The organism is Lactobacillus sp. B4015 (genome assembly GCF_026536055.1).
GTDB classification, from domain to species: domain Bacteria; phylum Bacillota; class Bacilli; order Lactobacillales; family Lactobacillaceae; genus Lactobacillus; species Lactobacillus panisapium.
This window is the reverse complement of the sequence record NZ_JAFNOY010000007.1, coordinates 57,672-115,342: the sequence shown is the minus strand read 5'-3', so window position 1 is coordinate 115,342 and position 57,671 is coordinate 57,672. Positions and strand designations below refer to the sequence as shown.

At 38.2% G+C, this 57,671-nt stretch carries 45 protein-coding genes (2 of these 45 cut by a window edge); 34 read left to right on the top strand and 11 right to left on the bottom strand.

Going from position 1 to position 57,671, the window contains the following annotated elements; all coding sequences use genetic code 11:
* Positions 1 to 63, top strand: partial view of a M13 family metallopeptidase gene (locus tag J3U71_RS08410; protein ID WP_267393707.1) — the final stretch only. The gene continues 1,887 nt to the left of window position 1, outside the view; the window shows 63 of its 1,950 coding nt (coding positions 1,888-1,950); its start codon lies off the left edge, out of view; its stop codon occupies positions 61 to 63.
* A 204-nt stretch (positions 64 to 267) separates the two neighbouring features.
* On the opposite strand, the gene J3U71_RS08405 is transcribed toward J3U71_RS08410, so the two are convergent.
* From J3U71_RS08405 to J3U71_RS08395, 3 genes are all read right to left on the bottom strand, one after another.
* The gene (locus tag J3U71_RS08405; RefSeq protein ID WP_267393709.1) at positions 268 to 2,304 is read right to left on the bottom strand and encodes a KUP/HAK/KT family potassium transporter; all 2,037 of its coding nucleotides are present in this window, start codon (positions 2,302 to 2,304) and stop codon (positions 268 to 270) included.
* A 113-nt stretch (positions 2,305 to 2,417) separates the two neighbouring features.
* Positions 2,418 to 2,852, bottom strand: a complete 435-nt coding sequence (locus J3U71_RS08400) for a hypothetical protein (RefSeq protein WP_267393711.1) — start codon at positions 2,850 to 2,852, stop codon at positions 2,418 to 2,420.
* 295 nt (positions 2,853 to 3,147) lie between these two features.
* On the bottom strand, positions 3,148 to 4,026 hold the full coding sequence (locus J3U71_RS08395) for a hypothetical protein (protein ID WP_267393713.1): 879 nt from the start codon (positions 4,024 to 4,026) through the stop codon (positions 3,148 to 3,150).
* Positions 4,027 to 4,239: 213 nt separating this feature from the next.
* Between J3U71_RS08395 and J3U71_RS08390 the strand changes: the two genes are divergently transcribed.
* The 8 genes from J3U71_RS08390 to J3U71_RS08350 all read left to right on the top strand — a co-directional run bounded on the left by J3U71_RS08390 (position 4,240) and on the right by J3U71_RS08350 (position 13,343).
* A complete protein-coding gene (locus J3U71_RS08390; RefSeq protein ID WP_267393715.1) occupies positions 4,240 to 4,464 on the top strand; it encodes a DUF1659 domain-containing protein in 225 nt (74 codons plus the stop codon).
* A 51-nt stretch (positions 4,465 to 4,515) separates the two neighbouring features.
* Entirely contained in the window at positions 4,516 to 4,800 is a 285-nt protein-coding gene (locus tag J3U71_RS08385) for a DUF2922 domain-containing protein (RefSeq protein WP_267393717.1), read from the top strand.
* 469 nt (positions 4,801 to 5,269) lie between these two features.
* A complete protein-coding gene (locus J3U71_RS11610; RefSeq protein ID WP_323848348.1) occupies positions 5,270 to 7,159 on the top strand; it encodes an SLAP domain-containing protein in 1,890 nt (629 codons plus the stop codon).
* A 129-nt stretch (positions 7,160 to 7,288) separates the two neighbouring features.
* Entirely contained in the window at positions 7,289 to 8,125 is an 837-nt protein-coding gene (locus tag J3U71_RS08370) for a hypothetical protein (protein WP_267393719.1), read from the top strand.
* 231 nt (positions 8,126 to 8,356) lie between these two features.
* Positions 8,357 to 8,848 (top strand): sigma-70 family RNA polymerase sigma factor, encoded by a 492-nt coding sequence (locus tag J3U71_RS08365; protein WP_267393721.1) that lies wholly within the window; start codon positions 8,357 to 8,359, stop codon positions 8,846 to 8,848.
* 121 nt (positions 8,849 to 8,969) lie between these two features.
* The gene (locus J3U71_RS08360) at positions 8,970 to 10,196 is read left to right on the top strand and encodes an SLAP domain-containing protein (protein WP_220268583.1); all 1,227 of its coding nucleotides are present in this window, start codon (positions 8,970 to 8,972) and stop codon (positions 10,194 to 10,196) included.
* A 40-nt stretch (positions 10,197 to 10,236) separates the two neighbouring features.
* Positions 10,237 to 11,364, top strand: coding sequence for an SLAP domain-containing protein (locus tag J3U71_RS08355; protein ID WP_267393724.1), 1,128 nt, complete (start codon positions 10,237 to 10,239; stop codon positions 11,362 to 11,364).
* 149 nt (positions 11,365 to 11,513) lie between these two features.
* Complete coding sequence (locus J3U71_RS08350; RefSeq protein WP_267393726.1) at positions 11,514 to 13,343, top strand: cation:proton antiporter family protein; 1,830 nt, start codon at positions 11,514 to 11,516, stop codon at positions 13,341 to 13,343.
* 77 nt (positions 13,344 to 13,420) lie between these two features.
* Here J3U71_RS08350 and J3U71_RS08345 read toward each other — a convergent pair whose 3' ends face one another.
* The 4 genes from J3U71_RS08345 to J3U71_RS08330 form a co-directional block, all read right to left on the bottom strand.
* Positions 13,421 to 14,389, bottom strand: coding sequence for a Gfo/Idh/MocA family protein (locus J3U71_RS08345; protein ID WP_267393728.1), 969 nt, complete (start codon positions 14,387 to 14,389; stop codon positions 13,421 to 13,423).
* 28 nt (positions 14,390 to 14,417) lie between these two features.
* Complete coding sequence (locus J3U71_RS08340) at positions 14,418 to 15,209, bottom strand: hypothetical protein (RefSeq protein ID WP_267393730.1); 792 nt, start codon at positions 15,207 to 15,209, stop codon at positions 14,418 to 14,420.
* 62 nt (positions 15,210 to 15,271) lie between these two features.
* Positions 15,272 to 16,054 carry a hypothetical protein gene (locus J3U71_RS08335; protein WP_267393732.1) on the bottom strand — a complete coding sequence of 261 codons (783 nt, stop codon included), beginning with the start codon at positions 16,052 to 16,054 and terminating at the stop codon, positions 15,272 to 15,274.
* Positions 16,055 to 16,181: 127 nt separating this feature from the next.
* Positions 16,182 to 16,985: a hypothetical protein gene (locus tag J3U71_RS08330; protein WP_220268577.1), complete on the bottom strand. Its 804-nt coding sequence runs from the start codon at positions 16,983 to 16,985 to the stop codon at positions 16,182 to 16,184.
* Between the two features lie 157 nt (positions 16,986 to 17,142).
* On the opposite strand from J3U71_RS08330, the gene J3U71_RS08325 reads away from it, so the two are divergent.
* Entirely contained in the window at positions 17,143 to 17,835 is a 693-nt protein-coding gene (locus J3U71_RS08325) for a 2,3-diphosphoglycerate-dependent phosphoglycerate mutase (protein ID WP_103752988.1), read from the top strand.
* 427 nt (positions 17,836 to 18,262) lie between these two features.
* On the top strand, positions 18,263 to 21,652 hold the full coding sequence (locus tag J3U71_RS08320; protein WP_267393735.1) for an SLAP domain-containing protein: 3,390 nt from the start codon (positions 18,263 to 18,265) through the stop codon (positions 21,650 to 21,652).
* A gap of 146 nt (positions 21,653 to 21,798) precedes the next feature.
* Here the strand turns inward: J3U71_RS08320 and J3U71_RS08315 are convergent, their stop codons facing one another.
* Positions 21,799 to 22,845, bottom strand: coding sequence for an AraC family transcriptional regulator (locus tag J3U71_RS08315; protein ID WP_267393737.1), 1,047 nt, complete (start codon positions 22,843 to 22,845; stop codon positions 21,799 to 21,801).
* A gap of 112 nt (positions 22,846 to 22,957) precedes the next feature.
* Between J3U71_RS08315 and J3U71_RS08310 the strand changes: the two genes are divergently transcribed.
* Complete coding sequence (locus tag J3U71_RS08310) at positions 22,958 to 24,790, top strand: beta-glucoside-specific PTS transporter subunit IIABC (protein ID WP_267393739.1); 1,833 nt, start codon at positions 22,958 to 22,960, stop codon at positions 24,788 to 24,790.
* Between the two features lie 9 nt (positions 24,791 to 24,799).
* A complete protein-coding gene (locus tag J3U71_RS08305) occupies positions 24,800 to 27,346 on the top strand; it encodes a hypothetical protein (RefSeq protein ID WP_267393741.1) in 2,547 nt (848 codons plus the stop codon).
* Positions 27,347 to 27,544: 198 nt separating this feature from the next.
* On the opposite strand, the gene lepA is transcribed toward J3U71_RS08305, so the two are convergent.
* Together lepA and J3U71_RS08295 are read right to left on the bottom strand one after the other, a co-directional pair.
* Complete coding sequence (lepA, locus tag J3U71_RS08300; protein ID WP_267393743.1) at positions 27,545 to 29,374, bottom strand: translation elongation factor 4; 1,830 nt, start codon at positions 29,372 to 29,374, stop codon at positions 27,545 to 27,547.
* 5 nt (positions 29,375 to 29,379) lie between these two features.
* Complete coding sequence (locus J3U71_RS08295) at positions 29,380 to 30,054, bottom strand: TetR/AcrR family transcriptional regulator (RefSeq protein WP_267393745.1); 675 nt, start codon at positions 30,052 to 30,054, stop codon at positions 29,380 to 29,382.
* A gap of 334 nt (positions 30,055 to 30,388) precedes the next feature.
* On the opposite strand from J3U71_RS08295, the gene J3U71_RS08290 reads away from it, so the two are divergent.
* The 12 genes from J3U71_RS08290 to J3U71_RS08235 all read left to right on the top strand — a co-directional run bounded on the left by J3U71_RS08290 (position 30,389) and on the right by J3U71_RS08235 (position 44,696).
* Positions 30,389 to 30,826, top strand: a complete 438-nt coding sequence (locus J3U71_RS08290; RefSeq protein WP_258562389.1) for a MerR family transcriptional regulator — start codon at positions 30,389 to 30,391, stop codon at positions 30,824 to 30,826.
* Positions 30,819 to 31,232 (top strand): cupin domain-containing protein, encoded by a 414-nt coding sequence (locus J3U71_RS08285; RefSeq protein WP_103752983.1) that lies wholly within the window; start codon positions 30,819 to 30,821, stop codon positions 31,230 to 31,232. The genes J3U71_RS08290 and J3U71_RS08285 overlap by 8 nt, the downstream gene beginning before the upstream one ends.
* A gap of 3 nt (positions 31,233 to 31,235) precedes the next feature.
* Positions 31,236 to 31,553, top strand: coding sequence for a carboxymuconolactone decarboxylase family protein (locus tag J3U71_RS08280; protein WP_267393748.1), 318 nt, complete (start codon positions 31,236 to 31,238; stop codon positions 31,551 to 31,553).
* 233 nt (positions 31,554 to 31,786) lie between these two features.
* Positions 31,787 to 34,420, top strand: coding sequence for a MucBP domain-containing protein (locus tag J3U71_RS08275; RefSeq protein WP_267393750.1), 2,634 nt, complete (start codon positions 31,787 to 31,789; stop codon positions 34,418 to 34,420).
* A 157-nt stretch (positions 34,421 to 34,577) separates the two neighbouring features.
* On the top strand, positions 34,578 to 36,383 hold the full coding sequence (locus J3U71_RS08270) for an FAD-binding protein (RefSeq protein WP_267393752.1): 1,806 nt from the start codon (positions 34,578 to 34,580) through the stop codon (positions 36,381 to 36,383).
* A 143-nt stretch (positions 36,384 to 36,526) separates the two neighbouring features.
* The gene (locus tag J3U71_RS08265; protein WP_267393754.1) at positions 36,527 to 37,435 is read left to right on the top strand and encodes a LysR family transcriptional regulator; all 909 of its coding nucleotides are present in this window, start codon (positions 36,527 to 36,529) and stop codon (positions 37,433 to 37,435) included.
* Between the two features lie 206 nt (positions 37,436 to 37,641).
* Positions 37,642 to 39,126: an FAD-dependent oxidoreductase gene (locus J3U71_RS08260; RefSeq protein WP_267393756.1), complete on the top strand. Its 1,485-nt coding sequence runs from the start codon at positions 37,642 to 37,644 to the stop codon at positions 39,124 to 39,126.
* A gap of 30 nt (positions 39,127 to 39,156) precedes the next feature.
* The gene (locus tag J3U71_RS08255) at positions 39,157 to 40,383 is read left to right on the top strand and encodes an MFS transporter (RefSeq protein WP_267393758.1); all 1,227 of its coding nucleotides are present in this window, start codon (positions 39,157 to 39,159) and stop codon (positions 40,381 to 40,383) included.
* Positions 40,384 to 40,411: 28 nt separating this feature from the next.
* Entirely contained in the window at positions 40,412 to 42,277 is a 1,866-nt protein-coding gene (locus J3U71_RS08250) for an FAD-dependent oxidoreductase (protein WP_267393760.1), read from the top strand.
* Between the two features lie 65 nt (positions 42,278 to 42,342).
* Entirely contained in the window at positions 42,343 to 43,788 is a 1,446-nt protein-coding gene (locus tag J3U71_RS08245) for an FAD-dependent oxidoreductase (RefSeq protein WP_267393762.1), read from the top strand.
* Positions 43,789 to 44,071: 283 nt separating this feature from the next.
* Complete coding sequence (locus J3U71_RS08240) at positions 44,072 to 44,428, top strand: type II toxin-antitoxin system RelE/ParE family toxin (RefSeq protein ID WP_267393764.1); 357 nt, start codon at positions 44,072 to 44,074, stop codon at positions 44,426 to 44,428.
* Positions 44,418 to 44,696: a helix-turn-helix domain-containing protein gene (locus J3U71_RS08235; protein WP_164715410.1), complete on the top strand. Its 279-nt coding sequence runs from the start codon at positions 44,418 to 44,420 to the stop codon at positions 44,694 to 44,696. The genes J3U71_RS08240 and J3U71_RS08235 overlap by 11 nt, the downstream gene beginning before the upstream one ends.
* A gap of 308 nt (positions 44,697 to 45,004) precedes the next feature.
* Here the strand turns inward: J3U71_RS08235 and J3U71_RS08230 are convergent, their stop codons facing one another.
* Positions 45,005 to 46,351, bottom strand: coding sequence for a threonine/serine ThrE exporter family protein (locus J3U71_RS08230; RefSeq protein ID WP_220268562.1), 1,347 nt, complete (start codon positions 46,349 to 46,351; stop codon positions 45,005 to 45,007).
* 260 nt (positions 46,352 to 46,611) lie between these two features.
* On the opposite strand from J3U71_RS08230, the gene J3U71_RS08225 reads away from it, so the two are divergent.
* The 9 genes from J3U71_RS08225 to J3U71_RS08185 all read left to right on the top strand — a co-directional run.
* Positions 46,612 to 47,853, top strand: coding sequence for a PTS sugar transporter subunit IIC (locus tag J3U71_RS08225; RefSeq protein WP_267393766.1), 1,242 nt, complete (start codon positions 46,612 to 46,614; stop codon positions 47,851 to 47,853).
* Entirely contained in the window at positions 47,840 to 49,003 is a 1,164-nt protein-coding gene (locus tag J3U71_RS08220; RefSeq protein WP_267393768.1) for a GNAT family N-acetyltransferase, read from the top strand. The genes J3U71_RS08225 and J3U71_RS08220 overlap by 14 nt, the downstream gene beginning before the upstream one ends.
* 201 nt (positions 49,004 to 49,204) lie before the next feature.
* Positions 49,205 to 49,657, top strand: coding sequence for a MarR family winged helix-turn-helix transcriptional regulator (locus tag J3U71_RS08215; protein ID WP_220220215.1), 453 nt, complete (start codon positions 49,205 to 49,207; stop codon positions 49,655 to 49,657).
* A 48-nt stretch (positions 49,658 to 49,705) separates the two neighbouring features.
* Positions 49,706 to 51,109 carry an MDR family MFS transporter gene (locus J3U71_RS08210; RefSeq protein WP_267393771.1) on the top strand — a complete coding sequence of 468 codons (1,404 nt, stop codon included), beginning with the start codon at positions 49,706 to 49,708 and terminating at the stop codon, positions 51,107 to 51,109.
* A 188-nt stretch (positions 51,110 to 51,297) separates the two neighbouring features.
* On the top strand, positions 51,298 to 52,053 hold the full coding sequence (locus J3U71_RS08205) for a DeoR/GlpR family DNA-binding transcription regulator (RefSeq protein WP_220220213.1): 756 nt from the start codon (positions 51,298 to 51,300) through the stop codon (positions 52,051 to 52,053).
* Positions 52,054 to 52,968 carry a 1-phosphofructokinase gene (gene pfkB / locus J3U71_RS08200; RefSeq protein ID WP_103752969.1) on the top strand — a complete coding sequence of 305 codons (915 nt, stop codon included), beginning with the start codon at positions 52,054 to 52,056 and terminating at the stop codon, positions 52,966 to 52,968. It abuts the gene before it with no gap.
* A gap of 15 nt (positions 52,969 to 52,983) precedes the next feature.
* On the top strand, positions 52,984 to 54,945 hold the full coding sequence (locus J3U71_RS08195) for a PTS fructose transporter subunit IIABC (protein ID WP_267393773.1): 1,962 nt from the start codon (positions 52,984 to 52,986) through the stop codon (positions 54,943 to 54,945).
* 287 nt (positions 54,946 to 55,232) lie between these two features.
* Positions 55,233 to 56,924: a LytS/YhcK type 5TM receptor domain-containing protein gene (locus J3U71_RS08190; protein ID WP_267393849.1), complete on the top strand. Its 1,692-nt coding sequence runs from the start codon at positions 55,233 to 55,235 to the stop codon at positions 56,922 to 56,924.
* 18 nt (positions 56,925 to 56,942) lie between these two features.
* Positions 56,943 to 57,671, top strand: the 5' portion of a protein-coding gene (locus tag J3U71_RS08185) for a LytTR family transcriptional regulator DNA-binding domain-containing protein (RefSeq protein ID WP_267393775.1). It continues 6 nt past the right edge of the window; the window shows 729 of its 735 coding nt (coding positions 1-729); the start codon lies at positions 56,943 to 56,945; its stop codon lies off the right edge, out of view.

Here is a 57,671-nt window from a genome sequence, read left to right as displayed (position 1 = left end):
TTTGACGTTAAGCCTGAAGACGGTATGTGGCTTGATCCTGATAAACGTGTTCATATTTGGTAATTAGTTTTTAATATAAAAAGAAGCACTTCTCTGACAAGGGGAAGTGCTTCCTACTTCGTAAAAGTCGACTTTAAAAGTTACCAATTTAAAGAGCTAAATGTAAAAAAGAGCAAGAATTTGCATTTTTAATGGCAAGCACTAACGTCTAAATTATCGAAGATACATAAAAAGGACTGGAGAAGTTAATCTCTAGTCCTTTTCAATTTAATTATTATCAATTTCTTGATCTTTTAAATGAGAGTAGTCGCGCGGGGCAACTCGTCTAATATGTAGGTTTTTCTTTGGTCGACCCAGAATTAGAGGTACTTGCTCGACTACCGTATCTGTGAATTCAAGGCCAAACCATGAAGCAGGGTTGGATGAAAGATTTTGCAGCCAAATGCGTGCCTTCAAAATCCATTTTTCAAAGCCCTTGAGTTTAGTGAGCGGACTAACAACCTCATTAACGATTACAAATGAGAAATCGCCCACTTTGCGCCCAGGAGTGGTCGTGTATTCTTGCGGCTGCGCCTCGATTGTGCCGTCTTTAATCAAATCCTGTACAATCTGCCGTAAGTAGACGTTAACACTGGTTTGCTTTTTAAAACCTAAGAACAGTTGAACGTTGATGACATTTTTGGTCCCATACGTATTAACAGCGTATCTGGCCGTAAATGGCTCATTCGTAATGTTGACGGAAACGAACCAATAGGCAGCAGCACGTTTTGGCCGTTTATCCAAAATTGAATAGAGAATCTCGCGCTTAATGAACTTATTGTACTTAACTTTCGCCATGTAGACTAGGTTAGTGGCATAAGTCGGGTAATCATCATCGTGACTTAGGTCTGTCAGCATATCAGTATATTCATCTAACCGGACATAAGTGCTTGCTCCTTCATGCTTATCGCGAACCCGGTTGCCAAAGTACCAGATAAACATAATAACACCGATAAAGCCCGCAATTAAGACGGTAACATAACCGCCGTGCATAAACTTGGTCAAGCTGGAGACAAGGAACATGCCTTCAATAAAGCCGAAAACTACTAAAAAACAGAGGCGTAATAATAGTGGTCTGTTTTTGGAACCTAGATACTCGAATAAGAGCAAAGTAGTCATCAGCATTGTGACCGTGATGGAAAGACCATAGGCTGCTTCCATATGTTCTGAGGTTCTAAAGAAAATAACAATAGCAATTGTTGCCACGCAGATCATTTTGTTAACAGATGGGATATAAATTTGACCATGCTCGGTTGTTGGATAATTAATTTTCATCCGTGGCAAAAACTTCAGACCGCTGGCTTCGGAAACAAGCGTGAATGAACCAGTGATTAAGGCTTGTGATGCAATAATTGCCGCAATTGTCGCCAAAATAATTGCGAACAATCGCAGATCAGTTGGAACAGTTTCAAAGAACGGATTGAGTTCAGTACCGTGAGCTTGGTAGTGCGGATTTTGTAAAATCCACACGCCTTGGCCGAGATAGTTTAATGACAGGCAGAGAAAGACATATGGCCATGAACCACGAATGTTGCCTTTGCCGACATGACCGACATCGGAATATAGGGCTTCGGCACCAGTTGTTGCCAGGAAAATAGAGCCAAGAATAAAAATACCGGCCTTGTTAGCTGGGCTAAATAAGATCTTGATTGCCCAAACTGGATTAAGAGCTTCAAGGATTGACCAATCATTGGCCATATTCAAGACGCCGATTATCCCTAAAAAGGTGAACCAGACAAACATGATTGGTCCAAATGCTTTCCCAATGCTGCTAGTTCCGAGCATCTGAATCGAGAATAGTACCAGCAAAATTGCGATTGTAATAATAATGACGGAATTTTGGTTGGGCACCGGGATGCTAGAACCAAAACGCATATTTTTCAACCCCTCGATTGAGGTCGTAACCGTTACGGCTGGGGTTAGCGTTCCGTCAGCCAGCAGTGCGGCTCCTCCGATTAATGCAGGCATTACCAGCCATTTAGCCCGTTTACGAACTAAGGCATACAGGGCGAAGATCCCGCCTTCACCACGGTTGGTTGCTCTTAACGCAATCAGCACGTACTTGACAGTCGTTAGTAATGTGACTGTCCAAAAAATTAAAGAAATTGAACCCAAAATCAATTCACGGTTAACGTTAGCTATTCCGCCGTTACCGTTCACGATTGACTTCATTACGTAGAGTGGACTGGTTCCGATATCCCCGTAAACGATTCCAATCGTGATTAGCAGACCAGCTGCCGAAATCCGTTTCTTTTTCTGATTCATAGTAATCTCGTACTCCCATAGATTTATTAATATTTTAAAGTAAAAAAGAATGTCAATTGGCATTCTCTTTTAAGTATCTATTTTGTTCTTTTTTTAATAATAGTACAAGTAAATTATGATAAAGAAGTAGAAATATTATCACGCCGATTTTCATACCAATTATCCCAGTCTTTGTATGAAGTCATCTTTTCAGGCTCAACTTTGTCCTGCTTGACAATCTCATCAACAATACTTTGGAAGTTATTTGCATGGTATTGCAGAGCGTGCTTAATTAATTCTCTCCGACCAAAATTAATGTTATCAATCACGTAGTGGTTAATATCAACCATGTTTGAATTGACATCATACATGTTCATGATTTCCAAGTCGCGTTGATTAAATTTAGCAATATAGAAGTCGGTGAAAACCTTCAAATAATCTGGTTGCTCGTCAAACTCTTCATCGGGCATAGTAGTCCATTCAGCATCTGGCATGACAACCTTAAGGTCTTCATTTTCTTGTTCTTGTTCATTATCTTGCTCTTTGATATTATTTTCTTTTTCAGTCAAAGCAGACACTCCTTTATTAAAAATAGGAAACATGAAAGTCAATAGTCATTTTACAGAGTTTAAACTGTAAAAGCAACTATTGTATCGATTTGTACATAAATAGTAAATCTTTTTGCTCGTTTAGCTAGGAAAATTATAGCATCTTTTGTAGCACCAATTAACGTGTGGGGCGGTATGCTCAAATAAAAATCGTCCCGCCAGTTAATGGCAATAGACGATTTTAAAATTAAGTTATGTAAGTGCCAGTTAAAGCAACAACTTATTAATTTTTTGAAGAAAGCTACATGAATGTTAATTACGGTTTAAGGTAATCTGCGACATCAGATTTGGTAATCTTAGATGGTTTACTGCGGCCAGATTTGCGGTAAAGGTCGATCAAATCCTGGGGACTAAACGACATTCCGTCATAACCAAGTTTAGTTACTCTTTTACGCAGTTGGCTAATTTGACTATTAGTAACCGTCTTACCGTGAACTTTATGGTCGCCCACAGCACCTTCACCGGTCTTGCCAGCATTACCAGTATCTTGATTTTGCTTTGCCGAGTTTGAGCTTGAGCGGTAACTTCTTGTTAAAGCACCAGCACCATTATCATTTTCGTCGGCAAGTTTCTTATTCTTATCAACGCCCTTTTTAGCCTGCTTCTTGTATTTAGCATAGTATTGACCGTTGATGTAAGGCAAATCTAACACCTTTTGGTACTGGTCAATTGCCTGCAGATATTGCTTATCATCTTCAGCTTGCTTGGCATTATCAAAAATCGGCTTGATCTCGTTTTCGTAGTTGTCTTGCACGTCTTTAATAGTAGATTTTAATTTGCGCCCCTGCTTAGTTAAGGTAGCGTAGCCATTATTTGCAGTAACTACATTATTGACGTTAGTCAGTGCATCATCGTACTTGCCATCTTTAGTTGCGCTAATTGCCGAAAGCATATTATCTGCTTGGCTCTTATAGGCTTTAGCCTGGGCAGTTTTCTTAATGCCGAGTGCTTTATCAAAGGCGCTGCTTGCCTTGGAATAATTCTTATCAGCAACTGCATCTTTACCTTGCTGCATTGCACTATTATATGAAGCATTAACTTGATTGCTATTGGATTTTTGCGTTGCGTAAAAGACGCCACCACCGATAGCAATAATTACTACTGCAACAATCGTCCAAATCGTAGATTTTTTCATAATCGGAATTTGTCCTCCTTATTAATATTCATATTAATTATAGATGGTTTAGGGTGTTTTGACTACTGAAGCACGTTTTTAAGGCATTAGAAACAACTTTTTTAGTAAATTTGTTACACTTTGGCGTTTCAATTCGTTAGTAATAGTGTAAGACATCTAGCGCGCGGATAGCTTACAGTAAGTTTTAGAGTTAACTAAGAAAGGCTACTGATAATGAGTTTCGAATTACTAGACCAATCAATCCAATATAGTTTTTACAATCCTAAATATGGTAAAGAAAAAACCAAGTCACGAATTTTTCGTAATCTGAAAAAAGGTGCCTCTGCTGCTGGACTTGCCAAGGTCGGGGATGCATTGGCAATGCTGCAAGGGGATGAGTTAATAGCGGCAACACTGATTCAGAAACAAGCAATTCCATTAATTAATGAAGGTAACTAAAGTTAATCGCAAATATGATCAAGTATAGGAAAGAAGAGAAAAATAGTTAAGATGGTAACCAGAACAAAGACCTTACAATTGGTATTTTTAAACGGCAAAGCTAAAAAGGTTAACTTAACCGTGCAAAATGCGGCGGAAGACCTTGACTCAGAGACAGTTAAGACAGCGATGAAGACGATTGCGCAAGCAGATGCTTTTGCAAAAGAGGGGGTGGATCTTTATCAGGTTCCTCAGTCTGCTTCATATGTTGAACGAGTTGTTACTGACCTGTTCGATAATTCTGCAGCTGAATCTAAGCAGTTTGCGGCTGGTGGAAGTATTAGAGCGAATCATTAGTAAAATTAAGCAGCTATTTAATTAGCATAAAAAAGTTTAATGAAAAAGTCATCGCGTGGTGACTTTTTCGTTTTGTTATTATTTTGTAAAATTTTTGTTGTATAAAACAAGTTATTTGACATTATTGAAGCTCAAAAGCCCCCAATTAATTGATGTATTAGCGTTTAGCAATCATGCAAAAAATTACATTTTTAACGTGAAGCTGTAAGCGTTTATTACAAAAGTGTGTAAAATAACTCCGTGCCTTGCAATTTAAGACAAAGGTAGGTACAATATGAAATGTGGTAAGTAATAGCTATGCTTCAGGTTCGATTGCCTGTACGCATGCGCGTTCTTCAGCCTGAAAGCTACCTCATAAGAGTTATAAACTTATGAATTCGGCTTGAAGGATGTTGTAACAATGTAGGCTCAATCTGACTGAACCTATAGCCTATTACTATTTTGTATATACACAAGGAGGAAAGACCACATGAAGAAAAATTTAAGAATTGTTAGTGCTGCTGCAGCTGCATTATTAGCTGTTGCACCAGTTGCTGCAACTAGCGTATCAACAGTATTTGCTGAACAAGTTAATACTATTGGCGGCGGTACAACAAATAATGCAAATGTTGCAACTTTTGACTTGAAGACGACCAATGCTTTGTCCTTAAGTGATGGTACAGCAGCTTCTAATTTGAGTTTAGACATCACAGCAACTGTAACGCCTGATAAGTCAACAATGGAACATTCTCAAGCAAAGGTTTATAAGGCTTCTGATTTTACAGACAGTAATCCATCAATTGCCAATGACGGTAAAATTAATTGGGCAAACAATCAGGAACCAGCGAGCCTAACTAATCTTTATCACAAGGATGATGCTGGCCATGAAAATGTCTATTATGCTGTAGTGTACGTTACTTTACACGGTTTGCAAGCAGGCCAAAAGTATACAATTAATTATGGAAATAATCAATCATTTACAATTACAGCCAATCAAAATAAGGATGCTTACTTCCCAGTAATTTCAAATTCATTTAAAATTCCTGATACTTCTGTACAAGGTGCGCCATTTGTCACAGAAGGCACTTCTGGTACTAAAGCTCTATCCTCAGGCTCAGTTTCATTGACATCAAGCAATTGTAATGTCCAAGATTTGGCAAAAGCTATTACAACTAACTATAGTGTGAAAACTACTGGATCAAGTGATTTGAAAGGTGGTTGGGTAAATGCAGAAAGTGATGTGCGTGCTGCTCTTAAGAATGCGGGTATCACTCCAAAAGCTGATGCAAAAGGCAGTTTTGACAAACCAGCTGCTCCATTCCCAATTACAATGAATATTTACTCTGAAAATGGAGTAAAGGGTACCTTCTTAGTAATTGCAGACCCTAATTCAGAGATAGGTGACATGAGCTATCCACGTATTTCATATAAGACAAAGAATGGTACTGTGAATACGCCTGATGTTGCTGATGCAACTTCTACTGCTTCTGCATCAAGGACAATTGATGATATTGATGATGTTATAGATTATGATAATTCTACTGCAACACCAATTACTTTCAATTATGTTCCAGTTAATGGTACAGTTGATACTGCAGCTATCAAGAGAGCATTTCATGCTGTTGTAAGTGGAAATAATACTAGTGTAACTTTAGACACTAATGTTGACGTAAGCAAGGTTAACACTAAGGTTGCCGGCAGATATCCTGTAGTTGTTTCTGCTACTAATGCAGAAAAGAAAACTTCAAAGGTAACTTTCTACATTACTGTTGGTGTTAAGGGTGCTACTTACAAGACTGTTCAATCAGATGGTGATGTTCCAGTTTACAAGATTGAAGGTAACACTGTAACTGATACTAAGACTACTGTTAAGAACGGTGACCAAATTGCTGTCTTTGGTGACGCAATCAAAGTTGGCGACAAGTCATACACTCGGATTAACAGTGCTGATTCAAATCTTTATGTAGAAACTAAGTATGTTGACGGTTCATTCAAGCCTGCTGATAAGACTTCTAAGACTGTAATGCACAATGCTTACATCTACGACAAGGACCACAAACGTGTTGGTACTAACATGTTACGTGCTTACACTAAGGTTGATGTTCTTGGTGCAGCAACTAAGCTTGCTGATGGTAGCTTAGTTTACCAAATTGGTGACAACCAATACGTAATGGCTGATAACATTGATGGTACTGTTCGTACATTATCTCACAACGCTTACGTATACAAGACCAGCAAGAAACGTGCTGACAGCCGTGTATTACGCAAGGGTGCTAAGGTAACTACTTACGGTTCACCTTACACATTCAAGAATGGTAAGGCTTACTACCGTATCGGTGGCCCAAGCAAGCAATACGTTAAGGTTGCTAACTTTAACTAATTCTCATTAGTTAATTACAGGAAACGGAAACGACTATGTCGCTTCCGTTTTTTGTTTGCTTTTCTATGAAAGCGATAACTTTTAAGGTATAATCATATATATCAAAGCCAATAGAAAAGGAAACTAGCAATGAAAGAATGTGAGCATTACAATCTCCCGCAAGGTCAAGAATACCGTGTCTGGTCAAAAGCTATCCTGCGGCAGAAGGTGGGTCATGACCAGGTCTTAAATGATTATCTTGTCGAAGATGGGCATTACTCGATCAATCAAAAAACTTTGGCACTTTATGAATTTCAGCAACAGCCTTTGCTTGGAAAGTATAAAAGCGTCATCTTTGATATTCAGGCGGGTATTATTCTCAGCTATAATAGTACCCGGTCACTTTTAACTGCTTTTAGTAAGGAATGCTTATTAGCCGGACTAGAATTTCAGCGCGAGTTTGCCCGTAAAATTAACCTTAAAAGTCATAATACGATTGCAACGGGCCGGTTGGCCTACTTTTCTACCCGAAGCTACAATTCAGGCAATATTGATTGGGTAGCCTTACATCAGATGGTTGCTTTTCAACCGCTTAATTTGTCGGCCGTTGCTTTCAAGACTGTTTCCTGTGCTGACTCTGATTATGTTTTTGCTTTTGATAATTGTAGTCGTTACATTAGTGAGCAAATTGACAACGGTTTGTTTTATAATCATGCCCTTTATCAGCTCGCATCTGTTCATTTGGAACGTATTTTGGGTTGGCACGTGACGGCAACTAAAGGAAAGTCACTAATTGATCAGCCAGAATACTTTCATCCACACGAGCCATTGACCAACCTTTCCTTAAAGCACATCTTGGTTAATTTACTAGATAAAAAACAACAGCGATATGGTCATTATTTGGCTAATTTTTATGAGTTTCCAGAATTAGTTGAATCTCACCGCATTATTCAGCAAATAAGCCAGAGACCAGATACGCTTTATTAAGAAGAACCCGAATCGAATTCGATTTGGGCTTTTTTTACAATTTTTTCAACCATTGCCCAGCTTAAGAATACGCTTACATATTAATAAAAATAATTATATTAGTTTAATAAGTTAGCTATTATACTGACCCAGCTGCTCCTTTTTCTCAGCTTTTGTATTTTGCGTCTAAATTGCTAATCTAAGTATGCACAAGCGCTTGTGACACTCACAATAAAGGAAATGGTCACAACAATGAAAATCAGTCAGCAAGCATTTATTACAGCATGGGAAAATCAAAAATTAGTTAGAGGCGCCATTAAGTGTGCTCACGTCAGACAGGACTATACTAACTATGAAGACTTTCTGCAAGAAGGACTATTAATTTATGCGCAAATGCTAACCGAACAGGCTAATTTACCACGTAAAGAGGTCGATCGGCTCAGCTTTCGGAAGGTTCTCTGGCATACAGTTGACTTACTGCGCCAAGACAAGCGACATAATGAACAACAGACAAGTCTCGTAACTAGACAAGAAATTAGTCAAAGCAGTCATTTGGATAACCTAATTACGTTACAAAAAGAAGTCACCAAGATGTCAGCTTTAGAACAGCAGATTTTTGTGCAGCATTTACTATTGCAAAAACCAATTAGTCAGTTGGCTAGCGAGTTGAAGGTCAGCCGCGTTCAATTGCAGCGCGTTAAGAAGAGCCTTTTACAAAATCTGCGGGTAATTTTGGAACGTTAAATTACTACTTGTAACAAATGTCTGTTTATATTACTTTTTGACTACAAATAAACAGCATCTATTGTTTATCAGGCAATTGCTCGTTACAATAAAGATGTCGATTAAGGAGGAAATTATTTTTATGAAAAGAAGACTTATCACTGGTTTTTCAGCTGCAGTCCTTGCTGCATCGGCTGTTATTCCGGTTACCAACAACTTAATTGCCGCTTCGCCAGCGCGGGCTGAGAAGGTTTCAGCAGCGACAGTGAGTGAGACAACTTTTTTAAATACTGCTGTTAGCCAAGCACAAAAGGTTGCTAAGAAGTATGGCTTGTACCCATCTGTGATGATTGCTCAGGCAATTGTTGAATCGAATTGGGGTCAATCAGGCTTAGCGGTTAATGCTAATAATCTTTTTGGCATGAAAGCCGATGATAGCTGGGCAGGCGCTGTTTATTCCGCTAAGACGCGTGAAGAAGATAAGAATGGCAAGAGCTATTACGTGGTTGCTAAATTCAGAAAGTACAACAATTACCAGGAATCATTCGATGACAATGGTAATAAATTGCGGAATGGCGTTTCTTGGCAACCCGACCGCTACCAAGGTGCGTGGCTTGAGAATGCCGCATCCTATACTGATGCAACTAAGGCCCTGACAGGTACTTATGCAACAGCTAATAATTACAATACGATTTTAAACACTAGAATAACCTCCAGCAATTTGACACAGTATGACCCGAAGATTTCCAACGCTTCGAAGTCTTATGTTGTTAAAAAATCAGGCGCAACTTATGCCTGGCCAACTGACCACTCAGTTTCTGCGAAGACTGACTCTGTTAACAAGGGTGATGCCGTCACTGTTACTAAGACAATTACCTTTTATAACGGCAGGAAGCGGATGTACATTTCCGGCAAGGGCTGGGTTAACGACACTTTACTAGATGCAGGCAGTGCATTGCCACCAGCTTCACAGGCTCCTAAGGGCGATGAGAAAGTCAACAAGACTTTGATGCATAACTCATTTGTCTATAATGATAAGGGCAAGCGCGTCAAGGGTATGAAGGCTCTTAAGTCAGGTGATGAAGGAAAGGTAATTGCCACTTACGGCACCAAAACAATCAACGGTAAAAAATATTACCGTATTGGCGAAGATCAATATATTGCATGTGGCAATATTGATGGTACCTTTAGAACTTTGAAGAAGAATGCCTTTGTTTATAATGATTACGGCAACCGTGACAATAAGAAGGTCATGAAGAAGAATAAATCAGTAGCAACTTATGGTGCTGTGATTAACATTTATGGTAAGAAATATTACCGCATTGGTATTCATCAATACATTAAAAAAGCTAACTTTAAAGCTGAATAATAGTTTTTAACAAATAGAAATGAGGAATGAACGTTTAGCAATGAAGATCAAGAAACTAATAACTACTATTGCTATCGGAGTAGGTTTAGTTGCTCCTATTGTTAATATTAATCAGCCGCGTGCAGTTGAGGCGGCTTCAATCAATTCAATTGCCAAGCAAAATAGCTATGTTGGCGAAACTTACTTGTATAAAATGCTGCAAACAGCCAATATTAGGTACAATAAGTTTTATGCTAACGGCAATATTATTCGGTACAGAAAGGGTAAGCCAGAAGGAATCGTAATTCATGAGACCGCAACACCAAATGCTTCTGCTTACAATGAAGCCATTTACTTTAACCGTGAATGGATGAACATGTACTCATATGTCCACGCCTTTGTCGACAGCAAGCAAGTTATCCAAATGATGACGCCAAATTATGGTGTCTGGGGTGCTGGTGCTGTTGCCAACAACCGTTTTATTCAAATTGAACTATGTGAAGAAAATACGCGGGCAAACTTTGCTAAGAGTGTCAGCAATGATGCTATTTATGCTGCTAAGTTGCTTCATCGTTATGGCATTACGCCGGTTAATGCCTCCAATACTGGCCAAGGAACGATCTGGTCACACCACGCTGTGTCTCGCTTTTTAGGCGGAACCAATCATACTGATCCTGATGGTTATTTCGCTAAGTGGGGCTATTCAATGGATGACTTCTTTGCTTTACTGAAGTATTACTATAATTTACAAGCAGGAGACACTGCAGCAGAAGCCCCAACTGATCCTTCAGCTAGCGATTCAACTGCTGGTGACAATGTTTCGCAAGCACCAACAGGGAAGAAGACTTTGATGCACGATGCTTATGTTTACGATGAACAAGGCAATCGGACTAATGCGGAATTAAAGACTGCCGGAACGGATGTGACCGTTGCGCAAGAAAAGGTGATTAACGGCAGAAAGTACTTGCAGATTGGTGAAAACCAATATGTCGTTGCAAGTAACATTCTGGGTACTGAACGAGTACTGTCTCATAATGCTTATATTTATGACACTACCGGTCTTCGCGCGGATAGTTCCAAGCTGTTGCGCGGTGCAAAAGTGCGGACTTATGGTGGCCGGGTTAACATCAACGGCTCCATGTATTACCCAATTAGCGCTACCCGCTTTGTTAAAGCAGCGAATTTCTAATTAAAATAGATTAAGTTCATGATCTTGGATCATGAACTTTTTTTATGCAAAAAAATAATGATCAGTCTAAGATAATGGTAAAAGCAGTGCTTTTAATTACAGGTGTTATCGAGTATAATCTTCACAGTATTTAAGGAGGGCAACTTTGCATGGCTCAGTTATCTTTATTTCTCGTTATCTTATTTGCGCTAATTGTGCCACTGTTAATGGCTAAGTTAAGGGTTAACGCGGTGCCAACTGCAATTGCGGAAATTATCGTGGGGATCCTTTTAGGAGCTAGTGGCTTCAATGTGGTCGGAGTGACACATGATTTATCCTTTTTATCGAACCTAGGCGTGATTCTGTTAATCTTTTTGTCCGGAATGGAAATCGATTTTAATTTATTAAAACTACATAAGGGCAAAAAGAAAAATAAGCAAGCAGTTAATCCAATGCGGATTGCGGTTGGCTCATTTTTAAGTATTAGCGTGGTGGCTGTCTTCTTAGGTTGGTTATTAAAGTGGTTTGGTTTATTTAATGATGTTGCACTGGCGGCAATTATTTTTATGACCATTGCTTTAGGAGTTGTGATTGCTACACTAAAGGAAAAGGATATTTTGCGCCGACCAATTGGGCAGACAATTTTACTAACCGCAGTTTTAGGCGAAGTAATTCCTTTGATGCTATTAACTATTTATGCTGCTGTCAATGGCGGCAACACCAAGCAGTTGTGGTTGATCATTCTACTGTTCATGGCTGCGATTGTTTTGCTCTGGCGTTCTAAACGGCTATACCTCTGGTTCAATGACGTTACCAAAAACACGACTCAGCTAGATATTCGACTGGCATTCTTTCTGATTTTTGCGCTTGTGACGGTGGCTGAAAAAGTGGGCGTGGAAAATATTTTGGGCGCCTTCTTGGCGGGGATAGTGATGAAATTGCTAGAGCCAAGTCATGAGACGAAAGATAAGCTGACTTCAATCGGCTATGGCTTCTTTATTCCTATTTTCTTTATTATGACGGGAGTTAAGCTCAATTTACGGTCTCTTCTGGCACATCTCTGGTCATTAACATTACTGCCCGTCTTAGTCGTCTTCTTGTTGATTGCCAAATTACCGGTTGTTTTAATTTATGCTAAAAAATTTGGTTATCGTAATGGGCTAGCTGGCGGTGTCCTAAGTGCAACGACAATTACGATTGTTTTGCCTACCTTGGCAGTAGCACGTAAACTGCGGGTCATTACTTCGCTGCAATCTGATGTCTTTATTCTGGCAGCGGTTATTGTCTGCATCTTTTGTCCCGTAATCTTCAATGCGATTTTTAAATTGCAGCCTGAAGACCGGATTAAAGAAAAAGTTGTGCTTGTCGGGGCAACTGCTCTGACCGTTCCAGTTTTACTTGATTTACATGATAAATGGTACTCGGTCAAAATGATGACTAGTGATGAGGAAGACTATAATCTGTATAAAAGTCGTGTTCCTAGTTTGGATTTATTACCCGAACTAACTGAAGCTAAATTAGAACAAAATGGTGCGTTTAACGGCAATATTTTTGTTGCAGCATTAATGTCAGATAAGGAAAACTTGCGCTTAGCTAAATTAGCACGGCAAAAAGGCGACTTTAAGCGAATCATTGTTTGTCAGAAGCGAATGGCAAATGAGGAAGCGGCGCAATTGGCGGAAAAAGGAATCGAAATTTTTAATCTCGGCAATGTCAGTGCTGCTTTATTACGTGCATTGATTGAGTCACCTGCTGTTTACCGGGTTTTAACTGATACCAAGAATGCACTATATTCAGTAGTAGTGCGCAACATTCATTATACGGGACGGCAATTAGCCGACTGGGATGTGGCACATGATATCACGGTCGATCGCATTCACCGCGGGCAAGAATGGCTTGTTCCGCATGGTTATTCGGTTATTGAAGAAGGCGACGAACTGATTTTTTCGGCCAAGTCACAGGCAGCTGACCGGGTGCGCAAGGTAATCGGTCGCAAATAAATTAAAAAGCAAAAATAACCATCTTGAAAGCTTGCACGCTTCAAGGTGGTTATTTTGGTTGGACATGTTATCAGTATTTAGTTTTTAACTGATGCTTTAGCCTGGGCTAAAACATCCATTACTGCCATGCTGTGGTCATACAGTTTATTAGCCTCTGTCACATCATGATGATCGATAATATCTACGAAAGACGCAAATTCGCTAGCCATCCGGTGCTCGTATTGATTAAAGTTAAACTTATCGGTATCGCCACCCCGATTGTCAACGGTGAAGTTAGCGAGCACACCAGTTGAACCATCAAAGTAAATCGTTCCGTTTTCGCCTTCAATAAAGGAACGTGGATTAGTGTAGCAGTCCTTAGAGGCAATTAGAGTAGCCTGCTTGTCGCTGTAAATCATTGCTAGAATACCGGATGTATCAATCCCTTTTTGCATTACTGGGTAATATTGAACCGCTTGGGGTTTGCCAAAAAGACCAACGGCTAAATGAATGTTGTAGATATTCAGATCCATTAACGTCCCACCATCCTTAGCAGGATCAAAGACAGGGGCGATTTTGCCTTTTAAGAAGTCATCATAGCGGCTGGAATATTGGGTATAATTTAACGCGATAATATGAATTGGGGCAATTTTTTTAAGTGTCTTTTTGATCGCCTGGAAGTTGCCTAAATGAATATTGGTAATTGCTTCGACAATGATTACGTGGTGTTCATCAGCAATCTTTTTGAGTTCCTTAGCCTCAGCCACTGTTGACACGTAAGGCTTCTCACAAATGACATTTTTGCCATTCTCAATTGCTTGCTTAACCACTTCGTAGTGAAGCGAGTTAGGCACAGCTACGTACACGGTATCGACGTTTGGGTCGCGGAATAAAAGATTATTATCCGCAAAAACTTCTTTGATATCGTATTTCTTAGCTAGATCGCGTGCGATTGTCTGACTTCGTTTAGTAGTTGAAATTGCTGCTAATTCTAGGTTCTCAATCTTATCCGCTGTCGTTAAAAAGTCGTGAACAATTTTGCCACTGCCGATAATCCCAAGTTTCATAATATTAGCTCCCACTTAATAAAAATAATTATTTATTTGCGTCAATGTCAGCAGGCTTAGCTGCTTTCTTAACGTCATTTGGTACGGCCAAATCAGCGTATTCACCGAAATGACTAACCTTAAACGTCATTTTGACTGTTGCCACTTTAATTATGACATATTTGACGCTTGACTTCGAGTCAATTAGATGATCATCTTGCAGGCGATGGGTGGCATAAATTGTACCTAGCTTAGTGTACTTGTTCAAGTAGTTCAGTTCTTTTTTGCTAAACTTCACGCTGCTAGCTATGCGAGCCAGTTTAAGTCCAGTTTTGTATGCCTGATTGCCGTTAGCTGCTGTTTTTAGAGTATAAGTACCATTTTGCTGACTAAATTTACCATTTTTGAGTAATTGGTCAAAGTTGCTGGTCTTAATAATGTTACTTGTCAATTGGTCATTTCGACTGCTATTGAGAGGTTGATATTCCCATTGATCGCCAATATATGTGTAAAGTCGGTTTTCCTTTTCATCTGCCCAAAATTCAATCTTTTTTGACTTGCCAACATAAGCAGTCGGAACATAACCACTCATGTGGACTACATTTTGGTTGAAACCGCCGGTAAGGCTAAATACTGTAGCAGGAATTGCCCTGCCTTTTTTCAGGTGCGGCTCGACAGATACTGTGAAATCAAGCTGACCGTTGGTCTGGTCATTTTGCTTAATGATGTCGATCGCCTGTTGTTTATCTAGGGCAGCCGCAACAGGCTTAGCTTGGGTAAGGCCCCCAGTCAATAAACTAAAGGTTAATAAAACACTAGAAATAATTTTTTTAACTTTCATTTTTCTTCTCCTTATAAAAAGATTGCTTTTAAGGTCAAAACTTCGTTGCATATGCTAATAAACTACTTGTCGGTTTTAACTGGGACAGCATTTTTAACATCATCTGGCAAAGCTAAATTACCGTATTCGTTAAAGTGACTAAAAGTTTCGCTGATCTTGATTGTTGGGCCTTTCTTAAGTTTAGCGGTAGTCTTACTTTGTGCACTGACTACTTTTTGATTGGTTAAAGTGAAGTTTAGCTTGATCTTGCCAATTTTCACGTTCTTAGTGAAAGATTTGATATCTTTGTTTTTAATGTCGTTTTTCAAGATAACTTGCATAACGGGCTTGACATATTTTTGACCATTAACCGAGCCGGTTAATTGATAGACGCCCTTTTTATGTGTTAACTTACCGTTCTTTTCTAAATTTTTAAAAATTGAATTTGATAGATTAACGAGTGATTTTTGACCCGTAAGATCATTAATTAATGTTTGATAAGCATCTGGCACCGTTTCATATTCCCATTTATTCTTATTAAAATTGTAAAGGCGGTTATTCTTACCGTCGACCCAGACATTTACTTTGTCTTTTTTATTGCCATATTTAATCGCCCCATTTTCGTTTACTAATTTGCTGGTATTATTATAATACCCATCAATCGTTATTGCTGTTTTGTCATTTTTAAGTAAAGTAGTTGTGGTTGAATGCATTTTTCCGCTGTCTTGCTTTTTATTATTTTCTTTAATTATTGCAACTGCCTGCTTTTTGGTCATAGCGGCTGCGACCGGTTGAGCTTGACTTAGACTACATGCAAATAAGGTAAAAGTCAGTAATATCGAAGAGATCATCTTTTTTGTTTTCATCGGAGTACTCCTTTGTTTAATCTTACTTAATTATATTTTAAGGACCATTTTACCCTATATTTAATAATATTGTTTTAATTTTACTAAAAAAGCATTATTTCATAGTGAAATAATGCTTGGTACGTAATCATTTTTTATTATTTGCTTTGGGTAAAGGCTTAGCATTTAAAGCGTTTGATGGTAACTTGAGGAAATCACGGCTGCCAATATTGGCATAGCTTTGACCGGCACTTAATCTCATCAGCTTACCAATCTTTAAGTTGACATTGTACTTGAAGGTAGCAAGTTTATTCCCCTTAACTACGAGCTTAACGGTCATGTTTTGGAATTTACCCGCTTTAGCTAACTTATTGTAAATTTTCTGTTGTTGCTGGCTTTGTGTATTGGTCTGAAAAATTGGCGCAACAGCTGCTTTCATCACTTCTTTATCAGTGATCTTAGCTGTTAACGTGTAGGTTCTGCCGCTTCGCTTCATTTGATATGCGTTAATGAGCTTAGAAGGTGGATCCATTAACATTTCGTTATTAAGAATGGCATCAAGCAAGTCTGCATAGGTGTGACCGGTTGTTTTCGCAACTTCTGCTTTATACCAAGTACTTTGACCGTTGATATATAGATTTCCCGTATTGCTAATCCACTCATCCATGCTGTGGGAATTCTTTTTACTTTGATTATTTTCAGTCTGATAATTTAAATGAAAAACTGTTGGGTCGCCACCGAAAGTAAAGTTTGAAGCCACAACCTGACTGGAAGTGTCAGTTCTAAGGTTAACAACTTGCTTAGCCTGACCACTTTTAAAAGTTTTCTGAGCTTTTTTAATCACCTGGGTTTTGGTTAAAATAGGTTCAGCTTGCTTTTTTTGTTTAGAGCAACCACCGGAAATTAGTGCCGCTACAACGCCCATACTTAGCAATAATTTTTTAAATTTCATTTTGGTTAGATATTCACTTTCCTTATAGTCATAATATTATCTATTGTATCGTAAAATAAAGATTAAAAAAATGATTTTTAATCTTAAACCCTATGAAAACAAAATCTAAATGTGTAAAATAGTAAGTGAAGCTTTTAATTTGCAAAGGAGATATTTCATGTCGAAATTAGTTTTAATCCGTCACGGACAAAGTGAATGGAACCTTGAAAACAAGTTCACTGGTTGGATTGATGTTGACTTGTCAGAAAAAGGTGTTGAAGAAGCAAAGAATGCAGGTAAGTTAATTAAGGAACACGGTCTTAAATTTGACCAAGCTTATACCTCAGTTTTAACTCGTGCGATTAAGACTTTGCACTTCGCTTTGGAAGAAAGCGATCAACTCTGGGTTCCAGAAACTAAGTCTTGGAGATTAAATGAACGTCATTACGGTGGTTTGCAAGGTTTGAATAAGAAGGCAACTGCTGACAAATATGGTGACGAACAAGTTCACATTTGGCGTCGTTCATACGATGTTTTGCCACCAAAAATTGAAGATGATTCAGAATTTAGTCAAGTACATGACCGTCGTTACGCAGATCTTGACCCGAACATCATCCCACGGACAGAAAACCTTAAGGTTTGTCTTGAAAGAGTTATGCCATTCTGGGAAGATCATATTGCTCCAGACTTATTAGCTGGCAAGAATGTCATTATTGCTGCTCACGGTAACTCACTCCGTGCTTTAACCAAGTACATTGAAAACATTTCTGATGCTGACATTATGAACTTGGAAATGAAGACTGGTGAACCAGTGGTTTACACCTTCGATGAAAAATTAAACGTAACTAACAAAGAAAAGTTAGACGATTAATTTAAAGTTTAATAACTAAAATAAAAAAGTCATTTTAGAAGAAATTCTAAAATGGCTTTTTTGCATGAATTGGTTTTATCGGTACCTGTGTTCTTGACCTTTTCGTTATTTCCTAAAAACATTTTAAGCCAGCATATTTACATGCCTAATATAATAATATTTTAATATTTAAAGCCAATTACTTTAATTATGATTAATGCATTAACTATGAGTTAGATACGATAATATCAAATGAATTAGCCGATGTTAGCTTAAGAACACTATCTTGATTATAATTCACTATCCTTTTAAAACTATATTATTTTTTTTTTTTTTTGTATATAGTGTTCTAAAAATCGAGGTTTAGCATTATGATTAATGAGAATGCTTTTAGTAACAGTAGTTAAAAGCAAGTGTGTAATAAAAATATGAATGAAAGGTTTAAAAAATGAATAAAAACAATTCGTATAAAAAAGTAATTGTTTCACTATCGGGTGCAGCATTATTAACGGTTGGGCTAGGTCAGATGCCCAATAATGTTTTAAATAATATGCCTGTTGAGGTTAGTGCCGCTAAAAAGACCAAGGTAATTGGTGCCAATTCTGCTATTTATAGATTAAAAGGCAAGAAAATGGTCAAGACCGGTACGGTTCTTAAAGTGGGTAAAAAGGTCAGTGTTTCAAGCAAGAAGACTGTAAAAGGCAAAGTTTACTATAAAATTGGCAAGAACCAATATATCAAGGCCGTAAATGTTGACGGCAGGAACCGCAAAGCAGCTAAGAAGGCAGTTTTATATACTCGTAAAGGTAAAGTTATAAAGAGCAGTAAAATCTCTAAAGGTCAAAAAGTAACAATTTATGGTGCAGCAGTAACCATCAAGGGTAAGAAGTATTACTCAACTAAGTTAGGTTATATTAAAGCAAGTGCTTTGGCTAAGAGGGAACCGGCTATTGATGATAATGATGTCGAAAAGCCAAATGAAAATAATACAACTCCAAATAATAAACCTGATTCAGGTAATAACACAGCTTCGGCTAATAATTCTAATTCAACCAGTGTACCTAGTACTGGTGGCTCAAACTCAACAAGTCCAAGTATTCCTACAGTAGATCCTGCTTTGCAACCAGCTAAGAATTCAGCTACTGGTAAGATTAAAGCTGCAGCTAAAGAAGCCCAAGACAAAATTTCTGGTAATAAGAATTTGTCAAAGGCCCAACAAAAAACAGCGATCGATGCAATTGACAAAGCAGTAACAGATGCAATCGGTCAAGACGAAAAGAGTGGTGCAGTTAATGCTGCTACAACTACTGATGGTGTTACAAAAGCTGAGAATGCAGCAACTGATGCAATTGACAAAGCAGTAAAAGATGCAACCGCATTAGCTGATAAGAATCTGCAAGGCGCTAAGGATCAAGCTGTTGGTAAGATTAAAGATGCAGCTACAGAAGCCAAAAATAAAATTGCCGATAATAAGAACTTAACAGATAAGCAACAAAAAGCAGTGACCGATAAGATTACTGAATTATTAGATAAAGCAACCGACGAAAAGACTGGTGCAGTTGACGCTGCTAAAACTACTGATGATGTTACAACAGCCGAGAAAGATGCGACTGATGCAATTAACAACGCAGTAAATAAAGCAAATGATGAAGCTACTAAGAATCTGCAAGATGCTAAGGATACAGCTGTCAAAGACATTAAAGAAGCCCAAGATGATGCTGTTAACTTAGTTAAGAGTAGTCCATTAACAGATGCTGAAAAAGAAACAGCCATCAATCAAATTGAAGATATTGTTAAGGCTGCTTTAGGTGAGCAAAAAGATGGTAAGAGTGGCTCGATTAATGATGCTAAGACTTTAGCTGACGTTAAAAATACCAAAGACGAAGCAACAGCAAAATGCGAATTAGCTGGAAACAAGTTAGTTTCGAATGACTTGGCAAAACAGGAAGGCAATTTTGTAAAGGATGCCGTAGCCAAAATGGATGACGGTGATGCTAAGACGGCAGCACCGGATAAAATTGCTAAAGCTGTAACAGCTGCTAAAGACGCAATTGCAAAAGCTAAAACGCAAGCTGATCTTGATAAGGCAGAAGCAGATTTCCAAAATGCACTTAACGATGCAGTACCATTTGCTAAGCAGCAAGAATATGCTATTGACACAATTAATAATGCGGTCAAAACAGCTAAAGACGAAATTAATAACGATGATTGGATGTCAGAAGATGAGAAGAATGCAACACTTTCTGAAATTGACACTGTTGTTAAATTAGCTTTAGGTGAAAAGCAAGATGGCACTAGTGGTGATGTTCATGATGCCAAAACAACGAGTGATATTTTTACAGCCGTAAACACTGTTTTAGCTACTTGCAGAGTAAAACAAACTAGTGACTCACTAAAGAAACAACAAGAAGCAGCTATCAAAGAAATTAACCAAGCAGCTGATGATGCAATTCAAGCGGTTAAAGACACGCCTGCATCAACAGAAAATAAGCAAGCAGCTATCGATAGAATTAATGCTATTGTTAAGAATGCATTGGGTGAGCAAAAAGATGGCTCAACAGGTGATATCCATGATGCCAAATCTGGAAGTGAAGTTAGCGTAATTAAGAATAAGGCTATCAAGGCATGTAAATTAGAAGAAGATAAATTGACTTCTAGTGAACTTGTAAGTCAAGTGTCAGACTTTGCTTCTGAATCCGCTACAAAGATGGACGATGGTGATGCTAAGACAGCAGCACCAGATAAAATTACTAAAGCTGCTAAAACAGCTAAAGACGCAATTGCAAGTGCTAAATCGCAAGCTGATCTTGACAAAGCAGAAACTGATTTCCAAAATGCACTTAACGATGCAGTACCATTTGCTAAGCAGCAAGAATATGCTGTTGATACAATTAAAAAAGCAGCTGAAGATGCTAAGACAGTAATCAATAATAATGCTAATCTATCAAAAGATGAAAAGGATGCAGCACTTTCTAAAATTGACACTGTTGTTAAAGTAGCTTTAGGTGAAAAGCAAGATGGCACTAGCGGTGATGTTCATGAAGCCAAAACAACGAGTGACATTTTTACGGCCGTAAATATGGTTTTAGCTACTTGCGAAGCAGGGAAGACTGATAGTTCATTAAAAGAGCAGAAGGATTCAGCTATTAAGGAAATTAATCAAGCAGCTGACGATGCAATTCACACAGTAACTGGCTCGCCTGCATCAACAGAAAATAAACAAGCAGCTGTTGATAGAATCAATGCTATCGTTAAGGATGCATTGGGTAAACAAAAAGATGGCTCAGCAGGCAGTATCCATGATGCTATGTCAGAAGATGAAATTAATACCATTAAAGACCAAGTTACTAAGGAATGTGAATTAGAAGGAAAGAAATTGTCTTCTAGTGAATTAGTAAGTCAAGTGTCAGACTTTGTTTCTAAGTCTATTGCCAACATGGATGATGGTGACGCTAAGACGGCAGCACCAGATAAAATTGCTAAAGCTGTAAAAGATGCTAAAGACGCAATTGCAAGTGCTAGATCGCAAGCAGAGCTTGACAAGGCAGAGACAGATTTCCAAAGTGCTCTTAACGATGCAGTACCATTTGCTAAGCAACAAGCATATACTGTTGATTCAATTAATAATGCAGTTAAAGCAGCTAAGGATAAGATTAAGAATGATGGGTTGCTAACTGATTCTGATAAGGAAGAGAAACTTGCCCAGATTGATGCTGTAGTTAAGGCAGCTTTAGGTAACCAAAAAGACGGTACTAACGGTGATGTTCACGATGCTACAACTACAAACGATCTTTTATTAGCTCAAAATTCTGTTATCACTGTATGCAATCAAATCTAATGAATTAAGAAGTAATTACGCTTAAAAAATTCGAATTAGTAAAAATAATTTTAATATCAAGTATTACTAAGAGAACGTGATATCTAGCACTAGGCCATTTTGGTCTAGTGCTTTTTGTATGCTCAGAACTGTGTACTAGGTAGAGCTTATTCTTTGAGTAGCCAATTTAAATCTGCGTCATTCGTAGAACGAATTTTTTTATAATAATGACGATATTCGGTTGGCGTACAACTCTCTTTTTTCTTAAACTTTTGATAAAAATAAGTTGAATTAGAAACATTTACGTTATCAAGAATTTCCTGAATAGGAAGATCCGAACTTAATAACATGTAATTGATATATTTAAATTTTTTCTCTAAAACTAGTTGCTTAAACGTCTTACCCGTTTTGTTATGAATCATGGTTGATAAGTAATTAGGATTAAAGTTAAAATGCTTTGCACATGCGTTTAAAGTAATATTTCTAAAATTCACGGCTATATAATCTAAAAGCTTGTTTATTTGTGATTGATTTGAATTATAAATGTTGTATGAATTGCTTCTTAGTAATCTTAGAAAAAATATTTTAATTAGCATATCAAGTATTTCCTCTTTATTTGATTTGTTAACATACTGTTCTCTGATCATTTCTAAAATAATGGGTTTGATATCATGACAATTTTCAACAAGAAAAAAGTCTGGCTGATTATTTTCTATTGATAAGCAATTAACAAAAAATGCTGCTAGAGGAGCTTGGCTGGGGAAAATACTAATAATTTGGTCACTTAAAAATTCCTTTTTTATTAAAATATTAATTGCGATGTCTTTTTTGGTAGTCTTCCCAATTTTGTGAATTGTCTGGGTGTTGAGAAATACGATTGAACCAGTAGTTAAGTGAAATTTCTTTCCTTCAATAATTTCATCAAGACTTCCGTGCATGACGTATGTTATCTCAATATAGTCGTGAATGTGATATGGGACATAAGAATAGCGTGAATGCTTTTGCAACATAATTGCTGGTTTATCATTTAAAGAAGCTAAATTTAGTAAGTCAGCATATTTTGTAACCAAATCATCATAAGCAAAAAGGTAAACTTGGTTATTCCTTATTGTTACTTTTGGTATATGTGCATAATAGCTTTTAGATTTGTCATGCTGTTTTTTATGGTGCAATTCTGATTTGCTTAGTTCAAAAAGTGCAGTTTCAATTTTCATATATCTCACCTAAACTTTTGTTGTACTAAAAGTTAACTAATGCTCTAGTTAATAGTAGCGCTTCCAATTATTATAATCAATGTAGGTGAGTTGAAAGAGGAGTGAAAAAGATATGGATACACAAAAACTAGCTGATAGTATCGTAATGGAGGTTGGCGGTACTAAAAATATTAAGGGTCTAATTCATTGTGTAACCCGTTTACGGTTTTACTTAATTGATGAATCTAAAGCTAATACTAAGGAAATTGAAGCATTGGAGGGCGTCATTTCTGTAGTTAAAAGCGGTGGCCAATATCAAGTTGTTATTGGTAATCAAGTTAGTAAAGTATTTGATGCAATTATGGCCAAGTATGATATTAATGGGGATGGCCAAGATACTAATTCCCAAGTTAAAACAAAAATTGAGAAAAACTGGTTTAATCGTTTTATGGCATTAATTGTTGCGATTGTCAGCCCTGCCATTCCTGCTATTGCCGTCGCTGGTATTTTAAAGGGTTTATTAGCACTACTGACATCAACAAATATGTTAAGTGAAAAAGGACCTACGTACATTATCATGTATGCAATTGCTGATGCGATGTTTTATTTTTTACCAATTATTGTTGGGATAACAACAGCTAAGCATTTTCATTCTAATCAAATTATTGGAGCAGGCATAGGAGCAAGTCTTGTTTACCCAACAATTGTTAACGCATTTAACGCTAAAACAGCAATGAACTTGTTTGGTATTCCTGTAATTTTAGCAAATTATACATCATCACTTTTTCCAGCAATTTTTGCAGTTTGGCTGGCTTCGATTGCTGAGCACTATCTGAAAAAGCATATTACTCCAGCAGCCCAGGTGATTTTAGTTCCACTATTTTCATATTTGGTTGGAACAATTCCCACTTTTTTAATTGCAGGACCGATTTTATCGTACTTGTCTAAACTGCTATCTGTTGCAGTTATTGGTATCTATAATTTTGCACCTGTATTGGCTGGAATTCTTTTGGGTGCATTTTGGCAAGTAATGGTCGTATTTGGATTGCATTATGCGTTTATCCCAATCTTAATGAATAATATTACAACGATGCACCAAGATCCAATTAACGCAATACTAGGAGTAACTGTTTTTGCACAATTTGCAGTTGCATTAGGAATTTTCTTAAAAGCTAAAAATAAGAAAAACAAAGAAGTAGCTGGTGCAGCAGCAATTTACGGTTGCTCGTTAAAATATAAAAAAGCATTTGCGATGTCCTTTATTGGTGGTGGAGTTGGTGGTGCCATTATGGCCTTAATGAACGCCAGAACATATGCATTTGGCTCAAATGCTATCTTTGCTGCACCTTTATATATTAATCCTAAGGGAATAGACTCTAGTTTTTGGGCTTACATTATTGCAGACCTTGCAACAATTATAATTACTGTTGTTTTAGTAATGATGTTTGGTTATACCTCTAAAGATGATAAGGTTGAACCAATACCAACTAAATCAGCGGCTAAGATCACTTTGAACAATGTCGGAATTATTTCCCCTGTAAAAGGTAAAGTAGAAAGTTTAACGGAAGTAAACGATCCGGTATTTTCCAGTGGTACGATGGGGACAGGATTTGCAGTAATACCTAATTCTGACGAAGTACGGTCTCCAATTAATGGTACAGTTTCTACAGTTTTTGACACCAAACATGCTGTTGGTCTGATTTCTGATAATGGAGTCGAATTACTTATCCATATGGGAATTGATACGGTCAACCTGAAGGGAAAATATTTTAGTATATCAGTCAAAAAGGGTGACAAAGTCAAAAAGAGACAACTGATTGCTAATGTTCAATGGGATGAGGTTAAAAAAGCAGGTTATGATACCACAACAATGGTTATTGTGACTAATTCTGCTGAATTTAAGCAAATTGACACAAATATTCATAATGAAAATAATCTGAGCAACCCAATATTAGTAATTAGATAGGCGAAATTGATGAGTAATATTAGTAACATTATTAACTATCAGGTAAATAACAAAATTTATCCATTTTTATGGTTACATCATGAACCAAAAGAAAAATTAAAAAATACAGTTGATGCTATATTTAATTCCGGAGTAAATGGCTTTTGCATTGAATCAAGGCCTCATCCCGATTTTTTAGGAAAAACTTGGTGGGAAGATCTTGATTACATTTTAAATTTAGCCCAACAAAAAGATATGAAGGTTTGGATCTTGGACGACTCTCATTTCCCTACAGGATATGTTGATGGTCGTGTACCTCGGAACTTACAAAAGAAGTTCTTATACATTAAGCAATTAGATTTTGCCGGTCCAATGACTAATGCCAAAATACTTCTTAAATACGTAAATCCAATTTCCTTTAGTGTTAAAAGGAAGAAGACAGATCAAATTTTAAAAGTTTTAATGGCACAAAAGACTGCAGATAATCAGATTGATAGTCGGACAATTTTAGATGTAACAAAAAAATTAAATCAAGATATTCTCAAAATTAATTTACCAAAGGGCCAGTGGCGTATTTTCGTTTTAGTACAAACATATGATGGCGGAGAAGAAGAAACAGAACACTATCTTAATCCAATAGTTAAAGAAGCTACTAACTTTTTGGTTAAAACGGTCTATGAAGCACATTATCAGCATTATAAAAATCTCTTTGGTAAAACAATTTTAGGCTTTTTCAGCGATGAGCCACGCTTTGGTAATATTCATGGAGCACTAAACCAAATTGGTCAAACCGATATGGTATTGCCATGGCGTGACGATATGCTTAATGACTTTTTTAAAGAAGATTATCAATTACTGCCATTACTTAGCCAGACAACAGATGTACATCATGCAGAATTGAAGATTAGATATAAATACATGAACATAGTATCTAAACTTTATGCTGAAAACTTTTCAAAAGTATTAGAAACGTGGTGTGAGAAGCACGGTGTAAATCATATTGGTCACTTACTAGAAGATAATGGGACTCATGCAAGATTAGGTTATGGTCCAGGTCATTATTTTAGAGCTATGAGTGGCTATAATATGGCTGGCATTGACGTTGTACTCAATCAAATTATGCCAGGTTTAGATACTGGTTTTTATAAATCAATGACTAAATCTGGATGGAATGGCGAATTCTTTCATTATGGTTTAGCCGATTTAGCTAATTCAAATGCACAATTAGATGCTTCTAAGAATAGACAGTCAATGGTAGAACTTTTTGGCGCATATGGCTGGGCAGAAGGATTGCCATTAATGAAATACCTTGCCGATCACATGATGGTAAGAGGAATTAATCATTTTGTACCTCACGCTTTTAATTCTTATCATTTTCCTGACCCGGATTGTCCACCACATTTTTATGCCGATGGACATGAGCCAGAACTGAAATTTTATCCTATTTTATTCAAATATATGAATCGGATAAATGCCATTCTAGAAGATAGTATGGAGGTTTGTCATGTTGCTGTACTATATCATGCAGAGAATGAGTGGTTAGACTCATCGGCTATGTCGTTTGAGAAAATAACAAAGCAATTGTATCAGCATCAAATCCCTCATGAATTGGTTCCAATTGATTACTTGAAAGAATGTGATATTAATGACGGTAATTTTATGATTAATAATCATTCATTCAAGTATTTGCTTATACCTCAGACTAAATATATAACGGCAGAATTATTTGCTATAACTAAGCGATTAATTAAAAAGGGAATTAATATCTTATTTATAAATAAATTGCCAGAATATGATGAGAATTATAATGAAATTGAGTATCATTCCGCGAATGTTAGAGTTGTTCAATTAAACCAACTAACTAGATACTTAAACTATGTCACAGATATTGAATTAGCAGAACCAGACAAAAACCTTCGTTTGTACCGCTTCAAAAATAATAAGTATAATGGTGCATTTCTTTTTAATGAAAATACTGATCAGGATTTGACGGTACAAATTGATTTAAAACAAAAGCATGATATATATTTATTTGATCCGATGACTTTAAAAATAACTTTGTTAGGAAAACAAATGATTCGTTTTCCGTTAACCTTAAAATCAAGTCATACTTGTTTTATTTTATTTGATTTAAAAATCCACTCAAAAACATTAGTACCTTTAAAAAAGCTTGCGGAAAAAGAAATTGATCATTGGGACCTAGAAATAGAAAATAAAAAGATAACTAATTTTCATTTGGGTGACATTAATGAATTACCGGGTTTAGAAAATTATGCCGGTAAAATTATTTATACATCAGTAATTAACTTGCAATCCTTATCTTCAAAAATTGTGATTAATTTAGGACAATTGGGTGAAATTGCTCAGTTAGGTATTAATAACAAAACAGTAGGAAAAACAATTGAGCAAAATCAAAGCTTCGATGTTACATCCTTTTTAAAATTAGGTCAAAATAAAATCACAGTAGAAGTAATTAATAATCTTGCTATTAAAATTCAGGATCCAGAAACCCAATTTAGTGCTCTTAGACCTGCAGGATTACTTGGACCAGTTAAACTTAAATTTTTTGATAACTAAGATAAAAAGTCATTTTAGAAGAGATCCTAAAATGGCTTTTTTGTTGCAGTATTTTCAAGCAAAATAAATTGTTTTAAAACAGTTTATTATTTTAGACGGAAAAAGTCCTGTTAAAAACGGGACTTTGAACAAATATTATGCCAAAACAGTAACAATAATTATTTTTGCTGACGCATAGCTTGGTAAAAACTATGCCAGTTATTTTGACTTTTTTAAATTTTCTGAATCTAAATTTAACACTGCATCAAATACGCTTTGAGGAAGTTTAATATCACTGCGGGCAGCTTGTCGTTTGTTCAAGCTTTGTCTGCGCAAAAGTTGTTGCTTTTTGGAAATGCTGCGCTTTTCACCGTTAACTGCTGCATTTTTGCGCAAGGGCGGAACATCAACTCTGGCAATTGCTTTGTTTTCCACAATTGCTTGCACAGGCATCGGGTAAAGTCTTCGCGGAACGGTATACTTTAATTTTTCCACTAGTTTATGTGCTATTTGGGCAGCATTTTGTCGTGGGACTAAGATATCCAGTGCATCTACCGGAGCGTAATTGATTTGAATCTGAATTTTGACTACGTCAACTAGTTCAAAGTCAAGAAATTCAGTATCCAAGGTGGCATAACCATGCGTAATTGACTTAAGGCTGTTGAAAAAGTTATAGGCGATTTCGGAAACAGGCAACTTATAGGTAAGTGTGACTAGTTCTTGTTGATTATCTAAATCCACCATTTCACCAAAATGCTGTTCACATAACTTCATAACCGCACCTAAATAGTCATTAGGAGTAGTTATTACGGCTTTAACGTAGGACTCAGTGACGTAATCAATTTTCGCAAAGTCTGGAAACTTGGCCGGATTAGTAATGGTTAAATACTCTTTTCTGGTATCTGGCTCTTTGAGATAAACGTGGTAAGTAGCGTTGGGAGCGGTGGTCAAGACCTCAACGTTATATTCATCATGCAACCGTTCTTGGATGATCTGTAAATGGAAAATTCCTAAAAAGCCACAACGAAATCCCGCATCTAGGGCTTCTGACTGCTCTGGCGTGTAATGAAAAGCTGCATCGTTAAGAGCTAATTTGCTAATAGCTTGCTTTAGTGCTTCATAACTTGTTCCCTCTTTAGGATAAAGTCCCGCATAAACCATTGACTGTGGTGGCTGAAAGTTAGGTAAGGCCTCTTGGGTGGGGTGCTCAAAGTCTGTGATGGTTTCGCCCACCTGAATGGCATTGATGTCCTTGAGTCCAGTAACCAAATAGCCTACTTCACCAGTTTTTAGGGTTTTAACTGCTTGCATGTTAGGACGATAGATTCCGACAGTCTGGGCAGTGAATGTGCTATTTTCATTCATCAGCAATAATTTTTGTCCCGCTTGCAACTGACCCGCAATCAGCCTAATTTCTGCAATAATACCTTGGTAAGGATCGTATTGGGAATCAAAAACTAAAGCTTTTAGCGCTTGGTCATTACCTTCAGCTGGTGCGGGAATTCGCTGATAAATAGCCTCAAGAACTTGGTGAACATTTTGTCCGGTTTTAGCAGAAATTTTTAGGATCTCGGTATCTTCAAATTCTGGTCGAAGTGCCCGCAATTGTGCTTCGGTAGCTGCAACATCGGCTGAAGCACTATCGATCTTATTAATGACGGGAATAATTGTGAGTTTGTGTTTAACAGCCAGTCGAAGGTTGGCAATCGTCTGTGCCTGCACTCCTTGGGTTGCATCTACTAGTAAAATTGCACCATCGGTAGCCGCCAAGCTCTTTGAAACTTCGTAGGAAAAATCAACGTGTCCTGGCGTATCAATTAGGTTGTATTCATATTCTTGACCATCATCGCCATGGTAAAAATTGCGGACAGAGCGTGATTTAACGGTTACTCCATGTGCCTGTTCAACTTCCATGCTATCCAAAAGCTGCGCACTAAGTTCACGTTCACTAACCGTTTCTGTTTGTTCCATAATGCGATCAGCCAAAGTAGATTTACCGTGGTCAATATGGGCAATAATCGCAAAGTTTCTAATATTTGCAGTTTTCATTTAAGTTAATCCTCCAGTTCTTGTTGCAATCCCTGTAAATAAAACTTTAATAACTGATTTGCTTCTGTTTCCAGATCAATTTGAAAAACTTTGAAGTCGACCGGTAATTGATCGTGATTAAATTCGTCGAGGTTCATCATGTTCATCAAGCCACTAATGATGGCACTTTGAATGACAAAAAGGTGACTAGCATCTTTGACGGATAATTCGGGTATTCGGAATGCAATTGCACGTCCTAGGTCGCGGTTAATTTGATACAATTTTTGGCGGCCAAGCAGGGTCTGCTCACGATCAGCAGCTGCTTCTAAAATTGGTCCCCGAAGAGCGTTTAGCCGCAATAAATCTGCTTTTTGGTGAATCAACAAGTGATTTTCAGTTGTTAAAAAAGTGGTTAACTCGTTCCATGTAGTTAATCCGGGCTTTTCTTGCCAGCGCTTGAGAACTTCTTGTAAATAGTCTTGGTAGCCTGAAAGAAGCAGGTACATGAAGATATTTTCTTTTGTCTTGAAGTAGTTAAACAGTGTGCCCTTGGCAACACCAGATTTACGGGCAATTTGTGCCATTGAAATGGCATTAAAATTATGTTTTTGGAACAGCTTGCTTGCAGATGCCGCAATTAGCTGCTTTTTTGCTAGTTTTTCCGCTGGCGTTAAGACATGCATCATATTCTCCTTTTTCAATAATGACCACCGGTCATTTTACAAATGTTTTCTCTTTTGTGCAAGTTACAATTTGCTAAGAAAACGCTTGACTTAAAGTGCACTTTAAGGCTTATTGTAATTATTAAGAGCTAAAAAATGATTGAAAAATAATCATTTTTAACTCGCTTGCATGGCTATTTTGTTTTAATTGCGTGCACTGCCAATAGCAGTTATGAGAAAGGCCGCTATTTCAGTGTAGCTGGCAAACAGCAATATCTGCTTGGCGTTAGTATTTTCTATGTAGATGTCTTCGACCTGAATAAATTTAGTATTGAAGTAATTAATAAATGGTTAACCAAAGATGGATGAATTAATGACTAATGAAAAAAAGTACCACATCGGTGAATTTAGTAAAATGGTAGGTCTTTCTTCCGCCACCCTCCGGTATTATGAAAGTGAGGGGCTGCTGGTACCGCAGCGTGACCGCCAGGGGCAACGCTTTTATACCGAGGCTGATCGGGATTGGCTGCTCTTTTTGTTGCACCTCAAAGGTACGGGCATGACAATTAGCGAATTAAAACAATACATTGCGCTGCGCGCTCAGGGAGATCAAACAATTCCGGAGCGTTTAGCTCTATTAAAGAAGGTCCAGCGAAACGCCGAACAGCAGGTTAATGAACTACAAAATAATTTAAAGGTATTAAAGCATAAAATTGCTTGGTACGAGGGCAAGCAAAGCCATCAGATTGCCGCAAGTGAAACCTTTGCGGCATATTTAGCAAAAATAAAGGAGAAGAATCAAAATGGATAATCATGAGCAAGAAGTTAAAAATGGTCTTTTTGCACTGGGCGACAAGAATGAAGCCTTTCAAAAATACTTCATTGGTCAAAGCTATTTGCAAAATTTGGTGAATGATCCAGACCTTAATGTTGGTGTAGCTAATGTCAGCTTTGAACCAGGGTGTCGCAATAACTGGCACAAGCACAATAACGGTTTTCAAATTTTGTTAGCTACGGCTGGTGAAGGCTGGTATCAAGAAGAAGGCCAGCCGGCCCGCAAATTGCATCCAGGAGATGTTGTAGTTGTTCATGATGGTGTTAAGCATTGGCATGGTGCAACCAAGAATAGTTGGTTTGCACACTTGGCAATAACTGCTGGAACACCAGAATGGCTTGAACCAGTGACAGATGAAGATTATGAACAATTGGAGGATTAAAAAATGAAAAAACAAACAGCAGGTCGTGACAATTTAGGTAAATTTGCTCCTAAATTTGCGGAATTAAATGATGACGTATTATTTGGCGAAGTTTGGTCACGCGAGGAGCAAATTTCGGCCCGTGACCGGAGTTTGATTACGTGTGCTGCCTTAATGGCTCAGGGTTTGTATCCCCAATTAAAGGCACATATGTCAATGGCAAAAACTAATGGGGTAACCAAAGAAGAAATGGTTGAATTAATTACCCACTTGGCCTTTTATTGTGGTTGGCCTAAGGCCTGGTCAGCTTTTGATTTGGCTAAAGACGTTTACGGCGAATAAAAAAACACGATTATTCATAACTAGAATAGCTACTTTTTAATGCATTGCTTGGTTTTATTGATTCAAGCAGTGCATTTTTTGTGGATAAAATCAATTGATTACAATAAAAATAGTTGATAACCAAGATGATTAGTGCATATTTAATCAAATAAATTTCACACATGCTAAAATGAAATTGAAGTTAATATATTACTATTTATAAAATGTTATTCGTGTATATAGGAAGCCCGAAAATGAATAATAAAGATAAAGTTGTAGATTGGAAAAAGGCGCCATCCTTAGGAATAATTTTATTAAGTCTAGCTTTGTTCTGCTTATTTGCTGCTATTCCGGAAAAAGTAGACGCTGCTGTAAATTCACCTAAAGTAATAGTGCAAAAGCAGTCTAAAGATAAAGTGAAAAAACAGAAAAATGCTAAGCTGGTCCCGGTGACTGCGGCCGAAAATACTGCCGTAAAGGACAAAAGTACTACCGCTAATGAAGCTAAACAGTCTTTAAGTACTGACGATAGCGAGATTAAGCCAAAAGATAGTGCGCAACCATTTGCTTCTAGTTTTAAATGGCATGGTCTTTCCTGGCAATATGATGACAATAGTAAAACGGCCACCATTCTTGGTGGAGAAGCCAAACTTGTTTATGATCCAAATGAATATCTTTCTAGCCTTATTTCTAGCAACACTAAAACAATCAAAATAGCCGCTCCCTTGAAGGTAAGCGGTGATACTACGAACCTATTTAACTTCTTTACTAATGCAACTAGTATCGATTTAAGCAATTTAGATACTTCTCAGCTGAAATCAATGGCTTCGCTGTTTGAAAATTGTAAGTCGCTAACTAATATTACTTTTGGCAATATAGATACTTCTAATGTAAGTGATATGTCTTCAATGTTTAAAAATTGTCGAGCTTTAACTAGTTTAGACTTAAGTCATTTTAATACTGCTCGAGTAACCACGATGTCTTCAATGTTTGACTCCTGTTTATCTTTAACCAGTTTAGATTTGAGTCATTTTGATACCGCCCAAGTTAGGAATATGTCGATGATGTTTTCACAAGATAACAGTTTAACCAAACTTGACGTAAGCCATTTTAATACCGCCCAAGTTAGGAATATGTCGATGATGTTTTCACAAGATAACAGTTTAATCCAACTTGACGTAAGCCATTTTAATACTGCTCAAGTGACGACAATGGCTAATATGTTTGGTTATTGTCAAAAATTGAAAATAATTAATGTGAATAATTTTAATACTTCAAACGTTCAAGACTTTTCTGGGGTATTTGTTAGCTGCTATAGTTTAACAGATTTGGACATCAGCAATTTTGATATGAGTAAGGTTATGAACGCTCAAGGCAGATATCGGGCAAATATGCTGGCTGGCTTAAGTAACTTAGTTACGCTAAAGCTAGGTTCCAAAAATTATCTTGTAACTGCGAATATTGAATTGCCAGGTACTTGGCGCAATGTCGGCGAAAATGGGACAATAGATCTGCCACAAGGAAATAAGAGTTGGTCATCGCAAGATTTACAGGATAATTATGATGGTACTAAGGATGCAGATACTTATGTCCGTTTTGCCACTTTAAAAATTACCTATCATAACCAAGCAGGCAAAGAAATTTCACCAGCAGACACAATATACGGTCGTGTAGGGACAAATTACAGCACTAAGGCCAAAGACATTCCTTATTATCAATTAGATGAAACAAATATACCAGAAAATAGTGAGGGAACTTATAATGGCGATGATATCAATGTTGACTATAGTTATCTCTCTACCGCTAAACCGGTTACCGTTAAATATCAGGATGTTTACGGAAAACAAATTGCCCAAGACGTAGTCCTAACAGGTGAAGGTGGCACAACATATACTAGTGTAGTGGCTAAAATTGATGGTTATACGCTTAAAACAACGCCAGAAAATGCTACCGGGATATTTACCGATCATGAGCAAACAGTGATTTATATTTATACTAAAGATCCGGTCAAAGCAGGCAATGTGATTGTGCGCTATCAAGATGAAGCTGGTCACTCAATTCACTCCGATATTATCTTAACGGGTTATATTAATGATTCCTATAGCAGTACCGCAATTCCAATTGAAGGTTATAGTTTAAAAACTGCACCAGAAAATCCCACGGGTCAATTTACTAATAAAGAACAAACTCTTATTTACGTCTATACTAGAAACCCGCTGTCAGTTGCTAACGTAACGGTCCACTATCAAGATGAGAAGGGCAAGCCAGTTGCCACAGATGTCATTTTGGGTGGCATTATCGGAACGCAGTATCAGAGTTATCCGTTGGTCATTAATGGTTACCAGCTCAAGACTACACCGGCTAATGCCTCAGGTACTTTTACGAATCAAAAGCAAGACGTAGTTTATGTTTACGCCAAAGATGCCAGTGCCAATAGCACTGCTGGGGGTCAAGGCGGCGGAACAGTGATCATTGCGGCTCCAAGCACAAGCACTGGCAAAGACAATAGCGGTGACTCAAATGATGCCAAAATCAAACTTCCTGTTAGCAAGGCGGTTATGCATAATTCATATATTTATAATGAAAAAGAAGAAAGAATAGCTGGATGGCTGGGACAAGGTACAGTAATTAATACCTATGGAACGAAGCTTATTAATAACCGTAAGTATTATGTGCTGGCTAATAATGAATATGTGAGGGCTACTAATATTGATGGCATTGTGCGTAAATTACGTCATAATGCTTATGTATTTAATCAAGCTGGTAAAAAAATCAAACTCATAAAGCGGCACCAAGATTGTCGAACTTACGGAGCAGCTGTTAAGAGACATGGCAAATTATTCTATCTTATTGGCAAAAATAGACTTGTTAAAAAGGCCAACTTCTAACAAGTAATGATCTCCTAGTTTTAATATTTAATTGAGTAAAATCGTTCGCTTAAAAAACGGACGATTTTTAAATAGTAAGGTTGCTAAAAAGATATTTGTGATAAAATTAACTTATTAATTTAATGAAAGTGATTACATAGTAAAGAAGGAATCAATCATGATTTATCAAAAAGACATCAAGTGGGATGCCAATTATGATGTTGTTGTACTAGGTTTTGGCGGTGCTGGAGCAACAGCTGCGCGCTTTGCCGCTGATAATGGTGCAAAAGTACTGCTTGTCGATGTTGCACCTGAAGGTCATGAAGGTGGCAATACTCGTTATTCGGCCCAGTTAATTGGTACGGGTAATGATTTTAATGAATTAAAAAAATATTATCAGAATTTGACGGCACCGATGTCACTTGATGAAGAGATGATCGATACCTATGTTGCAGGAATGGTGGATATTCCTAATTATGTTACTAAATATTTAGGCGTAAAACCTTGCAGCGCTAAAAGTTATGCCCCTGAAGCCCGCTATGCGTTTGAGGAATTCCCAGAATTTCCAGGTTCGACTTCATATGATTTTACTACCGTACGCGAGTCATGGTTTGACGCTGCACTTTGGAAAATTTTAAAAGAAGAGGTCGTTAAGCGCCAAGATCAAATTGATGTGATGTATGAGACCCCGGCTAAGGAATTAATTCAGGACCCAGTCAGTCGCAAGATTGAAGGTGTCTTGATTGAGCGCAAGCATCAGCTGCTTAAAGTGCAAGCCAAGACCGGTGTGGTTATGTGTACTGGCGGCTTTGAAAATAACCAAAGAATGATTGAAGACTTTATTGGCGCTAAAAAACTAGCCCCTCTTGGCACCCTGTACAATAAAGGTGATGGCATCAAGATGGCTCAGCAAGTTGGCGCTGATTTCTGGCATTTATACAACTACGAATCTTTAGGTTTGCTGCATGGGATGGCATTTGCCGTACCAAAAGGTGAGCGTGGCCGCCTAATGCTGGGTAAGCAAAATGAAGTAGTTGCTCATGGCAGTTCGTTTGTTGTGGGTGATGACGGTACCAGATACTTTAACGAAGCGGAAGAAAATCGTCACGGTCACATTAAGAACCATGGTCAGTGGAAAGTGCCGCTTAACCAAGAACACCCTTATTTGATTTTTGATAAAGCTAAAAAAGCTGAATTAGACCAAGATCCAATTATTGGCAACTATCAGCCTTATACAGATAATGTTATTGAGGCCGCTACGATTGGCGAGCTAGCAGAAAAGATTGGTGTTGCAAAAGCCACTTTGGAAGATACACTTGCTCGCTTTAACCAGGCATGCCAAGAAGGCAATGATCCTGAATTTCGCCGGGACCCAAAGACTTTGCGGGCATTTACTGCAGGTCCGCTTTATGCCGTGCGCATGGAACAGACAATGCTAAACACGCAAGGTGGTGCGAGAAGAAATAAGGAAGCCGAAGTTCTCGATACTAAGGGCAAGGCCATTCCTCACCTATATTCTGCCGGTGAATTTGGCGGTATTTGTGCTAACCAGTATCAAGGTGGTAACAACTTAGCCGAATGTTTGATTTGGGGTAAAATTGCCGGTGAAAATGCGGCCAAAGCCAAAGATGATGTGACGGTTGATGCTGCTAGTGGCGCATCAGCACACGACATCCACCTGAATTCAGATCTTGAGCATGAAGACTATCCAACTGGCAAGAATCAATATATTGGTAGATCAAATGGCGGCATGGGTGGCGAAATTGTTGTTCGGGTCACTGCCGATAAGCAAAAGAATTTACAAAATATTGAGGTTCTCAAACAGGCCGAATCAGAAGATTATGGTCTAAAGGCAATTAAAACCATGCCAGCAGAAATGGTTAAGGAAAACAATGTTGATGTCGATGCCGTCTCGGGTGCATCGAGCACCTGTCGCGGACTAAAAGCTGCGGTTAACGATGCCTTAAATAAGATTGAACAATAAATAACAAGAAAGGAATTAGTGCAAGCTAGATTCCTTTTTTGTGTCCAATTGTTTTTTGAAAAAAATACTATTTATATATGTATCAGTAGTATAATTTGGGTAGATAAGTTAAAAAACAGAGGATAAATGAATAGGATAAGAAAATGAACTTTACCCAATTACGTTGCTTCATTAAAGCAGTTGACAACTCCAGTTTTACAATTGCTGCTGAGCGGTTGAATTTTTCCCAATCGGCTGTTTCTAAAAATATTAAGGATTTAGAAAATACAATCGGCGTTACCCTGATTAACCGGGCTCATCACCGCATTTCATTGACTAATGCCGGTAAATATTTTTACCGCGTGGCCCGAAATGTTGTTGATGATATGGATTACACGGTGGCTTATTTACAGAGCCAAAAGAATAACCCGGAGACGCTTTTGCGGATTGGTGTCTGTGATACGCCATTAGAACAAAAAATTTTACCCATTTTCTTGCGTAAATTGCGTAAGTCCGGCAGTAATCTAAACGTGCAATTTGTTTTTGTACTTAATAACTCAATTGGTGAATTATTGAATCATCACGTGGATTTGTGTGCTATTGCGCGTGAAGACGTTGATGTTGTTGATGATGTCAGGTTTGAACCCCTAATTTCAGGTAGAGTCGTGGTGGCCTGTCCTGAGGATTCTTCACTCGCTAAAAAAGCCAAGATTACGGTTGCCGATTTAAGAAATCAAAATATTTTTTTGCTGGATCCCAATAGCTCACTTAATGTTCAACTTAATTTTCAGACGGCGCTAATTAACAACTTGGGTATGGAACACATTAAGTTTGTCCAAGACTTTTTGGCAATGGATATTTACGTGCGTGGCGGCTGGGGCTATGGTATTTTACCTAACTTTATCGCTGACTCGCAATCCGCCGGCATTACTTATGTGCCAATTGATTATCATGATATTTCGCCTTATGGTATTGCCTACATGGAGTCTTTTACCAATAAGTCAGTTCTTGATGAAGTAGTAGATACACTCAAGAAGTCCGTAAAGGAATACACCCAAAAAAATAATAACTAATACGCATATAGATAGTTATTTAAAAATGCTTGTACAGTAAGTCAGATCACTTATTGCCCAAGCATTTTTTGGTTATTAAAGCATAACAAGAATGTTCTCTATTCCATTTAGTAATCTTGAATTCTAATATTGGTGCAGAAATTCACTAGATAAATAGTATTATGAAAGCGATTAAAGGATTTGCATTAAGAAGTGAGGGATAAAAAATGGAAAATACTTATGATGTTATTATCGCTGGCGCAAGTAACGCTGGTGGTATGGCAGCTTGTGCAGCTGCTGAAAAAGGAGCTAAAGTTCTCTTGATTGATAAGCAAGGAAGCTCACAATTTCTTTACCGTTCTTTCTTTGCAGCACTTGATAGTAATGCTCAAAGAAGAGCCGGAATCAAAGTAGACAAAGCTAAGTTGATGAACTTCTTAACTTTATTCTTCCAAGACAATGTTGATGAACGACTTTTATGGACTTGGGCTAACCACGCTGATGAAACAGCTAACTGGCTTGAAGACAATATCTTAAAGCCAAATGGCGGAGTTTTAAGACCACAAAAAGATGCTTACTATGAATCAATTGTTAACACTGCCTTTAATACTGAACTAGCAATTGCCACCCCAGAAAACGGCTGGGCTCATTATGGTGATTGGATGATCGATAAGGTTAAGGAACTTGGCGTAACACTTAAATATAATACCAAGCTAGAAGAATTAATTACCGATGATAGTGGTGCTGTAACTGGCGTCATTACTAGTGACCGTGATTCAGGCGCAAAGACTGAATATCATGCAAATAAAGGTGTCATTATTTGTACCGGTGGTTATGGTGCTAACGTCGAATTGATGAAGAAGTGGGATCCACTTGGCTATAAGAAGAATGTTTATTCAGATGGCCCTCGGGATGATGGTTCAGGTATTCTAGCTGGTCTAAAAGTCGGGGCAGCAAGGGATGAAGAACCAGCAGAAATCATTTTTGATCGTGGTGCCGTTCCTGTTGGAACGAAGGCTGAAGATCATTATGAGATTGACTTTAAGGGTCCTGGTTATTTCTGGATGGGTGCTTATCCATTGCTTAAAGTCAACCTGAAAGGTGAGCGCTTTGGCAATGAAAGTGTTCCTTACCAATTTGACATCAACGCAATAGCTAAACAACCTGGTTACTTGGAAGCACAAATTTGGTCAGAAGACACAATGGATCATTTAGACCAATTTAGAACTCAAGGTTGTTCACGGCTGGGCTGGCCAGGTATTTACAATACTGAAGAAAATAAGGCTGAAATTCAACGTCGAATTGATGACGGTATGGTGCAAAAAGCCGGTACGCTTGAAGAATTGGCTGAAAAATTGCAATTACCAGCAGACAAGTTGGTCAGCACGGTTAAACGCTATAACGAAATGTGTGCAAACGGCGTTGATACCGACTTTGGTAAAGAAAAATTCAGACTATTCCCAGTTGATAAAGCACCTTACTATGGTGTCATTATGGGCGGACGTCTTCTTGCAACACTTGATGGTCTGCGGATTAATACCAAAATGGAAGTTATTGATAAGAATGGTGATCCAATTCCGCATCTTTATGCTGCTGGTAATGCAAGTGGTGGTTTCTTCTGGGGCAGCTATCCAGACAGAGTTCCAGGTTTAACTTGCAGTCACGCTCAAACTTTCGGTCGTTTAGCAGGTCAATATGCTGCTGAAAATTAGTTTTTATTTTACAAAAGGAGATTAAGAATCATGGAAGAAAAACAATTACCTAAGCTTTCTAGCTATCGGTGGGTAATTCTGGCAATTGTTGCATTGCTTGATGCAACGAGCAATTATATTCAATTTCAAGTTTCTGCTTTAGCCGTTCAAATTATGCCAGCTTTGCATATCTCGCCGGCACAATTACAAAGTTTGGGTATGGCACCAATGTTAATTGCAGTTTTCTTGAGTATTCCTGCAGGCTCACTTGCAGATAAATTTGGTGCTAAGAAAATTGTTACTATCGGCTTGATAGTTTCTTTAATTGGTGCTTTTGGACGCTTGGTAGCAACTAATTTTGTTACATTAATGATTATGCTGCTGCTTTTTGGTGTATATATGGCACTTTTAAATGCGAATACATTAAAAATCTTCGGTGTTTGGTTTAAACAAGATACTAATTTGGCAATGGGGGTTTTCTTTGCTTCAGCTAGTGTAGGAATTATTTTAACTCGGATTACTAGTCCGTTATTTCCAACTGTAAAAGCTGCGTATACATTTTCATCTGTTCTACTTCTTATTTTAGCTATTTGCTGGGTGCTTTTTATTAAAGATGCTCCAAAGGACGAGCCAGTTCCTCCTACTCAAATGAAACAAGGTAAGTCTGAATCATCACTCGACTTTTTCAAAGCGGCTGCGCATAGCAAGATGACTTGGATTGTAGCTATTAGCGTTGGTGTAGGAATGGGTGCAAGCGAAGCTTTTTCCAATATCATGCCTACTGCCCTTGCAGCAAGGGGAATGACTGTTATTCAAGGTAATAGTGTTGCCGCGATTGCTACCATTGGTAGTTTATGTGGTTCATTATTTGGACCGGCTTTAATTGGCAAAGCTAAAAAAGCTAAACCAATTATGATTACGGTGACCCTAATTGCTGGGCTTTTAATTGCTCTCACATGGTTTATTCCTCTTGGATTGCCGCTGACTATTTCTTTAGTACTTGGTGGTTTATTTGGTGCAATGACTGGTCCATTAATGCAGGCAATGCCTATTACTTTCCCAGAAATTGGGCCAAAGTATGCAGGTTCTGCAGGTGGTTTAATTGGGACTGTATCATTATTATTCTCATACTGTGTACCGGTTATTATTTCAATGATTGCAGGACGCAACTTTATGTTAACGTTTATTATTCAAGGTATAGTTTTAATGCTAACAACAATTTTCATTGGGATTTTACCTGATGCAAACGCAGCTAAAAATGCTGGTCGTAATAAATAATTGATCAAGTTTTGAAAGGATTTTTATCATGGCAAAAAAGATTACCGATAAGCCGGGAAAATATACCGGTTCCGGTCAGGGCAAAGAGAGTCAAATCAACCTTGAAGTAGAGGTTGATGAAGACAAGATTGTTAGCGTTAAACCATTAGATCAGTATGCTCCTGATAGCCTTGCCGACAATGCTTTTCACAAGATGGCTCAAAAAATTGTTGACCATCAATCTGCCGACGTTGATGTCGTTTCCGGTGCCTCGGAAACTTCACGTGGCATTATTGAGGGCGTTAAAGAGGCCTTAAATAAGGCAGCAGTTGACTTTGCTGCTTTAAAAGAAAACAGTGCGCAAAGTCAGACAGAAACACAAGAAGTAATTGACGTTGATGTTGCTGTTGTTGGTGCTGGTGGTGCAGGCGCAGCTGCCGCTTTAGCAGCACGTCAGCACGGCGTTCGTGTTGCTTTAATTGAAAAAACAATTTCGCCACTTGGTGCTAGTACTTTTGCCGGTGGGATGTTTGCCGGCGATAGCCAACAACAAAAAGAGCAAAATGCAGTTGTATCAAAGAAGTGGCTCTATGATGAATATATGGATGCTTCACAAGGCTATATGAATTCAATTCTTGTTCGCCGCATCATTGATGAATCAGGCAAAACTGTCGACTGGCTGAATGAAAACGGCGCAATCATGAAATTGGTTGATGCCGGAACCGGTGGTAGTTTTGACCACATTGGTATGCCAGCTACTCTTCACGGCTATCAAGAAGGCGGAACTAAGGCTGTTACCAAGTTGATTGAGAAGTTTAAGTCAATTGGCGGGCAAATGTATTTTGGTTTTGCTGGGCAAAAGCTCTTGCAGGATGCTGATGGTAAAGTCATCGGTTTAATTGCACAGGGTGATGATAAAGAGCTTCATGTCAATGCTAAAAAAGTGATTATCGCTACAGGCGGTTTCGGCGGTAATCCGCAAATGCGTAAAGAATACTTGGGTGATGTTAGCACCCAAGGACAAGTTTTACAAAACACCGGTGATGGTCTAAACATGGCCTGGGATGCTGGTACTGCGCACCATATTAATGGCTCAACGCATTATTTCTGGCAAACTTTCAGTAATGAAGACATTGGTGCAATGGCAAAATTAGTTGGTCCTAACTGGATGCCAGTTAACGCTTTGGCCGATTTTCCAAACCTCCGGGTCAATAACCGTGGCCAACGTTATGCCAGTGAAACTCACGCTTTGGACTTTGCGGTTCATGGAGCTGAGCTGTCCGAGCAGCCCAAGCAGACTGAATATGTCATCTTTGATCAGGCAATGCTTGATAAGATTAAAGAAGGTGGCATGGTCGCAATTGAAGACCATTATGGCAAGTGGAAGAATAAACGCCAGTTCTATATGGAATTCAATTTCCCAACTGACACTGAGGAAAGTATCAAGCACGAACATGAAAAGACGGACTTTACCTCATTGTTAAACAAGCTAAGTTCAACTGATGTTGTCTTTATTGGTGACACAATTGCAGAACTTGCAGAAAAAATGGGTGTCAATCCGGAGAATTTGCAAAAGTCCGTTGATCAATATAATGCTGCGAAGAAAAAGGGTGAAGATGAACTATTCTTCTCCGATACTAAGAGAATGATTCCTGTTGAAAACGGCCCATTTTACGCAGTTAAGTATATTGCACGTAACCTTGGAACTCTGGGTGGTGCTACGATTGATGAAAAGATGCATGCTCTAGCACCTAGTGGCGAGCCTGTTCCTAATCTTTATGTAGCGGGTGCTGATGCTTCCGGAATGTATGGTAAGGCGTACGTTGATTTTGAAGGTGGAACTTTAGGTTTTGCTTACATTTCAGGACGTCTAGCCGGAATCGATGCAGCTGAAACTGCTAAAGAGGGTAAATAGTTTAAAAAAGCATGTACAGATTTGCTAAAAATTTGTATGTGCCTTTTTGGTCAAAGGAGAAAATCATGGTTGAGAAAAAATATGATGTCGTAATTGTTGGTGCAGGTCTTGCCGGTTTTGCTGCGGCCGCTGAAGCTGCCGATGATAACTTAAAGACCTTACTTGTCGAAAAAGGCAAGACCACTGGTGGTACAGGAAACTATGTTGAAGGCGTGTTTGCAGCCGATTCTGAGTTGCAGAAAAAGGATCATGCCGTCATTGATAAGGAAGAGTTGCTTAAGGAAGAGCTGACATATTCGCACTATAAAGCAGACGGCAAAATGTGGCAAAAATATATTGGTGAAGCTGGCAGAAATGTCTCCTGGCTTGAAGAACATGGCGTCAAATTTGCGATGGTTGCTGGGCTTGGTTCGGGCGCTAGAACATGGCATTTATTTAAAGGTAAGGGTCACGATGCAATTCATTCTGGCCTTGAGCCATATGCGAGGTCCAAGGGCATTGAAATTATTACTTTAACACGCGTAACTGATCTCAAGCAAAATGAGGATCAGACTTATAATGTGACCTTGACGAATGTTGAAAATAATACGGATGAGATTGTAGTTGCTGATAACGTAGTTTTGGCAAGCGGCGGATATCTAAATAATTTGCATTTGATGGAGCATACGCCTCATCAAAATCCGGATAATGTAATTCCTGTCAATTCTGGTAAAAGTACCGGTGATGGCCTGTGTCTTGCCTGGAATCTTGGCGCTAAACAATTCTTTACCGGAATGTCAATGATGTTTGGTGGCCAATTAAAAGATGATTCGGTTCCTTCATTTAAACTATGGGGTACAGCCATTTGGAGTTCTGTCTGTGATCAACCACAAATGTGGGTTAATGAAATCGGTGAACGTTTTGTTGATGAAAGTGCAGCAGTCGTCAACTGGGCTAATGAAGGCAATTCGATGAATCGCCAAGAGCGTGTCTTTTGTATTTTCAGTCAGAAAATCTTAGATGACTTCACCGATAAGTCATATCCAAGATCAATGAAACCATTTGTACCTGAAGATCGTTACCCAAGTCTGCGAGAAGACATTGAACAAGCCGAAAAAGATGGTCGCAAGTACTTGCATAAAGCTGCAACAATTGAAGAATTAGCTAAAGAGATTGATACTCCTAACTTACCAGCTTATGTGAAGCACTATAATGAAATGGCCGCTAATGGCGAGGATACCGATTTTCATAAACCAGCCAAATACATGCTTCCAGTTGATGGGGATGGCCCATTTTATGCCATTGAACTAGGCGTTGGTGCCTATACAACTGGTGACGGCTTACGTGTAAATACCAATAATGAGGCTTTGGATACTAAGGGTAGACCAATTAGTGGCCTTTACGCAATTGGTAGTGACGGATCAGCCGTTTTGTACGGTGATACCTACGGCGTTAACGTTCCGGGTACTCATGCAGGTTATTGTATCTTTTCGGGCCGCAATGCGATTAAAGCAATTGCCAATAAGCAGTAAAAAACATAACAGTTAGGCGGCTGATTATAAAAAATTTGACAACTATTTTTTACTAAATTTATCAAAGCATTGAATGCATGCGTTCAATGCTTTTTCTTTAGGTCTTAGTCATATTTGATTCCTAAGCTATAAATAAATGGAAAGTCAATATATACTATAAGAATAATTTCAGGGCATTATTGTGGCAGATCTTACTTTATTCAACGATTAGTGTTTTTGCAGCAGCGATTATAGTTGTAATACGGTAGCATATATGCTACCATAATGCTTGACGGAGGAGTACATGAAAGAAAAAGTTGTTTTTGAATACTATGACAAAGATGAGTTTCGTGTCTTTTGGCGTAAATTGCCCCATAAAGAAGCTGTAAAATTATTGGTTACAATTGAAAAAATTAGTAAGTTTGGCTTGCTAATAGCACAAGAACAACAGTGGATTAAAAAATTAGAATCAAACTTATTTGAAATTCGCTCACATTATGGAAATAATAGCGCAAGAGCTATTTATTTTCATAAAGAAGGAAATCATTATATTATTACTCATGGTTTTAAGAAAAAGAGCAATAAGACTCCGATGAGAGAAATAACTCATGCTAAAGCAATTAGAGCTAAATTTTTAAAGGATGATAGTAATGAAAAATGAAACTGAAAAAATGCTTGAAGAATTAACTAAAAATAATTCTCAATTAAAAGAATACGCTGATCAGTATGGTCGTCAGCTAGAGGCTGCTGTGGCGGTTACTGAATTGCGTAAAAATGCAAGAATTAGTCAACGAGATTTAGCAGAAAAGGCTGGTGTAAGCAAATCAACTATCACGCGAATTGAAAAAGGTAATATGAATCCTTCACTTAAGACATTGGACAAGCTGGGCGCAGCTGTAGGTAAACACCTTTCTATTTCTTATGACTAATACAGATATAGGTTTTAATTTTGTTTGTAAACTATAATTAGAGTTTAAACCAAAAACCATTTTTACTAAATTTATCAAAGAGGTCTGGGAAAAATTATATTCTCCTGGACCATTAAAAAACGTTGAACTTACTGGTTCAACGTTTTTTGTATATATTATCTCTTGGTCTTACTAGTATTTAATTACTAATCTTCAAATATAGCGAGAGGCCAAACACAATGTACAAAGTCATTCTACATGCCAGACTGCTTTAGTACTTAATTTTGTCTTTACTAATTTGCCTAGCAATAAGTACCGCTTGGTAGTGTTTAATCTGCATGACGCCATTTTGGATCAGTTAAAATCCGGGCAGTTAGAAGTCCAATCGGCAAAGCAGTGATAATCATCAACGCGTTCATTATCCAGTAAGCACCAATGTTAATGTTGGTTACACCGAAATTGAAAACAGCGCGATACATGTAAAGTCCAGGCACCATAATAACGATTGCCGGAACCGTGATTGCAATACGAGGGAACCCGACTTTATCACGAACAAAGCTGGCAACTAAGCCGGCCAACAGCGAGCCGATAAAAGCTGCAAGAGGAGCAGGAACATGGTTAAACTCAGCTAGTCCCAAGCGTAGAGTATTGGCAAAAGCTCCGATAAGTGCTGCCACTGTTGCCATTGATGGTTTGGCATTAAACATGATCGAGAAACCGTAGACACCGCCAAAGCTAGCGATTAGGCGCAAAACTGTTAGCATTACCGGATTTAGTGTGAGCTCAGGAATTGAGCCGGGCTTTAAGCTTAGGGTGGTTGCGACGCCCCAGCCAACCATTGTTGCAATCATAATGGTTAAAACCGCATAAGAAAGACGTTCAAGTCCTGAACGCATATCCAGCTTTGACATGTCGAGCCCAGAGGTAATAAATGGGAAGCCGGGAATAACGTAAAGCATTGAACCGATATAGCCGTACGCATGATGATAATTCCAACCTAAGAATTTTTCTCCCAGTCGGAAGCAAAAGAAGTAAATAGCACAAGAAATAGCTACACCAACAGCAATTTTGGCCACCAAAGTAACCTTGTGCTTTCCCATTACGCCACGGAAGTAATTTCCGATGGCAGCGCCAAAAAAGGTACAAATCATTTCTGGTAAACCGCCACCTAATAAGAAAATAAAGCTGGCACAGGCAAGTCCCGCGCTCAGAGCAGCAATTGTTAACGAGTAGCTTTTGGTATGCTTTTCAATTTGATTAAGTTCCTGATGAACCGCACCAATTGTCCAGTATTCATTTTCTGTTTCAAAACGGCGAACAAAATCTTCCATTTTATTCAACTTATTCATGTTAACGCCGGTAGTTGGCAGTGATAAAGTTTGTGAATAAGACTTATTATCGACATCGAAGCAAGTATAACTGATGGTTAATAAGCCAATATCAGCAGAACAAGTAATGTCTAACGCCCGCGCTATGGTATTCATTGAATCACGAACGCGCCAGGCCCCAGTTCCGCAGCCTAAAAGCATAATACCAACGCGGCCAACTAGCGAGCTTTTTTCTACCAGAGTTGTGTCTTTAACGAGCGTGTCATCTGAACTTTTAAAAAACTCTTTCCAATGAATTTTCATATGGTGATGCGATGAAATGTGATGTTGTGATTCGTTTTCGTCCATTATCTAACATGATGCCTTTCTATAATTAAGTTGATAATATTTTAATTCTATCATAAATAAAAACATGAAAAATTAAGAAGCGAGTGTTTAAAGGAAACAGCTAATAATAAACAATAAAATAATGCCGAATTTTATTTATCGTACTGTCCAATTGATAAAAAAAAGTTATTGATATATACCAATCATTTTCTATTAGTCCAATGTTACTGTATGCGCTACACTGGATATGAAAAGGAAAGATAAAGATGGAGGAATTATGAATGAATAATTTTATGCAATGGATGCAAGATAAGCTTATTCCACCAATGGCGAAGGTTGGAAATAATAAATATTTGGTTGCTATTCGCGATGGTCTGGTCATTACTTTGCCTGCTGTAATTAGTGGGTCTGTTTTTTTGATTATCGGTAATATTCCAATTCCAGCTTGGGCAGCCTTGATCAAACCATATAGTTGGATGTTAACAGAGGCAGTAAATGCGTCTTTTGGAATTATTTCTTTACTCGCTACTATTGGAATTGCTTATCAATTAGCGAAGGCACTTAATATTGATTTGATTTCAAGCGTTGGTCTTTCAGTGATGGCGTTTATTTTAACTTCGTTTAATGGTAAGCATGTGTTAGATTACAATAATCTAGGCTCGAGCGGTATTTTTACTGCGATTTTTACTGCTTTTGTAGCCACATTTATTTTTTACTTCTTTATAAAGAAAAATATTGTTATTAAACTACCCACAGGAGTACCGATCGCGGTTTCAAATTCTTTTGTAGCTCTTTTACCCGGATTAGCTGTATTAGGACTATTTTGGTTAGTCAAAGTAGTTCTTAATATTGATATTAATCAAGTAGTTCAGGCAATTTTTCATCCTGTAGTTTTTGCACTGAATACATTACCGGGAATTTTAGTTTATACTTTACTTGTAAGTTTACTTTGGATTTGTGGGATTCATGGTGATATGACCTTAGAGGGAATATCAGACCCGATTTTTTTGCAGTACTTAACTGCTAACGCAACAGCATTTGCGCATCATCAGACCATACCATATGTTACTGCTTCGGGCTTTTCTAGTTTATTGGTAAATGTAGGAGGTACAGGTGCGACACTGACGCTTTGTGCATTGATGCTTTTCTCAAAAAGTAAAACTTATAAAGAGTTAGGTAGGTTAGCATTTCCGAGTTCTTTATTTGAAATAAATGAGCCTATAATATTTGGTTTTCCAATTGTTATGAATCCAATGATTATGATTCCTTTTGTTGCTATTCCGCTAGTTTTAGCTACATTATCATATTTATTTATTACAATCGGGTGGATATCTGCACCAGTCGCCATGGTTCCGTGGACTATGCCACCAGTTATTGGACCGATGATGGCTTGCGGTTGGGACTGGCGCGCTGGTGTCTGGTCAGCAATTGAATGTATTATAGCAGCAATAATGTACTATCCATTCTTTAAAGCCTGTGAAAAGCAAATGTTGGCAAAGGAACACTCAAATGAAGTTAAATAAAAACAAGGTTACATTAAATCAAATATCTTCACTGGTAGAATATGCTTTTTTGAAAAATTATGATGTTCAAAAAGATATTAATTTTAAAAGCAGATATAACCACAGTGATGACTATGGTGAATTTCATAATGGCAAGTTAGAAAGCTACGTAATGGTTAATTCTTTTAAAAGTCAAATTTTTAATCGAAAAGTAAAAATGGCAGGTGTCGGATATGTGGCATCATATCCTGAGAATCGCGGACATGGTGATATTTCCAAAATTATGAAAGAAATTTTACTGGATTTGCATAGTTCCGGTGTTGCATTTTCCAATTTAGCTCCATGGTCTGAAACATTTTATCGACAGTATGGCTACGAAAATACGATTTACCAAAAATCTTATGTTATTAACCCAGAAATGTTTAGGCACTATAAAGTACCAAAAAAGGGAAAAGTACTTCGGGGAAAATGGAATGATCGTGATTTACAAGAGCAAGTTCTTAACATGTACCGAGTTCAACTTGAGTCTGGGAATGAGCGAAATACGGTAATTAGGCAAAAATGGTGGTGGAATCGCTTGGATTCATATTATCCGGGGAGATTTATCGCAGTTTACGTCGATGAAAATAGTTGTTCGCAAGCATATATGTTTTACCGTATAATTAACAGCCAATTCTGTGCAGAAGAAATTTATTTCTCAAGTAAAGAAGGAGCATTGGCTTTACTCAATTTTATTGGTGGACATATTTCCACATGCACTAATTTTAAAATCATCGCTTCTGAGGAATCGATGATTGAAGACTATTTTCCAGAACAAAAGGATTTAAAAATTACTATTAGTCCTTATATGATGAGTAGAATTATTGATTTTGCTAAAATTGCTTCTTGCATAAATTTTGGGGGAGCTAATGAAGTAAATCTTGAGGTAAAAGATGATCAAATTTGTAATTGGAATAACGGCGTTTGGAAACTAACTCGTGATTCGGGGGAAATAAAGTGTACTAAAACGAAAGAGAAACCTAATTACTCTGGTACAATAACTAATTGGACTAAAGTTTTATTAGGGCATTTAACGTTAAGCCAGGCTGTTAACCTAGAATTGATTGAAGCAAATAGTTCTAATATGATCGAGTTTGTTAAAGGTAAAGTTAGTTTTTATGATTATTTTTAATGCTTAAGAATAAAAATTCAATTTAGCTACGTATGCAATAGTACGTAGCTTTTTGATAATAATGGTCTAGAGCTGAATTATGAAACTAGGCAAAAGTGCATAAAAATATAGTTGTTTTTCAAAAATAATCAATTAAAAAAATTACCATTTTAGAGATTATGTAGTATACTACATAATTAGCAACTAAGAAAGGAAAGGAAAATGTCTGATCACTTTTTAAACCAACTTGGTCCCAAAATTAAAATAGCCAATACCGTAATTGAAAAAGAGCTGAATAATCGGTTTGCAGAAATGTTTAAAAAATATTCTTTAACGGGTGCGCAAATTTCATTATTGGTATTTTTATATGATTCAAAGGGTAGGACGATTACCCAAAAAGAAATAGCGGATACTTTTGTCTTAAGCCACCCCACGATTCGTGGAATCGTTAAGCGTCTTGAAGACAATAATTTGATTGCTACTTCCCACTTAAAAAATGATCAACGGCAAATTGTTTTGACATTAAGTGCTAAAGGTTTTGCTTTGCTTGATGACAACATTACTGCAATTCATGAAATTATGGATAAGGTCAATAAGCGGATTGTTGCTGGTTTATCTGACGCAGACGTTAAGCAATTGGGACATATTTTAAATGTAATTATTGGTAATTTTTAATTGTTATTTTTATAAAAAGTGTAGCATGCTATCTAAAAGGAGAAAATAATGGAAAAAGAGGTAAAAAGCGTTTCTGGTCATAAACGAGCAGTAATGATGACAGTACTGCTTTTTGGAGCGTTTGTTGCTTTATTAGCAGAAACTTTTTTAAATAATGCCCTGCCATCAATCATGAATTCATTTGGGGTAAGTCAAGCAACAGCGCAATGGCTCACTACTGCATATTTACTTGTGGTCGGATTAATGATTCCAATCTCGGCGTGGATTTTTGCGTCTTTTAGTTTAAAGCAAAATTTCTTAACCATGATGGGAATCTTTTGTATCGGTTCGGTTATTTGTATTTTCGCCCCAAACTTTTATGTATTATTGACCGGACGAATTATTGAAGCCGTAGCTGCTGGAGGCTTAATGCCGTTTATTCAAAACGTAATTTTGCTGATGTTTCCACCGGAAAAGCGTGGGTTAGCGATGGGCATCACCGGCTTTGTCGTTGGCTTTGGCCCGGCGGTGGGACCGACAATTTCGGGTTTAATTTTAAAATATGCCGAATGGCAAATGTTGTTTGTTATTTTGAGCGTTACTAGTGCAATCGTGATGGCTTTTGGGCTTTTTACGATACAAAACATTACAACAGCGCACCTTGATTCAACTGATGGTATTTCGTTTTTAGAATCAATTCTGGGTTTTGGCCTGCTTCTATATGCTTTATCAGAAATTGGTAATACTGGTAAAATTACACTGCCGTTAATCTTGGTGTTTGTCATTGGGATAGTCATTATTTGCCTATTTTGTCACCGGCAATTACACATAGTAGAGCCACTGCTTGATATTCGCGTTTTTAAAAATCGGCGTTTTAACTTGTGTACCTTGCTTAGCACCATCAGTAATATCGCAATGGTTGGAATTGAGTTGGTTTTACCTCTTTATCTTCAAACAACGCGTGCGGAAACCGCGTTAATTTCGGGACTAGTAATGATGCCCGGGGCACTAATTATGATAATTTGTAATCCGATTTCTGGTACTTTATATGATAAATACGGAATTAAGCGGTTATCTTTATTCGGCTTTGTAATGCTATTATGCGGTACGTTGCCAATGCTAATCTTTAATGCTCAAACGAACCTGGTTTTAATTAGTTTGTGCTATGCAATGCGCATGGTCGGTATTTCGTTTACCATGATGACTACTTTTACTGCCGGAATTAATGAAGTGCAAGCTGATTTAACGGCTCATGCCAATGCAGCTTCCTCAACAATTAGACAAATTGGGGGATCGCTTGGCACGGCTTTAGCAATGCTAGTTGTAACTTTGGGAGCAAAGAATATGGTTGGAACTAAGGCAGCGCAGCTGGCAAACGGCTATCATTTAGGCTTTATCTTAATGCTTGTTTTTGCCATTATTGGCTTTTGCTGTTCATTCTTTTTACCCTCGGCTAAGGAGGAACATAAGTAAATTATAAAGAATCTGATGATTAAGCTAAAAATGCTGAGTGGCTGAAACCGCTACAGCATTTTTTCATTGCAAGCGACTAAATTACTCATAATTGCTCACTTTTGCATGAAAATGAATTTTTTTGAGCAAAAATGATTGCTTTTAGCGAGCAACGCGCATAAAATTACCCAAGGAGGTGAAGGGAAAGTATGCTAACGCAAAAGCGCCGAAAATTAATCGAGAACTACATTAACCAACATGAATTATGTCGGGTCTGCGATCTTTCGGAATTGACAGCGACCTCAGAATCAACGATTCGTCGAGATTTGATTCAGCTCGAAAAAAAGGGTTTAGTCAAACGCGTTCATGGCGGGGCACAATCAGTGAAAAATTTTGCTCACGATGTTTCGCAGCATATTCGCTTCACAATGAATCACGATGATAAAGTTCGCATTGCCCGGTATGCGGTTAAGCATTATGTGCACGAAAATGATTACCTATTTATTGATGCGGGAACAACCAGCTATGAAATGGTGCCGTTTCTCGCGGAAGTTCCGGGAGTCACAATTGTCACTAATGGGATTGAAACAGCGCTTAGTGCTGTTGGGCACGGCATTAGTACCATGCTTTTAGGCGGCAAGATCAAGGAGGATACTCACGCGGTTGTGGGCGAATCCGCACTTCAGCAGCTGCAGAATATGAATTTTGCGGCTTGTTTTATCGGTACCAACGGGATTGATCGTCTAGGCAATCTAACCACACCGGATCCCGAAGAAGCGGCAATCAAGAAAATGGAAATTGCTCGGTCAGATCATACTTATGTTCTAACTGATGCTTCTAAAATTGGTGAACGCAATTTTGCCATTTTTGGCAATGCTAAAAATATTACCGTGATTACGACCGTGTTAAACACGCAACATAAAAATACTTTACCTGCTAAAGTAGATTTGAAGGAGGCCAAATAGATGATATATACGGTTACTGTTAACCCTGCTTTGGATTATGTCATCCAATTAGAAAAGGTGGAAAGCGGCAGTGTCAACCGTAGCAATAATTGTTCATTTTTAGCTGGAGGTAAGGGGATTAACGTCTCGCAAATTCTTAACCAGTTAAAAATTGATAATACTGCTTGGGGCTTTGTTGGTGGCTTTACTGGCAAAGAATTGGTCCGGCAATTAAATCAGCGCCGCATTGTCAATGACTTTGTCACTATTTCTGATGATACGCGGGTTAACGTTAAGGTACATGCCCAAGCTGAAACAGAAATTAATGCTGCTGGACCTAACATTACTGATCAGGAAATTACGGCTTTTAAGTCACGCTTAAGTGATTTACAAAAAGGCGACATTGTTGTCTTAAGTGGCTCTTTGGCACCTAGTCTTTCGGTTGATTTTTACCAAGAATTATTACCTGAAATTAAAAATGCGGGTGCGGAATTTGTAATTGACACAACTGGTCAGGCTCTACTTGATACGCTTAACTACAAGCCATTAGTAATCAAGCCAAATCACCATGAACTTGCCGATTTGTTTGACACGACTTTTTCATCTGATCAAGATATGCTTGAATGTGCTCATAAGTTACTCGACATGGGTGCACAAAATGTCATGGTTTCAATGGCTGGCAAGGGCGGCTACTTGATTACTCAAGATCACTTCTACCACGCCAAAGGTGCAGTTGGAACTGCTGTTAATTCCGTTGGTGCGGGTGATTCAATGATCGCGGGCTTTGTCGGAACTTACGTTAAAACTAAGGATCCGGTTGAAAGTTTCCGTATCGGAATGGCCTGTGGTGCTGCTACAGCCTTTACCAAGGATATTGCGGTCATGAGCCAGATAGAAGCGGTCTTACCACAAATTAACGTGGAAGAAATTTCGTAATGAAGGAGAATTCAAATGCAAATTAAAGATATTTTAGCTCCTGAATCGATGATTATGTCGCTTAAAGCGACAAACAAAGAAGATGCAATCAAGGAAATGGCTGATTTGGAAGTCAAGACCGGGATTGTTAATGATGAAGATGAATTCATCAAATCGATTTGGGCACGTGAAAATGAATCAACAACTGGTATTGGCGATGGCATTGCAATGCCACACGCTCGTAACAAGGCAATTAATAAGGCTCGTGTTCTTTTTGCCAAAAGTGAACAAGGAATTGATTATAATTCACTTGATGGCCAACCAGTTTATTTATTCTTTATGATTACCGCACCAGATGGTGCTGATAATACTCACTTGCAAGCTTTGGCTAAGCTATCAGGCTTACTGATTAACCCGGATTTGGTTGCGGCATTAAAGAATGCCCAATCACCTGAAGAAGTAATCAAGCTATTTGAAGATGCTGAACAAAAAAGCGATGCTGATAAAAAAGCCGAAAAAGAACAAGCTGCTAGTGCAAGTAATAGCGGTGATGCAGACAAGCCGCTAATTGTTGGGGTTACTGCATGTATTAATGGGATTGCCCACACTTATATGGCACAAGAAGCAATCATTAAGGCCGGTAAAGCACAAGGTGCTGATGTTCGAATTGAAACGAATGGTTCCGAAGGCGTTAAGGACAAGTTGACCGCTGACGAAATTAAGCGGGCAAAGGGTGTTATCATTGCCTCTGATAAGAAAGTCGACATGCCCCGTTTTGACGGTAAGCCATTGATCAGCCGACCTGTTGTTGACGGTATTAATAAACCTGACGAATTAGTTGAAACTATCCTTGATTCAAAGGCTAGTGTTTACCATTCCGATGGTCAAGCTGCACAAGAATCCGAAGACTCTAAGAAGGGCTTCTGGGGTTCAATTTACCAAAACCTAATGAATGGTGTTTCTCACATGTTGCCGTTTGTTATCGGTGGTGGTATTTTAATGGCTATTTCCTTCATTGTGGAAAACTATGCTGGCGGACCAAAGTCACCTGCCTTCATTTTCCTCAACAATGCCGGAAATATGGCCTTTGCCTTCATGGTGCCAATTCTTTCAGGTTACATTGCTGAATCAATCGGCGACTTACCTGCTTTAATGCCAGGTTTCGTCGGTGGTTTTATGGCCACTGTCTATAGCGGTGCCTATGGTGGTGCTTACGTAGCTAATGTCTTAACTAACGCTAAGTCACCAGCTGGTTTCCTTGGTGGTCTTGCATCAGGTTTCATTGCCGGTTACTTGGTAGTTGGCTTGAAGAAATTGTTTGCTAAGTTGCCAAAATCACTTGAGGGTATGAAGCCAATGCTTATTTACCCAATTCTGAGTTTGCTGCTGATTGCACTGATTATGTACTACATTGTTAACCCAATCTTCAGTACAATTAACTTTGCAATTACTAACTTCTTAAACCAAATGGGTACTGGTAACTTAGTTGTTTTGACGACCATCTTGGCTGCGATGATGTCAATCGATATGGGTGGACCTTTCAACAAGGCTGCTTATGTCTTTGCATCAGGTGCGTTTGCCAATGACCCTCATTCAACGGTTGCTGCCGTAATGATGGCTGCAGTTATGGTCGGCGGAATGGTACCACCATTTGCTACTGCAATTGCAACTACTTTCTTCAAGAACAAGTACACTGAAGATGAGCGCCGTGCCGGAATTACTAACTGGATTCTAGGTTTCTCATTCATTACCGAAGGTGCAATTCCATTTGCTGCCGCTGATGCTGGTCACGTTATTCCATCATGTATCATCGGTTCAGCAGTTGGTGGAGCTTTAGTTGGCTTCTGGCGCATCGGTGTTCCCGCACCTCACGGGGGTCTTTGGGTATCACCACTTGCTAACCACATTTTGCTCTACTTTGTAGCTACGATTGTTGGTTCAATTGTGGCCGGGGTGATCTTGGGCTTATGGAAAAAAGCAATTAAAACCGAAAATTAATTAATTTACCAATTCGTTTAAAAACGTCACTTTAATAGGTGGCGTTTTTTTGCTAGCAAAATTAGTGCCATTAATTAACCGCCACTTAATAAATAAAAGTGGTAATTTAACCCCGCATTTTTGCCATTTGACCTGTCAATTTTGGCAGTTGAATCCGATTTCTCTAAGTTAAACTAGATTATATGTAATACTAAAGTGTTAAAAAGGGGATAGTTCAATATATTAGTGAGACGGAGAATATCGTGTTTAATTTATTCATTTTGCTGGCGGAAAGACTAGGAATAATCATGATTCTTGCTTTCATGCTGGTTAATATGCGCTTTTTCAGAAACTTAATTGAAAAAAGAACACTAAAGTCGCAGATTTGGTTATTCGTAATTTTTTCCTTATTTGTTGTTATTGCCAACTTAACCGGAGTGGAAATTTCTAGCTCAAAAGAAATTGTTACGCCGCTAATAATTACTGGCTTGCCGCAGACCGATTCAATTGCTAACACCCGAATGCTGGTTATTACCACTGCTAGCTTAACTGCAGGTCCCTATGTTGGCATGCTGGTGGGGCTTGTTGGCGGGTTGCACCGGGTTATCTTTGGTGGCTTTTCCGATTATTTTTACATTGCTAGTTCAGTTCTGATTGGCTATCTTATTGGGGTTCTGGGAGACAGGGTAAAAAAGAATAGTCTTTATCCGTCATCTTTTTGGGTTGCCGTTTTATCATTGTTCGCGGAACTGATCCAAATGGCCTTTATCTTTGCTTTTCACGGCTTTGGCCTAATTAAACTGATCTTTATTCCGATGATTTTGTTAAACACAATTGGTTCCAGCCTGTTTATTGAGATTTTAAAAACTTATTTATCAAATGAACGGCAACTGCGGGCAGTGCAGACAAAGGATGTTCTGGAATTAACCAATAAAACTCTGCCCTATTTTAGACACGGCTTGGATCTTAATTCGGCCGCTCATGTCTGTCACATTATCAAAAAATATACAAAGTTTGATGCCGTGGGTTTAACCGATAGAGTTAACGTCTTAGCCCATGTTGGTGCCGGCCAGGACCATCATATTGCTGGCGAACCAGTTATTACTGATATGTCAAAAACGGTAATTGCGACGGGCAAGGAAAAATTGGCTCATTCTAAAGAAGAAATTGGCTGCCCGCACAAAGGCTGTCCCTTAACATCGGCAATTGTGTGTCCTCTTCAAGTTAATAAGAAAACAATTGGTGCCTTAAAACTATATTTTTGTGAGGGAAGAGAGATGACCGTAGTTGAAGAAAATTTAGTGCGTGGTCTTGCCATGATTTTTTCCGGTCAATTGGCAATCGGAATTACCGAGCAGCAGACCGCGCTACTCAACGAAGCAGAAATTAGGGCGCTACAAGTTCAGATTAATCCCCATTTTTTCTTCAATGCGGTTAATACAATTGTTGCCTTAATGCGGGTCGACGTTGATCAGGCTCATGATGCTTTAATGGAATTAAGTACATTTTTTCGGTCGAGCTTAAAGAATGGCCAGGCTAAAGAGGTTACGCTTGAGCAGGAAAAGCAGCACGTAGAAGCATATACTAAGATAGAAAGCCTGCGCTTTCCTAATAAATTTACAGTTAACTACCAGATCGAAGTTCCAAATGAGACTTTGCTGCCGTCTTTTTGTCTTCAGATTTTTATTGAAAATGCGATTCGGCATGCTTTTAAAGGGCGTAAAACCGGTAATCAGATTAGGGTCAATCTGAACAGAAAGGGTGCAAATCTTGCAATCAGCGTTAGTGACAATGGTAGCGGAATTGATCCGCAGATTTTAAGCAGGCTAGGTCAAGAACCAATCAGCGAATCAAAGGGGAGTGGACTGGCACTTTATAATTTAAATAAGCGCTTAATCAATTTATACGGAACATCTAGTCAGTTAAAGGTGTTAACTAGTGCAAATGGCACAACATTTAAGACGACAATTCCGTTAAAGTTGGCCAAAAAAGCAAATTAATAAAGAGGGGAAACTAAGATGAAGATTTTAGTTGTTGATGATGAACCACTAGCAAGAAATGAATTAGCGTATTTAATTAAAAAAAGCCCGGCCATGCGGGGACAGGCAATCAAACTTTATCAGGCTGAAGACATTAAAGAAGCGCAAGGAATTCTGTTAAAGCATCAGATCGACTTAATGTTTCTCGACATTTCGCTCAATGAGGAAAACGGTTTTGAACTAGCTGAAGAATTAAAGCAGCTTACATATTCGCCTATCATCATTTTTGCAACTGCCTATGATGAGTATGCAGTTAAGGCCTTTGATGTTGGCGCATTGGATTATGTTTTAAAACCGTTTGAACAAAAGCGGATTGACCAGGCATTAGCCAAGGTGGTTAATATCTTAAATGTGCAGGCTACTAAGTCGGTTCAAACTAAAACTGACCGTGAGGTTTTAAGCATCGAACTAGAAGACCGAAATGCCGTAATCAAAAAGCTAGATGTTATTTCCGCTAGAATTGATAATGGCGTTTTAACAATCGCAACTAATAAGCAAAAATACCAAACTAAAAAGACCTTAGCGTGGATTGCTAAGCGGCTGACGGATCCACGTTTTATGCAAGTTCACCGCAGTGCTGTAGTCAATATTGAAGATATTAAGGAAGTTCAGCCTTGGTTTAACCATACTTTGCTGTTAATTATGAGTAACGGTGATCGAATCCAAGTTGGCCGCTCTTACCGCAAAGATCTGAATGAGCGGCTGGGG

Bases quoted from the DNA above. Each gene is read 5' to 3' on its own strand.
- J3U71_RS08405 (WP_267393709.1), bottom strand. From the start codon at position 2,304: ATGAATCAGAAAAAGAAACGGATTTCGGCAGCTGGTCTGCTAATCACG.
- J3U71_RS08395 (WP_267393713.1), bottom strand. From the start codon at position 4,026: ATGAAAAAATCTACGATTTGGACGATTGTTGCAGTAGTAATTATTGCT.
- J3U71_RS08390 (WP_267393715.1), top strand. From the start codon at position 4,240: ATGAGTTTCGAATTACTAGACCAATCAATCCAATATAGTTTTTACAAT.
- J3U71_RS08385 (WP_267393717.1), top strand. From the start codon at position 4,516: ATGGTAACCAGAACAAAGACCTTACAATTGGTATTTTTAAACGGCAAA.
- J3U71_RS11610 (WP_323848348.1), top strand. From the start codon at position 5,270: ATGAAGAAAAATTTAAGAATTGTTAGTGCTGCTGCAGCTGCATTATTA.
- J3U71_RS08370 (WP_267393719.1), top strand. From the start codon at position 7,289: ATGAAAGAATGTGAGCATTACAATCTCCCGCAAGGTCAAGAATACCGT.
- J3U71_RS08365 (WP_267393721.1), top strand. From the start codon at position 8,357: ATGAAAATCAGTCAGCAAGCATTTATTACAGCATGGGAAAATCAAAAA.
- J3U71_RS08360 (WP_220268583.1), top strand. From the start codon at position 8,970: ATGAAAAGAAGACTTATCACTGGTTTTTCAGCTGCAGTCCTTGCTGCA.
- J3U71_RS08355 (WP_267393724.1), top strand. From the start codon at position 10,237: ATGAAGATCAAGAAACTAATAACTACTATTGCTATCGGAGTAGGTTTA.
- J3U71_RS08350 (WP_267393726.1), top strand. From the start codon at position 11,514: ATGGCTCAGTTATCTTTATTTCTCGTTATCTTATTTGCGCTAATTGTG.
- J3U71_RS08345 (WP_267393728.1), bottom strand. From the start codon at position 14,389: ATGAAACTTGGGATTATCGGCAGTGGCAAAATTGTTCACGACTTTTTA.
- J3U71_RS08340 (WP_267393730.1), bottom strand. From the start codon at position 15,209: ATGAAAGTTAAAAAAATTATTTCTAGTGTTTTATTAACCTTTAGTTTA.
- J3U71_RS08335 (WP_267393732.1), bottom strand. From the start codon at position 16,054: ATGAAAACAAAAAAGATGATCTCTTCGATATTACTGACTTTTACCTTA.
- J3U71_RS08330 (WP_220268577.1), bottom strand. From the start codon at position 16,985: ATGAAATTTAAAAAATTATTGCTAAGTATGGGCGTTGTAGCGGCACTA.
- J3U71_RS08325 (WP_103752988.1), top strand. From the start codon at position 17,143: ATGTCGAAATTAGTTTTAATCCGTCACGGACAAAGTGAATGGAACCTT.
- J3U71_RS08320 (WP_267393735.1), top strand. From the start codon at position 18,263: ATGAATAAAAACAATTCGTATAAAAAAGTAATTGTTTCACTATCGGGT.
- J3U71_RS08315 (WP_267393737.1), bottom strand. From the start codon at position 22,845: ATGAAAATTGAAACTGCACTTTTTGAACTAAGCAAATCAGAATTGCAC.
- J3U71_RS08310 (WP_267393739.1), top strand. From the start codon at position 22,958: ATGGATACACAAAAACTAGCTGATAGTATCGTAATGGAGGTTGGCGGT.
- J3U71_RS08305 (WP_267393741.1), top strand. From the start codon at position 24,800: ATGAGTAATATTAGTAACATTATTAACTATCAGGTAAATAACAAAATT.
- lepA (WP_267393743.1), bottom strand. From the start codon at position 29,374: ATGAAAACTGCAAATATTAGAAACTTTGCGATTATTGCCCATATTGAC.
- J3U71_RS08290 (WP_258562389.1), top strand. From the start codon at position 30,389: ATGACTAATGAAAAAAAGTACCACATCGGTGAATTTAGTAAAATGGTA.
- J3U71_RS08285 (WP_103752983.1), top strand. From the start codon at position 30,819: ATGGATAATCATGAGCAAGAAGTTAAAAATGGTCTTTTTGCACTGGGC.
- J3U71_RS08280 (WP_267393748.1), top strand. From the start codon at position 31,236: ATGAAAAAACAAACAGCAGGTCGTGACAATTTAGGTAAATTTGCTCCT.
- J3U71_RS08275 (WP_267393750.1), top strand. From the start codon at position 31,787: ATGAATAATAAAGATAAAGTTGTAGATTGGAAAAAGGCGCCATCCTTA.
- J3U71_RS08270 (WP_267393752.1), top strand. From the start codon at position 34,578: ATGATTTATCAAAAAGACATCAAGTGGGATGCCAATTATGATGTTGTT.
- J3U71_RS08265 (WP_267393754.1), top strand. From the start codon at position 36,527: ATGAACTTTACCCAATTACGTTGCTTCATTAAAGCAGTTGACAACTCC.
- J3U71_RS08260 (WP_267393756.1), top strand. From the start codon at position 37,642: ATGGAAAATACTTATGATGTTATTATCGCTGGCGCAAGTAACGCTGGT.
- J3U71_RS08255 (WP_267393758.1), top strand. From the start codon at position 39,157: ATGGAAGAAAAACAATTACCTAAGCTTTCTAGCTATCGGTGGGTAATT.
- J3U71_RS08250 (WP_267393760.1), top strand. From the start codon at position 40,412: ATGGCAAAAAAGATTACCGATAAGCCGGGAAAATATACCGGTTCCGGT.
- J3U71_RS08245 (WP_267393762.1), top strand. From the start codon at position 42,343: ATGGTTGAGAAAAAATATGATGTCGTAATTGTTGGTGCAGGTCTTGCC.
- J3U71_RS08240 (WP_267393764.1), top strand. From the start codon at position 44,072: ATGAAAGAAAAAGTTGTTTTTGAATACTATGACAAAGATGAGTTTCGT.
- J3U71_RS08235 (WP_164715410.1), top strand. From the start codon at position 44,418: ATGAAAAATGAAACTGAAAAAATGCTTGAAGAATTAACTAAAAATAAT.
- J3U71_RS08230 (WP_220268562.1), bottom strand. From the start codon at position 46,351: ATGGACGAAAACGAATCACAACATCACATTTCATCGCATCACCATATG.
- J3U71_RS08225 (WP_267393766.1), top strand. From the start codon at position 46,612: ATGAATAATTTTATGCAATGGATGCAAGATAAGCTTATTCCACCAATG.
- J3U71_RS08220 (WP_267393768.1), top strand. From the start codon at position 47,840: ATGAAGTTAAATAAAAACAAGGTTACATTAAATCAAATATCTTCACTG.
- J3U71_RS08215 (WP_220220215.1), top strand. From the start codon at position 49,205: ATGTCTGATCACTTTTTAAACCAACTTGGTCCCAAAATTAAAATAGCC.
- J3U71_RS08210 (WP_267393771.1), top strand. From the start codon at position 49,706: ATGGAAAAAGAGGTAAAAAGCGTTTCTGGTCATAAACGAGCAGTAATG.
- J3U71_RS08205 (WP_220220213.1), top strand. From the start codon at position 51,298: ATGCTAACGCAAAAGCGCCGAAAATTAATCGAGAACTACATTAACCAA.
- pfkB (WP_103752969.1), top strand. From the start codon at position 52,054: ATGATATATACGGTTACTGTTAACCCTGCTTTGGATTATGTCATCCAA.
- J3U71_RS08195 (WP_267393773.1), top strand. From the start codon at position 52,984: ATGCAAATTAAAGATATTTTAGCTCCTGAATCGATGATTATGTCGCTT.
- J3U71_RS08190 (WP_267393849.1), top strand. From the start codon at position 55,233: ATGATTCTTGCTTTCATGCTGGTTAATATGCGCTTTTTCAGAAACTTA.